Annotated in this window: 42 protein-coding genes and 1 tRNA gene (1 of these 43 running past the window's edge); 15 read left to right on the top strand and 28 right to left on the bottom strand. The window is 63.4% G+C overall.

The features are described 5' to 3' along the window. Positions 1–37: the beginning of a zinc-dependent alcohol dehydrogenase family protein gene (locus tag BKY59_RS13295; RefSeq protein WP_338056544.1), read on the bottom strand. Its footprint begins 1,091 nt before the window's first position; 37 of the gene's 1,128 nt are visible here — the first part of the coding sequence; it begins with the start codon at positions 35–37; its stop codon lies beyond the left edge, outside the window. An 81-nt stretch (positions 38–118) separates the two neighbouring features. Between BKY59_RS13295 and BKY59_RS13300 the strand changes: the two genes are divergently transcribed. Further along, positions 119–739 carry a 5'-methylthioadenosine/S-adenosylhomocysteine nucleosidase gene (locus BKY59_RS13300; protein ID WP_076072476.1) on the top strand — a complete coding sequence of 207 codons (621 nt, stop codon included), beginning with the start codon at positions 119–121 and terminating at the stop codon, positions 737–739. A 54-nt stretch (positions 740–793) separates the two neighbouring features. Here the strand turns inward: BKY59_RS13300 and BKY59_RS13305 are convergent, their stop codons facing one another. Beyond that, positions 794–2,416, bottom strand: coding sequence for an NAD(P)/FAD-dependent oxidoreductase (locus tag BKY59_RS13305; protein ID WP_076072285.1), 1,623 nt, complete (start codon positions 2,414–2,416; stop codon positions 794–796). A 108-nt stretch (positions 2,417–2,524) separates the two neighbouring features. Here BKY59_RS13305 and BKY59_RS13310 point away from each other — a divergent pair, with 108 nt between their 5' ends. Then, a complete protein-coding gene (locus BKY59_RS13310) occupies positions 2,525–2,713 on the top strand; it encodes a hypothetical protein (protein WP_076072287.1) in 189 nt (62 codons plus the stop codon). Between the two features lie 185 nt (positions 2,714–2,898). On the opposite strand, the gene BKY59_RS13315 is transcribed toward BKY59_RS13310, so the two are convergent. Further along, positions 2,899–4,317, bottom strand: coding sequence for a DUF6880 family protein (locus BKY59_RS13315; RefSeq protein ID WP_076072290.1), 1,419 nt, complete (start codon positions 4,315–4,317; stop codon positions 2,899–2,901). A gap of 450 nt (positions 4,318–4,767) precedes the next feature. Between BKY59_RS13315 and BKY59_RS13320 the strand changes: the two genes are divergently transcribed. The 6 genes from BKY59_RS13320 (at position 4,768) to BKY59_RS13345 (ending at position 14,523) form a co-directional block, all read left to right on the top strand. Then, complete coding sequence (locus BKY59_RS13320; protein ID WP_076072292.1) at positions 4,768–5,430, top strand: extensin family protein; 663 nt, start codon at positions 4,768–4,770, stop codon at positions 5,428–5,430. 50 nt (positions 5,431–5,480) lie between these two features. Continuing rightward, complete coding sequence (locus BKY59_RS13325) at positions 5,481–6,344, top strand: LOG family protein (protein ID WP_076072295.1); 864 nt, start codon at positions 5,481–5,483, stop codon at positions 6,342–6,344. Positions 6,345–6,527: 183 nt separating this feature from the next. Continuing rightward, on the top strand, positions 6,528–7,316 hold the full coding sequence (locus tag BKY59_RS13330) for an ImuA family protein (protein ID WP_076072297.1): 789 nt from the start codon (positions 6,528–6,530) through the stop codon (positions 7,314–7,316). A gap of 925 nt (positions 7,317–8,241) precedes the next feature. Next, positions 8,242–9,852 (top strand): Y-family DNA polymerase, encoded by a 1,611-nt coding sequence (locus BKY59_RS13335; RefSeq protein WP_083672135.1) that lies wholly within the window; start codon positions 8,242–8,244, stop codon positions 9,850–9,852. A 325-nt stretch (positions 9,853–10,177) separates the two neighbouring features. Continuing rightward, on the top strand, positions 10,178–13,633 hold the full coding sequence (locus BKY59_RS13340; RefSeq protein WP_076072482.1) for an error-prone DNA polymerase: 3,456 nt from the start codon (positions 10,178–10,180) through the stop codon (positions 13,631–13,633). A gap of 215 nt (positions 13,634–13,848) precedes the next feature. Continuing rightward, positions 13,849–14,523: an esterase/lipase family protein gene (locus BKY59_RS13345; protein WP_240500100.1), complete on the top strand. Its 675-nt coding sequence runs from the start codon at positions 13,849–13,851 to the stop codon at positions 14,521–14,523. Between the two features lie 214 nt (positions 14,524–14,737). Here the strand turns inward: BKY59_RS13345 and BKY59_RS13350 are convergent, their stop codons facing one another. Beyond that, entirely contained in the window at positions 14,738–15,133 is a 396-nt protein-coding gene (locus tag BKY59_RS13350) for an acyl-CoA thioesterase (RefSeq protein WP_076072303.1), read from the bottom strand. Positions 15,134–15,145: 12 nt separating this feature from the next. Beyond that, positions 15,146–15,631: a MarR family winged helix-turn-helix transcriptional regulator gene (locus BKY59_RS13355; RefSeq protein WP_076072306.1), complete on the bottom strand. Its 486-nt coding sequence runs from the start codon at positions 15,629–15,631 to the stop codon at positions 15,146–15,148. Between the two features lie 103 nt (positions 15,632–15,734). On the opposite strand from BKY59_RS13355, the gene BKY59_RS13360 reads away from it, so the two are divergent. From BKY59_RS13360 to BKY59_RS13370, 3 genes are all read left to right on the top strand, one after another. Next, positions 15,735–16,826: a branched-chain amino acid aminotransferase gene (locus tag BKY59_RS13360; protein ID WP_076072485.1), complete on the top strand. Its 1,092-nt coding sequence runs from the start codon at positions 15,735–15,737 to the stop codon at positions 16,824–16,826. 52 nt (positions 16,827–16,878) lie between these two features. Further along, positions 16,879–16,953: transfer RNA gene (locus BKY59_RS13365), tRNA-Gln, on the top strand. A 112-nt stretch (positions 16,954–17,065) separates the two neighbouring features. Next, on the top strand, positions 17,066–19,117 hold the full coding sequence (locus BKY59_RS13370) for a site-specific integrase (protein ID WP_076072309.1): 2,052 nt from the start codon (positions 17,066–17,068) through the stop codon (positions 19,115–19,117). 170 nt (positions 19,118–19,287) lie between these two features. Here BKY59_RS13370 and BKY59_RS13375 read toward each other — a convergent pair whose 3' ends face one another. Then, entirely contained in the window at positions 19,288–19,575 is a 288-nt protein-coding gene (locus BKY59_RS13375) for a hypothetical protein (protein WP_076072312.1), read from the bottom strand. Between the two features lie 478 nt (positions 19,576–20,053). On the opposite strand from BKY59_RS13375, the gene BKY59_RS17455 reads away from it, so the two are divergent. Together BKY59_RS17455 and BKY59_RS17460 are read left to right on the top strand one after the other, a co-directional pair. Next, a complete protein-coding gene (locus tag BKY59_RS17455; RefSeq protein ID WP_129586392.1) occupies positions 20,054–20,668 on the top strand; it encodes a hypothetical protein in 615 nt (204 codons plus the stop codon). Between the two features lie 337 nt (positions 20,669–21,005). Further along, the gene (locus BKY59_RS17460) at positions 21,006–21,845 is read left to right on the top strand and encodes a hypothetical protein (RefSeq protein WP_129586393.1); all 840 of its coding nucleotides are present in this window, start codon (positions 21,006–21,008) and stop codon (positions 21,843–21,845) included. A 1,222-nt stretch (positions 21,846–23,067) separates the two neighbouring features. On the opposite strand, the gene BKY59_RS13380 is transcribed toward BKY59_RS17460, so the two are convergent. Continuing rightward, entirely contained in the window at positions 23,068–25,005 is a 1,938-nt protein-coding gene (locus BKY59_RS13380; RefSeq protein WP_165374856.1) for a M61 family metallopeptidase, read from the bottom strand. A gap of 93 nt (positions 25,006–25,098) precedes the next feature. On the opposite strand from BKY59_RS13380, the gene BKY59_RS17800 reads away from it, so the two are divergent. Beyond that, entirely contained in the window at positions 25,099–25,542 is a 444-nt protein-coding gene (locus BKY59_RS17800; protein ID WP_165374857.1) for a hypothetical protein, read from the top strand. Between the two features lie 215 nt (positions 25,543–25,757). Here BKY59_RS17800 and BKY59_RS13390 read toward each other — a convergent pair whose 3' ends face one another. From BKY59_RS13390 to BKY59_RS13410, 6 genes are all read right to left on the bottom strand, one after another. Then, positions 25,758–26,240, bottom strand: a complete 483-nt coding sequence (locus BKY59_RS13390) for a DUF2243 domain-containing protein (protein ID WP_076072321.1) — start codon at positions 26,238–26,240, stop codon at positions 25,758–25,760. A gap of 11 nt (positions 26,241–26,251) precedes the next feature. Next, on the bottom strand, positions 26,252–26,455 hold the full coding sequence (locus tag BKY59_RS17465; protein ID WP_129586395.1) for a hypothetical protein: 204 nt from the start codon (positions 26,453–26,455) through the stop codon (positions 26,252–26,254). A gap of 53 nt (positions 26,456–26,508) precedes the next feature. Beyond that, positions 26,509–26,772, bottom strand: coding sequence for a hypothetical protein (locus BKY59_RS13395; RefSeq protein ID WP_076072324.1), 264 nt, complete (start codon positions 26,770–26,772; stop codon positions 26,509–26,511). A 283-nt stretch (positions 26,773–27,055) separates the two neighbouring features. Continuing rightward, positions 27,056–27,427, bottom strand: a complete 372-nt coding sequence (locus BKY59_RS13400; protein ID WP_076072327.1) for a response regulator — start codon at positions 27,425–27,427, stop codon at positions 27,056–27,058. Beyond that, entirely contained in the window at positions 27,414–29,345 is a 1,932-nt protein-coding gene (locus BKY59_RS13405; protein ID WP_083672137.1) for a PAS domain-containing protein, read from the bottom strand. Before BKY59_RS13405 ends, BKY59_RS13400 begins: the two co-directional genes overlap by 14 nt. 251 nt (positions 29,346–29,596) lie before the next feature. Then, a complete protein-coding gene (locus BKY59_RS13410) occupies positions 29,597–29,875 on the bottom strand; it encodes an NADH dehydrogenase ubiquinone Fe-S protein 4 (RefSeq protein WP_076072330.1) in 279 nt (92 codons plus the stop codon). A 705-nt stretch (positions 29,876–30,580) separates the two neighbouring features. On the opposite strand from BKY59_RS13410, the gene BKY59_RS13415 reads away from it, so the two are divergent. Further along, positions 30,581–31,291 (top strand): Crp/Fnr family transcriptional regulator, encoded by a 711-nt coding sequence (locus BKY59_RS13415; protein ID WP_240500102.1) that lies wholly within the window; start codon positions 30,581–30,583, stop codon positions 31,289–31,291. A 14-nt stretch (positions 31,292–31,305) separates the two neighbouring features. Here the strand turns inward: BKY59_RS13415 and BKY59_RS13420 are convergent, their stop codons facing one another. The 15 genes from BKY59_RS13420 to BKY59_RS13495 form a co-directional block, all read right to left on the bottom strand. Further along, a complete protein-coding gene (locus BKY59_RS13420; RefSeq protein ID WP_076072334.1) occupies positions 31,306–32,046 on the bottom strand; it encodes a sensor histidine kinase in 741 nt (246 codons plus the stop codon). 8 nt (positions 32,047–32,054) lie between these two features. Continuing rightward, entirely contained in the window at positions 32,055–32,435 is a 381-nt protein-coding gene (locus tag BKY59_RS13425) for a response regulator (protein ID WP_076072337.1), read from the bottom strand. Next, positions 32,428–35,379, bottom strand: a complete 2,952-nt coding sequence (locus tag BKY59_RS13430) for a PAS domain-containing protein (RefSeq protein ID WP_165374858.1) — start codon at positions 35,377–35,379, stop codon at positions 32,428–32,430. Before BKY59_RS13430 ends, BKY59_RS13425 begins: the two co-directional genes overlap by 8 nt. Before the next feature lie 471 nt (positions 35,380–35,850). Continuing rightward, positions 35,851–36,114 carry a hypothetical protein gene (locus BKY59_RS13435; protein ID WP_076072342.1) on the bottom strand — a complete coding sequence of 88 codons (264 nt, stop codon included), beginning with the start codon at positions 36,112–36,114 and terminating at the stop codon, positions 35,851–35,853. A gap of 112 nt (positions 36,115–36,226) precedes the next feature. Beyond that, positions 36,227–37,150, bottom strand: a complete 924-nt coding sequence (locus BKY59_RS13440) for a formate/nitrite transporter family protein (RefSeq protein ID WP_338056545.1) — start codon at positions 37,148–37,150, stop codon at positions 36,227–36,229. A gap of 91 nt (positions 37,151–37,241) precedes the next feature. Continuing rightward, positions 37,242–38,003 carry a meso-2,3-butanediol dehydrogenase gene (gene budC, locus BKY59_RS13445; protein WP_076072491.1) on the bottom strand — a complete coding sequence of 254 codons (762 nt, stop codon included), beginning with the start codon at positions 38,001–38,003 and terminating at the stop codon, positions 37,242–37,244. A 46-nt stretch (positions 38,004–38,049) separates the two neighbouring features. After that, positions 38,050–40,377, bottom strand: coding sequence for an FdhF/YdeP family oxidoreductase (locus tag BKY59_RS13450; RefSeq protein ID WP_076072346.1), 2,328 nt, complete (start codon positions 40,375–40,377; stop codon positions 38,050–38,052). A gap of 710 nt (positions 40,378–41,087) precedes the next feature. Continuing rightward, a complete protein-coding gene (locus BKY59_RS13460) occupies positions 41,088–42,596 on the bottom strand; it encodes an MFS transporter (protein ID WP_076072350.1) in 1,509 nt (502 codons plus the stop codon). Continuing rightward, positions 42,596–43,639: a lactonase family protein gene (locus BKY59_RS13465; protein WP_076072352.1), complete on the bottom strand. Its 1,044-nt coding sequence runs from the start codon at positions 43,637–43,639 to the stop codon at positions 42,596–42,598. The genes BKY59_RS13460 and BKY59_RS13465 overlap by 1 nt, the downstream gene beginning before the upstream one ends. Continuing rightward, positions 43,636–44,691: a zinc-dependent alcohol dehydrogenase gene (locus BKY59_RS13470; protein ID WP_076072354.1), complete on the bottom strand. Its 1,056-nt coding sequence runs from the start codon at positions 44,689–44,691 to the stop codon at positions 43,636–43,638. Before BKY59_RS13470 ends, BKY59_RS13465 begins: the two co-directional genes overlap by 4 nt. A 40-nt stretch (positions 44,692–44,731) precedes the next feature. Next, positions 44,732–45,472, bottom strand: a complete 741-nt coding sequence (locus tag BKY59_RS13475) for an SDR family oxidoreductase (RefSeq protein WP_076072356.1) — start codon at positions 45,470–45,472, stop codon at positions 44,732–44,734. Then, positions 45,469–47,571 (bottom strand): hypothetical protein, encoded by a 2,103-nt coding sequence (locus BKY59_RS13480; protein ID WP_240500103.1) that lies wholly within the window; start codon positions 47,569–47,571, stop codon positions 45,469–45,471. Before BKY59_RS13480 ends, BKY59_RS13475 begins: the two co-directional genes overlap by 4 nt. 138 nt (positions 47,572–47,709) lie before the next feature. Further along, positions 47,710–48,234, bottom strand: a complete 525-nt coding sequence (locus tag BKY59_RS13485) for a ferritin-like domain-containing protein (protein ID WP_076072358.1) — start codon at positions 48,232–48,234, stop codon at positions 47,710–47,712. A gap of 31 nt (positions 48,235–48,265) precedes the next feature. Beyond that, on the bottom strand, positions 48,266–49,171 hold the full coding sequence (locus BKY59_RS13490) for an MBL fold metallo-hydrolase (RefSeq protein WP_240500104.1): 906 nt from the start codon (positions 49,169–49,171) through the stop codon (positions 48,266–48,268). Positions 49,172–49,175: 4 nt separating this feature from the next. Further along, positions 49,176–49,742, bottom strand: coding sequence for a DUF4142 domain-containing protein (locus tag BKY59_RS13495; RefSeq protein WP_083672140.1), 567 nt, complete (start codon positions 49,740–49,742; stop codon positions 49,176–49,178). Positions 49,743–49,933: the final 191 nt, after the last annotated feature.

Here is a 49,933-nt window from a genome sequence, read left to right on the forward strand (position 1 = left end):
CGGTGGCCCGCAGGATGGCTGCCCTGATCCTCATCATGCGTCCTCTCAATCTGTTTTGTCGGGACGTACCGTCGCCGGGCGCGCCAGGATAGGGCGATGATGACGGTTGGAGGAATCGATGGTCGTGGATGAGGTTGACGGGCGACGGGTGCTGTTCACGATGGCGGTGGAACAGGAATATGGGCCCGAACTGCGTCGGCGGATCCGGCCGTTGCTGACCGGCGTGGGGCCGATCGACGCGGCGCTGACGACGGGAACCGCGTTGCAGCGGCTGGCGGGGGCGGGGCAGTTGCCCGACCTGGTCGTGTCGCTGGGGTCGGCGGGGTCGCGGCGCTGCCCGCTCGGCACGGTGTGGCAGGTGTCGGGCGTGTCCTGGCGCGACATGGATGCGACCCGGCTGGGTTTTGCGCGCGGGGTGACGCCGTTTGCGGACCATGCGGCACTGGAGCCGTTGCCGACGCCGCTGGCGGGCGTACCGGGCGCGACGCTGTCGACCGGGTCGGACATCGTGTGGGGGGCGGGGTTCGACGCGGTGGACGCGGACATGGTCGATATGGAGACGTTCGCGGTGTGGCGCGCATGCCGGCGGTTCGCCGTGCCGATGATCGGCCTGCGCGGGATATCGGACGGGCCGGGGGAACTGGACGGCTTGGTCGGCTGGACCGCGCTGCTGGGGCATCTGGACCGCGAACTGGCGGTGGCGGTGGATGGGCTGGCTGGGGTTGTTGACCTGGTGTGATCGTAGGTTCCCCGGCTTCCGCCGGGGAACGGTCCATGTTGCTTGTTCCTGCGGTCAGCCGGCGTTGATGCCGAGTGCCACGGCCTCGGCCACCTTGATGCCGTCTATCGCCGCGGACAGGATGCCGCCGGCATAGCCGGCCCCTTCGCCGGCGGGAAACAGGTTGCGGGTGTTGAGGCTGTGGAAGTCCGGCCCGCGCGTGATGCGGACGGGCGAGGAGGTGCGCGTCTCGACCCCCGTCAGCATCGCATCCGGGTGGTCGTAGCCCGGGATCTGGCGGCCGAAGACGGGCAGCGCCTCGCGCATCGCGGCGACGGCATAGTCGGGCAGGCAATCGGCCAGGTCGGTCGGGTGGACGCCGGGGCGGTAGGACGGTTCGACGCTGCCGAACCCGGTGGACGGGCGGGCGGCGAGGAAATCGCCCAGCGTCTGGCCGGGGGCGGCATAGTTCGACCCGCCGGCGACGAAGGCGCGCCGTTCCCAGTGGCGTTGCAGGGCGATGCCGGCGAGCGGCGATCCGGGGAAGTCGCGGGCCGGGTCGATGCCCACCACGATGCCGGAATTGGCGTTGCGTTCCGCGCGCGAATATTGGCTCATGCCGTTGGTGGCGACATGGCCGGGTTCCGACGTCGCGGCGACGACGGTGCCGCCGGGACACATGCAGAAGCTGTAGACCGTGCGCCCGTTCTGGCAGTGATGCGACAGGCTGTAGGCGGCGGCGCCAAGGTCCGGATGGCCGGCGCAGGCGCCGAAGCGGGCGCGGTCGATCCAGCCCTGCGGATGTTCGATCCGGACGCCGATCGAGAAGGGCTTCGCCTCGACATGCACGCCGCGGTCGTGGAGCATGTGGAACGTGTCGCGCGCGCTGTGCCCGACCGCGAGCACGACGTGGGAGGCGGCGAGGTAGCCGCCGTCGGCCAGGTGCAGCCCGCGGATCGTGCGGGTGCCGTCGGTGGCTTCATCGACGTCGAGATCGTCGACGCGCGTGCCGAAGCGATATTCGCCCCCGAGCGATTCGATCGTGGCGCGCATATGTTCGACCATCGTGACGAGCCGGAACGTGCCGATATGAGGGTGCGCCTCGGTCAGGATTTCGGGCGGGGCGCCGGCCGTGACGAATTCGGTCAGGACCTTTCGGCCGAGATGGCGCGGATCCTTGATCTGGCTCCAGAGCTTGCCGTCGGAAAAGGTGCCGGCCCCGCCCTCGCCGAACTGGACGTTCGATTCGGGTTCCAGCACGCCGCGTCGCCACAGGCCCCAGGTGTCCTTGGTCCGTTCGCGCACCACTTTCCCGCGATCGAGGATGATCGGGCAGTAGCCCATTTGCGCCAGGATCAGGCCCGCGAACAGCCCGCAGGGGCCGGCGCCGATCACGACGGGGCGCGGCGTGGCGCCGCCGGATGCGGCCTGCGCGACGAAGCGGTAGCCGGTGTCCGGCGTGCGGCGGACATGCGGGTCGCCCGCAAACCGGGCGAGGATCGCGTCCTCGTCCGTGCCCGTGACGTCGACCGAATAGACCAGCAGGATCGCGGTGCGGCGACGCGCATCGTTGGCGCGGCGGGCGACCGCGATATCGATCGGCACGTCGTCCGCGATGCCCAGCCGGGTGCGGACGGCGGCGGCCAGCGCCTCCGGTGGATGATCGAGCGGCAGTTTGATGTCGGACAGGCGAAGCATGGCGCTGCCTTAGCGGGCCGGAGCCCGCGGGTAAAATCGCGGTTGTCCGCGCAAGCGGGCCTTTTCCGGGTCGCGGACCGTTCGGGTGGGCAGACAAGGGAGCAGACCATGGCCGAACGCGAAGAACCGCCCACCCCCGACAACAAGACGCCGCGCGCGGTGCGACCGTGGATCATCGCATTCGCGGTGTTCGTGATCGTGGCGGCAGGATCGATCCTGTACGTGTTCAGCACGCGGTTCGGGCAGACCGCGACGCCGGGTGCGGCGCCCGTGGGGGGCAGCAAGCCCAGTTCGTGACAGCTGTGGCGCCCAGCCAATCGTCATCCCGGCGGAGCCGAGATCTTGTTCCGGCTTGCGGTCTGGTCTGACCGGAGGGAAATTCCGGCCTTCGCCGGGATGACGTCCTGGTCGGGAAGAGCAGAAAGCTTGCTCTCAATCCGCTCGCGCAGGGGCGGGGAAGGGCTCTTTGGTCGGGATCTGCCCTAAACGGCGGCGGCTTGCCAGAAGGCGGTCTTGCGTTCGTGGGTGCGGTGGAGCGTGGCGGCGTAGGTGGCGTGGTCGGGTAGCGCGCCATAGTCCGCGATGCGCGTGTCGGCGGCGGCGCATTCGCGCAGGTGGCGGCCGGCATGGGCGTAGCGCGCGGCGCGCGCGGTGCGGAGCGTGAAGTCGATCATCGTGCGGCGGAGCAGCGTGGCAGCCAGCGGATGCGCGCCGTCGAGCAGGTCGGCGGCGTCGGCCAGCACCTCGTACCGGTCGCCGTCGAAATGTTTCGGGCGGGCCAGCACCATGCGTGCGGCACGGTCGTAGGCGGGCCAGGCGGTCAGGAAGGCGAGTGCGGCATGGGCGTCTGGATAGGACTCGACCAGCGCCAGTGCGCGCTGCTCTGCCTCGAAATCGTCGAAGTCGGGCAGCCGGCGGAGATGGTCGCGCAGATGCCCGGCGTGGAGCACGGCGGTGAACCGGTCCCAGCGGAACGCCTGCGCCTCCGCATGCCGGCCGAGCGCCTCCAATATGTCGAGCCGGACGCTGTCATGTTCGGGCGGGACATAGGCCAGCCGGCTGGTGTCCGCCGCGTCGATCGCCGCCATTGCCGCCTCCGCCCGCCCGGCCGCCAGCAGGCGACGCGCGATGGCGGTGGCGACCAGCGGTTGCCGGCGGGTGCGTTCGGGTTGCTGCGCGATATAGGCGTCGACGTTGCCGGTGGCATCCGCGATCCGTTCGCCCACGATCCGCGCGACCGCGGCGCGGCGGGTGGCGACGCGCGCAATGCCGGTGGCGCCGATGCCCGGCGGCATGTCGCGATCATCGGCGACCGGGGTGGCGACGGCCCAGGCGGCGATGGCGGCGTTCAGGCGGATCAGTCCGTCCGCACCCAGGCGGGGGGCAAGGGCCGCGACCAGCCCGTCATACTGGCCACGTGTCGGTCCGGTGAGCGCATCGAACATGCGGTCGGCCAGCTTGTCCGGGGGCACGTCGGCGGCCTGTGCCAGCCGGCCGAGATCGGCGACGGCGGCGTGGAACAGATCGAGCAGCCGGCCGGCGCTGTCGTCGGTGCGATCGAACAGCCGGTCGGCCAGTTTGAGAAATTCCCATAGCAGGTCGTGCGCGGCGACCGGATCGGCGGTGGCGAGCGGCCCGGCGATCGCGGCATGTTGCGTGGCGAGATCGGCGATCAGCGCGCGAAGCTGACGCCAGTCGAGGTTGGACCGCGCGCGGCCGATGGTGGCGATCCGCTTGCGCACCTGGTTCGCGATCTCGCCAGGGCCGGTGGCGTCGGCCAGCGCGAGCCGCAGCCGGCGCTTGATCGCGCCATGCCCGTTCGCGACCTCGATCAGCAGTTCGGCGAGGGCAGGCGCGCCGAGCCGTTCGAGGTTGCGCGCGTTGAGGGTGGAGGTGGCCATGCCTGTTCAACTGACGCGGAACGGGGGCGGGTGCAAGTTGAGGGTGGTGGCGGGGCGGGTGGTGTTGTGTCGATGCTGTCGGAGCGCGATCACGGGTTGGTTGATCGCTATCTTCGGCCCTGCGTCATCCCGGACTTGGTCCGGGATCCAGAGCTAGAAAAGCTGCGCCCGATGAAGTTTCGTCGTGGCTGTGGCCTCGGCCTTGCGATCGGGAGCGCGTGATGGAGAAGAGGTTCGCATTCCTCCCGTCCTGCCGTTTGTCCCGAGTAGGGGCTGAGCGACGCCGAAGACCCGTATCGAAGGATGGGTCCCGCGTTGCATGCATCTGCTTCGATACGCGCCGTTGGCGCTACTCGGTCGCTACTCGGCACGAACGCGAAACGGGATGTCGCGATACGTGGATGTCGGACGTATCGACGCGTTGAAGTATCGGCGTGAGACAGGCACCCAATGCCGATGCGCATATGGCCGATCCTGTCTCTGCTGGTGCTGGCCGGCTGTATCCCTGCGGGGCGCGGGTCGGAGCGGCGGGCGCCGGTGCGGCGGCCGGTTGCTCAGGCCGCATCCACTCTTTCCGACGCAGCCCTGCGGCAATGCCAGGCCGACCTGCGTCGCGCTGGGGTCTCTTTCCAGGCGTTGCCGGACCGCAGTTTCGGCGGCGGGTGCGATGCGACCGCGGCGGTCAAGCTGGTCGCGATCGGGACGCCGGTGACCAATTTGGGGGCGATGCGGTGTCCGCTGGCGCTCGCGTTCAGCCGATGGGTCGCCCAGGTGGCGCAGGTGGAGGCAGAGCGGACGTTCGGCCAGCCGCTGCGCCGGATCGAGAGTTTCGGCACCTATGCCTGTCGCCCGGTGAACGGGCAGGCGGGCGGCCGATTGTCCGAACATGGCCATGCCAATGCGGTCGATATCGCCGCGTTCGTGCTGGCGGACGGGACCCGCTTTACCGTCAAGGACGGCTGGGGTGGGGTGGACGACCGCGTGCGGCGCTATCTGCGTGCGGTGCACGATGCCGGGTGCCGGCGGTTCGGCGTCGTGCTGGGTCCGGACGCGAACGCGTACCACCGCGACCATTTCCATTTCGATATGGCGAGCGGAGGCTATTGCCGCTAGAAGGACCCGCTTTCGCGCGGGGTCCGCCCTGCGGCCGAGCAGGAATCCGCATGACCGATCGCCACATTCCCAAGCGCGTCTTTTCCCCCGCCCGCGAAGAGGCGGAGGTCGCATCCAAGCAGATATCTACGCCGCAGACGTCCGATCCGGCCTATCGGCTGGCATTTCAGGACACCGATTTCCTGCTGCGTGAGGACCTGCGGTCGGTGCGGTTCCAGCTGGAACTGCTGAAGCCCGAGCTGCTGCTGAACGAGGCGGGGATCGGATCGACATTCGTGTTCTACGGATCGGCGCGCATCCCGGAACCGTCGAAGGCGGCAGCGCTGGTCGAGGCGGCCGGCGACGGGCCACGCGCGAAGGTGGCGGCACGGCTGGCCGAGAAATCGAAATATTATGACGAGGCGCGCAAGCTGGCCGCGCTGGCCAGCGGCACTGCGCCTTCGGACGACGGCAAGCGCCAGTTCGTGGTGTGTTCGGGCGGCGGCCCGTCGATCATGGAAGCCGCCAATCGCGGCGCGGACGATGTCGGCGCCGAGTCGATCGGACTGAACATCGTGCTGCCGTTCGAACAGGCGCCCAACCCCTATGTGACCCCGAAACTGTCGTTCCAGTTTCACTATTTCGCGCTGCGCAAGATGCATTTCCTGCTGCGTGCGCGGGCGGTGGCGGTGTTCCCGGGTGGGTTCGGCACCTTTGACGAGACGTTCGAGCTGCTGACGCTGATCCAGACGGGCAAGGTCACGCCGGTGCCAATCCTGTTCTACGGCCGCGATTTCTGGACGCGGGTGATCGATTTCGACGCCCTGGTCGAAGAGGGCGTGATCGGCGCGCAGGATCTGGAGCTGTTCCGCTTCGTCGAGACGGCTGAAGAAGGCTGGGCCGCGGTGCAGGATTACTGGGCCTCGCGCGGGTAGTTTAGCCCTTACGGATCGGGTGTTGTTCGTACCCCGGCGCAGGCGGGGCCTAGGTGGAATCGCTTCACCTGGGCTCGGCCTGCGCCGGGGTACGGTCGTTTTGTGCCGGAACGGAACGCCAGCGCCGGTTGACGACGGGAGATAATTGAGAGAACATAAAGGGAACAAACGAGTCGTGTTCCCATGTCCAATATTGCCCGAACCGAAAGACTGGATGCGCTGCGCGACAGCGTGCGCGCGATCGAGCGTGGGGGGGCGGGGGCCGAACGACCGCCCGTGCTGCCGTTCGGCGTGGCCGGAATCGACGAGCGGCTGGCCGATGGCGGGATTGCCGGTGCCGCGTTGCACGAGGCGGCGGGAGCGGACGCCGGGATGGGCGCGGATGCCGCCGCGACGCTGTTCCTGGCCGGGATCGCGGCGCGGCTGACGGGGCAGGTGCTGTGGGTGCTGAGCCGGCGCGACCTGTTCGCGCCCGGCCTGCAACAGGCGGGGCTGCCGCCCGACCGGGTGATCTATGCCGAGACGGGGCAGGACGCCGACACGCTGGCGGTGATGGAGGAGGGGTTGCGCCACGGATCGCTGGCCGCGGTGATCGGCGAGGTGGGCCGGGCCGGGCTGACCGCGACGCGCCGGTTGCAGCTGGCGGCGGAGGCAGGCGGCACGACCGCGCTGCTGCTGCGTCGTTGGAAACGGTCCGGCGCCGACCCGCTGGCCGAACCGTCGGCGGCGGCGACCCGCTGGAAACTGGCCCCCGCGCCGTCCGCACCGCTGCCGGTGGCGGGGATCGGCCGGGCGCGCTGGCAGCTCTCGCTCGTCCGCCAGCGTGGCGGCGATATCTTCGACTGGACGGTGGAGGCCAATGATGCAGCGGGTCGTCTCGCTCTACCTGCCGGAATTCGCGATCGAGCGGGTGCGGCGGATCGATCTGCGGACCGGGGGGCAGGCCGGGCAGGTAGGCGTGTCGCCGCCTGAAGCAGCCACCTTGCCGCCCGCCGAGCCGCGCGGGGAAGGCTGGCGCCCCGGCGCACGCTGGGCCCGCAACAGCGGCGACCGGGTGCGCGACAAGCAGGCGGTGGTCGACGCGATCGCCACGCTGCCCGCGCACCAGCGCCCGCCGATGCGGGAACTGGGCCGCCGCTCCGAAGCTGCGCCGATGCCGTTCCGTGCGATGCCGCGCGACGAGGCGGGGGGGCTGCGCTGTTCGACTATGTTCGGGGCGGACGTTCCGGTGTTGCAGGCGTCACCGCGTGGAATGGCCGTATCTGGTGGCGCACGCGCCGGCCCGGCCCCTACCGTCGTGACAATGGATCCCAGCGTCCGCCGGGATGACGGGGAAAAGGGTAGCGACCCTTCTGCTGGCATCGACGATGTTCGGGAGCGGGTAGCGCTTTCTAGGCACCGGCATCCCGAACCCGATCCGAAATCCAGGGACGCGGGGGGCAGCGTTTGTGGCTCTGGATCCCGGATCAAGTCCGGGATGACGGTGGCGGGGGGTGGCGCCTCGCCTTCGTCATCCCGGCGTCCGCCGGGATCCATTATCACTCCGGTGGAAGCTGTATCCAACGTCGTAACGATGGGTACTCATGCCTGCGGAATTGGCAGTCCGTCTGCGAAGACCGCTTGTGATTTGAAGCAGATGACGGGGAGCGGAACGGGTGTTCCGGCATTGCAGGCGCCCTCGTATGGAATGGCTGTATCTGGTGTCGCACGCGCCGGCCTGACCTCCACCGCAGTAATAATGGATCCCAGCGTCCGCCGGGATGACGGGGGAGAGGGGGGCGGTCCTTCTGCTGGCTGTGCTCGGGGGCGGGTAACGCCTCTCCCAGATCGTCATCCCGGACTTGAGCCAGAATCCAGGGACGCTGGAGACAGTTTTTATGGCTCCGGGTCCGGGATCATGGATGCCCGTATCCGCGGGAAGGACGGGCGCGGGGTAACCGCCGTTGTCGCGCGGCCCGGTTATGACCGTGAAGGGGCGTTCTGGCAGACGGGGCGCGAACTGGGCGGTATCGTGAAACGTGTCGTGGATCGATCGTCCGGCATCGCCGCAGCAGCAGCCCGAACTTCCGATGTGGCCATCCCGCTCATCCTGACCGTGCGGGATGGCACGCGCGTGGTGGTGGGGCATGCGTGTCCGGCGGCGCGGGCGCTGGGCATCCGGGTGGGGATGGCGACGACGATGGCGCGCGCGATGGTGCCCGCGCTGGACGTGCGCGATGCCGATCCGGGCGGCGTGGCGGCCGACCTGCACCGGCTGGCGCTGTTCGCGCTCCGCCGCTGGACGCCGGGCGTGGCGGTGTCGGATGCGGACGGATTGTGGATCGACCTGTCGGGTGTCGCGCATCTGCACGGGGGGGAGGCGCGGTTCTGCCGGCGGGTGCTGCGCTTCTGCGCGCGGCTGGGCTTTACCGCGCGGATCGCGGTGGCGGGCACGGCGGGGGCGGCGCATGCGCTGACGCGGTTCGGCGGGCATGCCGCGCCGATGCTGGAAAGCGGGGCGGAGGCCGAGGCGCTGGCCCCGCTGCCGATCGACGCGCTCAGGATCGATCCTGCCGCCGCCGACCGGTTGCGGCGGCTGGGCGTGGAGACGGTGGGCGACCTGATCGCGATGCCGCGCGCGCCGCTGAACCGGCGGTTCGGGGCGACCGTGCTGCGCCGGCTGGACCAGGCGCTGGGCCGCGTGGCGGAACCGATCGTGCCGGTGGTGGCGCAGGCGGTGCCGTTCGCACGGTTGCGGCTGGTGGAGCCGATCGCGACGGCGGACGCGATCGCGCAGGTGATCGGCGACCTGCTGGCGTTGCTGGTGGTGGAACTGGCGGCGCGGGGGCTGGGCGCACGACGGCTGGAACTGCGGTGTGAGCGGGTCGACGGGCAGGCGCAAATGGTGCGCGCCGGCACCGCGCGGCCGAACCGCGACGCCGCGCATCTGGCGCGACTGCTGGTGCCGAAGATCGAGACGATCGACCCCGGTTTCGGCATCGACGCGATGACGATCCGCGCGGTGGCGAGCGAACCGCTGGGCGCGACGGCGATCACGACGATCGGTGAGGATGCCGCGCCGGACCTGACGATCCTGGTCGACCTGGTGGCCGGGCGGGTGGGCACGCATCGGCTGTTCCGGATCGGGGCGGTGGAAAGCGACGTTCCGGAACGTGCGCATGCCCGCGCCGCGCCGCTGTCCCCGCCGGCGGCCTGGCCTGCCGCATGGCCGCGCCCGGTGCGGTTGCTCGATCCGCCGCAGCGGCTGGATCATGTGACTGCGCTGCTGCCCGACCATGCGCCGCGCCGGTTCAGTTGCCGCGGCCATGTTCATGACGTCGCGCATGGCGACGGCCCGGAACGGATCTATGGCGAATGGTGGCGGCGCGCGGGCGAAGCGGACGCGGTGCGTGACTATTTCCAGGTCGAGGACGCGAGCGGCGCCCGCTACTGGATTTTCCGCCGCGGCGACGGGGTGGACGGCCGCACCGGCGACATGAGCTGGCACATGCACGGGGTGTTCGCGTGAGGGCGGCGGCGGGCGGATGTTTTTGCTCACCCGCGAGGACGGGTTGGACGCACGGGCCTGTCGGGCATCGGAGCCCGACGGGTGCGTCGGGACGGCATTCGCTATCGACGCGTCCGGTGAAAGGGCTCTCATCCGCCATCCCGGAGCGGGTCCGGGAACCAGAGTTTCGCGCACCGCACCTGCGTCCCTGGATCCTGGATCAGGTCCGGGATGACGTGGGGGGTTGGGGCGCGGACCTGTTTCGGCTTCGGGCGGGGTGGATCGGATCTGTCCACATGTCGCGGTTCGGTTGGTGTCCGGCCGCGGGGTCGGGTTCCATGATGCGATGGCGCCGCGTCCTGTGACCGCCGTGGACTATGCCGAGTTGCAGGTGACGACGCATTTCAGTTTCCTGCGCGGCGTGTCGAGCGCGGAGATGTTGTTCACGGCGGCGGCGAACCTGGGGATTGCGGCGCTGGGGATCGTCGACCGCAATTCGGTGGCGGGCATCGTGCGGGCGTGGGAGGCGGCGCGGACCACCGGCGTGCGCTTGCTGCCGGGATGTCGGATCGACCTGGACAGCGGGGAGAGCGTGCTGGTGTGGCCGCAGGACCGCGCGGGCTGGTCGCGGCTGACGCGGATGCTGTCGGCGGGGCGGGTGTCGGAACCGGTGGAGGGGCGGTGGCTGGGCAAGGCGCCGTGCCGGATCGGGTGGGACGATCTAGGGACTTGGAGCGAGGGGCTGATCGGTGCGCTGGTGATGGACCGGACGGACGAGGATGCCGCGCGGGCGCTGGGGCGGATGCGCGACCTGTTCGGTGACCGCGCCTATGCGGCGACCGGATATTGGCGGCGGCCGGGCGACATCGCGCGGATCGACGCGATCGACGGCATGGCGCGTGCCGCCGGGGTGACGCCGGTAGCGACCGGCGACGTGCTGTATGCCGCGCCCGATGAGCGGATGTTGCAGGACGTGGTGACCGCGATCCGCGAGGGGACGACGATCGACGCGCTGGGGTTCCGCCGGGAGCGGCATGCTGATCGCCACATGAAGAGCGCGGCCGAGATGACGCGGCTGTTCCGCCGCTGGCCGCATATGATCGCCGCGACGACCGAGGTGGTCGGACGATGCGATTTCTCGCTGGATCAGTTACGGTATCAATATCCGACCGAGGCGACGCCGGGCATGACGGCGCAGGCGACGCTGGTGTCGCGGTTGCGCGCGGCGGAGGCCGAGCGATTTCCGGAAGGGCTGGGGGCGGAGTATCAGACGCAGATCGCGCACGAACTGGAGCTGATCGAGCAGCAGGGCTACGCCCCCTATTTCCTGACGGTGAACGCGATCGTGGCGTTCGCGCGCGGGGCCGGCATCCTGTGCCAGGGGCGCGGGAGTGCGGCCAATTCGCTGGTCTGCTACATCCTGGGCATCACGTCGATCGACCCGATCAAGCATACCCTGTTGTTCGAACGGTTCATTTCGGGGGAGCGCAACGAGCCGCCCGACATCGACGTCGATTTCGAACATGAACGGCGCGAGGAAGTGATCCAGTGGATCTACGAAACCTACGGCCACCATCATGCCGCGCTGACCGCGGTGGTGACGCGGTTTCGCGCGCGCGGGGCGGTGCGCGAGGTGGGCAAGGCGCTGGGTTTGCCGGAGGACCTGACTGCGGCGCTGGCGGGGCAGGTATGGGGGTGGTCCGCGGAAGGGGTGGGGGAAAAGCATGTCGAGGCGCTGAACCTGGATGCGGGTAATCAGCGGATCGCGCTGACGCTGGAGCTGGCGCGGCGGCTGATCGGGACGCCGCGGCATCTGTCGCAGCATCCGGGCGGGTTCGTGCTGACGCAGGATCGGCTGGACGATCTGGTGCCGATCGCACCCGCCGCGATGGCGGACCGCCGCGTGATCGAATGGGACAAGGACGATATCGAGACGCTGAAGTTCATGAAGGTCGACATATTGGGGCTGGGGATGCTCGGCTGCATGCGGCGCGCGTTTGACCTGCTGGAGAACAAGACGGGGGAGCGGCTCGATCTGGCGTCGCCCGTGATGCAGGAGGATTGCACCAAAACATTCGCAATGATCTCGCGTGCCGACACGCTGGGCACGTTCCAGATCGAAAGCCGCGCGCAGATGAGCATGCTGCCGCGGCTGAAGCCCAAGGAATTCTACGACATCGTGATCCAGGTCGCGATCGTGCGGCCCGGCCCGATCCAGGGAGACATGGTGCACCCCTATCTGCGCCGGCGGGAGGGCAAGGAGCAGCCGGAATATCCCAAACCCGAGCTTGAGGCCGTGTTGAAGAAGACGTTCGGCGTACCGCTGTTCCAGGAACAGGCGATGAAGGTGGCGATGGTCGGCGCGCAGTTCACGGCCGCGGAGGCGGACGGCCTGCGCCGCGCGATGGCGACGTTCAAGATGACCGGCGGGGTCAGCCATTACATGGACAAGATGATCGAGGGGATGGTGGCGAACGGCTATGCCCGCGAGTTCGCGGAGCGCACGTTCAAGCAGATCGAGGGGTTCGGGAGCTACGGGTTTCCGGAGAGCCACGCGGCGTCGTTCGCGAAGATCGCCTATGCGTCGTCGTGGATGAAGTGCCATCATCCGGACGTGTTCTGTTGCGCGCTGCTGAATGCGCAGCCGATGGGGTTTTATGCGCCGGCGCAAATCGTGCGGGATGCGCGCGACCACGGCGTGCGCGTGCTGCCGCCGTGCGTGAATGCGAGCCGATGGGATACGGTGATGGTGGGGGAGGAGCGTGCTCCCTCTCTCCTTCTGGAAGAGGATCGGGGTGGGGGGCTTGGCTTGAGGGAACCATCTTCCCAAGCCATCGCCCCCCACCCAACCCTCCCCCCGGTGGGGGAAGGGCTTTTGGGCTTCTCTGAGGAGCGGCCTTCTCAGGGCACTCCAAAGAGGGGGGTGTGTATGTCGCCGCTGCGCTTAGGTCTGCGCCTAGTCGCGGGTCTGTCGAACAGCCACGCGGCGGCGATCGTGGCGGCGCGGGGGGAGGTGCCGTTCACGTCGATCGAGGATGTGTGGAAGCGGTCGGGCGTGCCGGTGGCGGCGCTGGAGAAGCTGGCGGCGGCGGATGCGTTCGCCGGGCTGGGGCATGACCGGCGGCAGGCGTTGTGGCGGGTGCGTGGCCTTGGCGAGGCGCCGCTGCCGCTGTTCGCGCATGCCGACGCGCGGGAGGAAGGGCGCGAGCCGACGGTCGTGCTGCGCACGATGAGCGAGGGGCGCGAGGTGGTGGAGGATTACCGCACGCTGCAACTGTCGCTGCGCGCGCATCCGCTGAGTTTCCTGCGCGAAGAATATCGCCGGCGGGGCTTGCGTACCTGTGCCGAGCTGGACCGGGTCCGCGACGGAACGCCGGTGGAGGTGGCGGGCATCATCCTGATCCGCCAGAAACCGGGCAGCGCCAAGGGTGTGCTGTTCCTGACGATCGAGGACGAGACCGGGATCGCCAACGGCATATTGTGGCCGCACAAGTTCGAAGCGCAGCGCCGCACCGTCCTGTCCGCCGCGATGATCGGCATCCGCGGGCGCGTGCAGCGCGAAGGCACGGTGATCCACGTGATCGCCGACCGGATCATGGACTATACCGACGATCTGCGTTCGGTGGGCGAGATGGCGTTTCCGCACCGGCCGGGGCCGGGCGACGGCGCGACGCACCCGGGCGCGCCCGACCGCGGCGACGCGGGCTGGACGCCGAAAGGACGGCGCGACTATCACCGCCCGTTCCGCGACGGGGCCGATCCGGAAGAGGTGATCCGGGTGCAGACGCGGGACTTTCGTTAGAGAGTGGGGCCTGCGCACCGACCGGCGCTCAGGACAGGCTTCGACAGCGGCTCAGCCCCTCCGCAGGACTAACGGGTAGGGTGGGCTCGGCAGGAATGGCGCTTCTTCCGAACCGAACGGGTGGTGTGATGGAGGGCGCCAAAGTCCCGTCTGGCTCACACATCGAGCCGGCATCATCACTTTCGTTGCGCTCCATGACCGCGTAAACGGCGGAGATGCGTGCTCCTTCGACCCGTGCCATGATTGCCGAACTCGGCGTGCCGCTGGCATGGGCGCGGGGACAGGTGGCGTGGCGCGGGCTGGCGCGGGCGTTGCCGGGGGACGGCCGGCCGGTGCTGGTGCTGCCGGGGTTCCTGGCGGACGACGGCACGACTGCCACGCTGCGGCGGACGCTGGCGGCGGCGGGCTATGTGCCGCACGGCTGGGCGCTGGGGCGCAATCGCGGGGTCAGCCAAGCGTTGCTCGATGCGATGCTCGCGCGGCTGGCGGCGGTGACGCGCGACCGGCCCGCAGCGGTCGTCGGATGGAGCCTGGGCGGGCTGTATGCGCGCGAGATCGGCAAGCGCCGGCCCGACCTGGTGGAGCGGGTGGTGACGCTGGGTTCGCCCTTTTCCGGCGATATCCGCGCGAACAATGCGTGGCGGATGTACGAACGGATCGCGGGACATGCGGTGGACCGGTTGCCGATCGCCGCGGCGCTGGCCGAAAAGCCGCCGGTGCCGACTTTCGCGCTATGGTCCGCACGTGACGGGATCGTCGCGCCGGCCGCATCGCGCGGACGGACGGGGGAGGCGGACGTCGCCATCGAAGTCGCGTGTCGGCATGTCGGGTTCACGTCCGATCCGGCGGCGTTGCGCGCGGTGCTGGAGGTTCTGCGCCGGGCGGTTTGAGGGGCGCAGGTGCTTGGTTGCACTGCTGGCATGTGTTCGTGCGAGCCGGGGCGGGGCCTTCTTTCAGCGGCATTTTTGCGGTGCCGTTGGCTTCTCGGCTTCGCTCGAAGGGTCCCTCGGCTTCGCTCGGGATGGACGGTTTTCGGCTTGTCGTCCTGAGCGCCCGATTAAGGGGAGCAGGCGCTCGTTCTATCCGCCCACACCCGCGCTGCCATCACGCCAGAAACGGCGCGATCACTGCCGAGGGCACGCGCAGCGGGCGGCCCGTGGTGCGGTCGAGGATCGCCCAGGTGGTGCGCGCGCGGACGTGGACGCGGCCGTCCGCGCCGCTGAACTCCATCAGCCGATCGAACTTCGCGCCGCGCGGCGCATCGGCGACCCAGGTGGCGGCGATGACGGTCTCGCCCGATTTCAGCGCACGCAGATAATCGATCTCGTGGCGCACGATCAGCCACACATAGGCGTCGTGATGGCCGGGGGCCGCGACCGCGTGCCAGTGCGCGGTGGCGACATCCTGGATCCAGCGGACCCAGACCGCATTGTTGACATGGCCCAGCTCGTCGATGTCGGCCGGTGCCGCGGTGATGGCCCGGGTGAAGCGTTCGGCCATGTCAGTTCCCCGTCATTCTGCGGTACCCAGCCCGGCGATCCGCGGGCGATCGGCCGCGGGGATCAGCGCCTCCAGCACCGCCCAGAACCCGGCGACCGCACCCGGCCCGGCATCGCTGTAGGCACGGCCGAGCTTGGCGCGCAGCAGGCCGAACAGCTCCGCCTCCAGCGCGGCCCCGATGGGGGTGAGGCGCAGCAGCCGTTGCCGCCGGTCGCTGGTGCCCGGCCGGGTTTCGATGAAACCGCCAACGGTCAGGTCGTTCAGCACGCGGCCCAGCGACTGCTTGGTGATGCCCAGCAGGCGGAGCAGCGCGCCCACGCTCAACCCCGGCCGGCGCGCGGTGAAATACAGCACCCGCTGGTGCGCGCGGCCAAGGCCGTGGACGGCCAGCGCCTCGTCGATCCCGCGATACAGCTGCCCCTGCGCGAAATGGACGAGTTCGATCCCGCGCCGGATTTCGGCTTCGCGCAGGAACAGCGGGGATGCGGCGGCGGGCATGTTGATTCCATCTGGCAGGCGGCCTAACCGGACGCAACCGGCAAGCGGGCCGCCCCCGTATGACCGTACCGCCGATCCGCCCGCCGCCACCACAGGAGCCATGATGACCGAGCCGACGTTCCGCATCGAACCACATGCCGCCCCGGTCGATGCCGGCACCCGTTCGGGCATGCTGGTCGATCCCGGTTTCGGGCGGGTGTTCACCGATCATATGGTCGTCATCAACTACAAGGACGGGGTCGGCTGGCACGATGCGCGGGTGCAGGCGCGCGCGCCGATCCAGATGGATCCGGCATCGTCCGTGCTGCATTACGCGCAGGAGATCTTCGAAGGGATGAAGGCGTACCGCACGCAGGACGGCGGGGCCGCGCTGTTCCGCGCCGATGCCAATGCCGCCCGGTTCGCGCGGTCGGCCGAACGGATGGCGATGCCGGCGCTGCCTGAACCGCTGTTCCTGGAGTCGGTGCGGCAGCTGGTCGCGGCGGACCGCGACTGGATCCCGGGGCAGGAGGGCGGCGCGCTGTACCTGCGGCCGTTCATGTTCGCCAGCGAAGTGTTCCTGGGCGTGAAGCCATCGTCGGAATATTTCTACATGGTGATCGGATCGGCGGTCGGTGCCTATTTCAAGTCCGGCACGCCCACCGTGTCGCTGTGGGTGTCGGAGGATTATACACGCGCCGCACCCGGCGGCACCGGGGCGGCCAAGTGCGGCGGCAACTATGCGGCCAGCCTGCTTGCGCAATCGGACGCCATCCGCCGCGGATGCGACCAGGTCGTGTTTCTCGATGCGGTCGAGCGTCGCTGGGTCGAGGAACTGGGGGGGATGAACATCTTCTTCGTGTTCGACGACGGATCGCTGGTGACGCCGCCGCTGGGGGGCACGATCCTGCCCGGCATCACGCGCGACTCTATCCTGACGCTGGCACGCGACATGGGGCTGACGGTGCGCGAGGACCGCTATGCGATCGACCAGTGGCGCGCGGATTCGGTGAGCGGGCGGCTGCGCGAGGCGTTCGCGTGCGGCACGGCCGCAGTGGTGACGCCGATCGGCACGGTGCGCAGCGTGGACGGCGATTTCAAGATCGGCGACGGTGCCGCGCCCGGCGAACTGACCCTGCGGCTGCGCACCGCACTGGTCGACATCCAGCGCGGGCTGGCGCCCGACCATCATGGTTGGGTCGAAAAATTGTTCTGATACCGGCGGCCTCTTCCATCGCCGGTCCGCACAGCTATAAGGCGCGGCACGTTGGGGCGTCGCCAAGTGGTAAGGCAGCGGCTTTTGATGCCGCCATGCGCAGGTTCGAACCCTGCCGCCCCAGCCAAACACTGAGTTTCCTCAGCCAAGGAACGTGAAACCACGGTTTTGCGTCACCGCGGCCGGCTTCAACCGTCACAGTGGCTACACTTGCTACCAGTGGGTGGAGCCAGTGTCTGATGCCAGCAATCGAAAATGTTACCCGCCGCGCCGCCGTCTATTGGTGGCGGCGGAGGATCCGCTTCGTCGCCGCCAACCTCGATCCTATAACCATTGCAACAACGGTCAGCCTGCTCACGAAGGAACAGGCGGTCGCCCGGCGCCGCGCCGCGGCCATGACCGGACGGAGCGAGGGTCTGCGGGTGAGCTTGTATGAAAAGATCAAACAGGACGGGCTGACTGCCGAGCAGGTCACTAGCCTTCTACAAACGGAGATGGTCCAATATCGCAATATGCTGGCCTATCAGCATAGCGCTATCCAGGCCGACGGCGCTGGGGACGTCCAGCTTCGGCTGTCGCAGATGCTACGCATCTACGCGGCTCTTAACAACGATTTCGCCATGAACGGCTTCAGCGATTATATGGGCATCGACTATGTTGGCGGGTTCGACCAACGTTTTGCCGGCCTCGACGACGAAGCTCGGGAACATCTGAGCGCCATGTTGAACCGGGCGGGAGATCTTCCCGCAAGCATGCTGGCTGAAGCGCGTGACCTGCTTGGGTCAGTGAGGCTGGCAGTCACCGACGATCGCCTTGAGAATGCGCGACGCGTAATGTGCGAGGCACGCGCAATGATCGCGAAGGCCTATGACGAGCCATCGGCTCGGTCGCTTGCCGACACATTAAGCGTCGTGGCAGCACTGGTGCGTGGCAATCCGCTGCAAACGCAAGCAACGCTCGCACTTCCCACCGCCGTCACGTTGCCTATCGTGGCAACACCGAATCCGCTGTCCGGCCGTACTGTTTGTGATTTATCAGAAGAGCAACAAAGGTTTGCGGCCATGACTGCCCTTGAGGCAGTCGACGAGTATTTCCGCGTCAAACCGCAAGCTGGCGGTAAACGCGACGGCGACAGTGCAATCAAGGTCGGCAAGAACAAATCTCAACCCAAGGTTTGGGGGACGAGCCAGCGTCGCCAGTTCCGCACTGCCGCCTTTCTGTTCGGAAAGTCGGCCGTTGGTCAGCCCATGGCTGCAATGTCACAAAACGACTTAAATGTCTTCTATGATCATCTCACCCGGATGCCCACGTCGCACCATAAATCGCCGCGGCATGAGGCCATGCCCCTTGAGGCAATATGTAGCCAGGCGCTGATAGATTATAAGGAGGACGACAGCTTTGGTATCGGGCTCGATGTTGGTACCGTCAATCGCCATTTCGCCAATGTGCAAAGGCTCTCCAAATGGCTTGCTGCCAAGACGCCGATGCGAGCTCTCGATTTCTCGGACTTTATACTGGAAGAGGAGGATCGCGATCAGCGCGACGAGCGCGATCCTTACACGATCGAGCAGGGCTTAGAGCTTTTCAAGCTGGGTATTTGGACTGGAAGCGCATCATTAGAAGATCGATACCACCCCAAGTCCGGGGATAGTATCTGGCATGACGCGGCATATTGGGTTATGGCCTTAGTTTGGTACTCAGGCATGCGCCGCGAAGAATGCTGCAAGCTTCTGATCGACGATATCGGCGAAGAGAATGGTATTACTTTCTTCAACATCCGGAGCACGGTCGCCGGTAGGGTTAAGACGGCGAGAAGTGTGCGCAAGGTTCCCGTTCATCCAGAGCTTATCCGTCTTGGATTTATAGAATACGTCGCTGCTATGCGGGTGGCAGGCGAGACATGTCTTTTTCCGGACATCATGCCAGGCCGCAGTGGCCGTAAACAAGGAGACGTTTTTTTTAAGCAAGTATGGCTGAAAATTAAACCCTGCCTCCAACAGATTCGACCAGGGCAAGCGGTCCACAGCGGACGTCACATGGTTAGTACAGAACTCAAGATCCTTCAGACATTCGAGGAGTTCCGAGCGGATCTTCTTGGTCAGGTGTTCGGTGGTGAAAATGCTAGCCGGTATTCCGGCGCGACAAACCTCGAAATTTTGGTTGATGTCGTTGTTCGTATTCCGAATGTCACTTCGCATATATCGAACTGTAAAGACATTCGTCTTTTACCTGATAGCTTACGTAAGGCGCGACCAGTTCGCGAACATTTTGGTCGCCGGGAACGTATTTAATGTCACCGGTATATATTCGCGGTCTAGCAATATCGGGATAATGGTTATCCGGACTATATTCTGAAGCTGTTAGAATCCACGCGGATGTCATCTGAGCAACAAGGATGCGTTTATTATACGTTATTTGCACCATTGAGTCGACCGCATGGATAGGCTTGTAGGCAGAACCGCTACAGACGGATCTGGGCGGGATGACAACCAGCGTACCCGCCGTCCTTCAGTTGATCGACCAAGAGCGCGACGAGGGCAGAGTACAGCTTGACCGCTTCGATGCCGGAACTGCGCGATGCCAGACGCATGCGCGAATTAATGTTGACCCTCACGTAGTGCAGAACTCCGCCTGTGATTGGTGGATCACGGTCAAGTTGCGTTGAGGCACCGATGACGGTTTCTCCCGTTGGTTCGGCATCGGCATCGGCATCGGCATCGGCATCGGCATCGGCACGGCCACTGCCCATCGCACTGTTGCAACAAAGGCGATCCGGGCTGGATGGCGTTCGTTTGGGCCAGCTACCCTCCAGATTGACATAGTCGTGACGGTGTCGGCGACAGGATCGCGTATTGCGGCAGGAGACCGGAAGACAAAACGGTAAGGCGTCACCCCGGAGCGGACCTAGCGCTGGAAGTGGAGCAGACGATCCGCCTCTAAATGATTCCCTGTTTCCGAAACCGCTCGATGAAGCATGCCATCGGGCCCTGAGGGATGGCGCTCCGAACTCAACGTTGACGGCAGCCGCTTAACCAATGCCAGCGGCGTCGGTGAACAAGAAGCGAATTCTCCAAGGGGGCTGGCCTCCCTTGCGGTCGGCACAGCCGAGTGCGCGCCGCGCGCATCAGCACTGCGGTGTGCTGTTTCAGTGCGAAGCAGGGGTGAGGGGAAAACCGGAGGCCGGGCCCGGCCCCGTGCGCTTCGCGTAACAGTCATGGAGTTAAGAAATGATTAAGATGACCGAAGAAATGCAAAATGCCGCCTATGCTCTTAAAGAGCTTTCCGCTTCGGACCCAGCGGTTCTATCAAATATGATACGCCATACGGCTGCTTACGGGCGGATGCTCCGCGGACGCGGAGATAACGCTCGCCGCGCAGGGGAGCCGCAAATTTTATCAGGTTTTGCGCTTAGCGAAGGTGAAGACCGGCTGTTTGGCAAACTCGTACGCCATAGCGCCACTGATCTTCTATATCTTGAGTTTGACGTCGACGATGCCGCCGCTCCCGCCCTCGCACTGCACCTTTTCAGCAAAGAAGCCGATAACGTAAGGCATTACGCGAACTGCCGCCTGTGGTCGCCGACGAACGGCGGCCGCGCCCTTGTCGTTCCCGTTGGGGCCGAACATGTCTTTCACTTCGTTTTCCAATCCGAGGAGCCTCTCAAACCCGTCATCGGATCATTGCCAGGGAATCCGGAGGCCGGGTTTCGTCGCGCCGATACACGCGTAGCTCGGCTTCTGTCGTCCGCTGATCTGTGCGACGTGCACCGGACCGGGTTCGTGAGTCGCCTCCACAACGAGGGGCAGGACATCTTTGGAAGGACTACGCGAGCCTTCGGATGATCCCGCATCGACCGGCCTGCGGGCCGGTCGATGCGGATCACGCACTTCCGTCAAAAGATGCCCAATCGTGACCGTCATCGGCTGACGCATTGGATATCATCTATCACCTTGCACATGCACGCTCACCGCAACAATCAAGTTTGGCGGTAAATCCTCGCGTATCGGTGATTGTGTATCTGATGATTTAGGATGTGTAATTCGACCGCAGCGAGCCTCAGTTTTTCTATCACCCGATTTATTTGAACGTCACTTAAAAAAGAGGTTGGCGGCAGGGGGTGGCCGATCCTACCAGTAAAGAGTGTTGTTTTAGAGACAAACGCAGACAGGATAGAAACCGATGCTGGCGGCAGGCGAGAAGATGACGATGAATGAGCGAGCGCGGCGCCGCTCGACTTCCTGCATTAGCCGCGGCAGCGCCGCTAAGCTTCACCATGCCTGGCGCTTCATAGATGAAGTCAACGGAGGTACGCAAAGCGGACAGGCGCTGGCCAAAGCCTCCCAAATGCTTGGTATGAGCCTCAACGTGTTCATAACAATCAACTACGGGAACACGACATCAAAAGTTGATCGGTTCGATGAACTGCGCCGTGATAGAATTGCACCGTGGCTACGCAAATGTTCTATTAAATTGCGACGGCAGATCGCGCCGACTTACGTTTGGGTACGGGAAAATGTCGCGGGCTCGCATGTTCATTGCGCTATTCACATCCCCGTCGAGCTTATGGTGGAGTTTCTCCATCTTTTACCTCGCTGGATATCAAGCCTTGAAAATCGCGTTGAAGGGGAAAAGTGCCGTTCGTCGAGCTTTGCCCCCGCGTCGCTAGCCGTGGTACAAACAAAGCCGGTGACCAAGAGTGTTGGGCTGCGGCGCTATTTCCTCAAAGGCATAGATCCGAATTGGCAGAAGCAGTACGGCGTCCAGGCGATCTCTCAAGGAATCGTCGACAAGCGGCGGTCCGGTTACAGTCGCAACCTCGGTCCGACTGCTCGAAAGCGCGCTGGATACCGATCAGGCCCAGTGCCGAGCCGAGTGTCGGCATATGCCCGTAGTCAACGTGTAGCCCGCTATCTTGCCGCTTTACAGAGCCAAGATGTCTCCAAGTTCGTATCCAAGCCGCCATCGGTGAGCCCGGACGCTCCGTCTAAGCTGGGGACGAATACCTCGGCACCGGAATAGCTGTGGTCGACGCGCTGCTCCTAGCCCTCCATCAACATTATGTTCGCTTCCGCGGTACTACCAACGCGATATCGGCGGTTTCGGGCGCTATTACTACTCGTTTAAAGTCGCTTGCCGACAAAGGTAAGGGCTGCGCTACGGGGCAAAGTGAGGCAGGCGGACGCCTATGCGCTTTGGCAGGTGGCAAAAGCGTGACTGACCGACGACCACTTGCGTCGGCGCGCTCAGGCACACAGATGACCGCGCCGATGTTGTTTGACACCCCGACCACGGCCGACTGGCTCCTTGCCTCACCGTCTTTACGTAGCTTGCACTGTCGGGCGTCTGCGAACCGGCACTTTTGTATAAGCAAGCCGGACCGCGCCATCATAGATATCGACCAAGCCGTCGGCAAGAGAGCATGATCCTCAGATAAACGCCTGACGGGACGGCGTCCACGGATCTTTCAGTTGCGTAGTTTCCGAGGGTCATCGGTGGCGAAGCTTTCGCGTAGTCGAGAGGCTCCCTTGCCGCCGGCACGCGGGAGCCCGGGGCAAGATCTTCCGCCGCCTGTCCAGCCGTGCTGCTCAAAAGATCGGGACCCGATATGAACGTACAGGAGCGAATGGAATCGCGGGACGGGCGGCACGCCGTTATTCTATGTCATCCTAATCCGGGTCACTTTAACCATGCAATCGCCATGCGCTACTGTGATGAGGTCCGTGCGGCCGGGTAGGAGGTCGTTGTGCGTGATCTTTATGCCATGCATTTCGACCCGGTGCTTAAGGCGGTGGAACGCCGGACCCTGGCCGGAACAAGCCTGGCATCCGCGCCGTGTTGAGACCTTTTTGCAAGCTTCGCCGTGTCCACTGTGCCTAATATTCGGAGCCAGCCACGCCCTGCCGTAACAGAGCTCCTTGGGGTTAGTGAACCCGCCGCTTTCAATGCTATGGAAGGTCGCGTCGAGGATAACATAAATTATTTCTCCACAATTGTAGCTGCGTAGTAGGCGGTTCATTCAATTCGAACGATACTTCCCTGTATTTGGAACGCTTCGTTGTTCAACAGCAAAAGCTGTGTGGTTCATTTGATCGGCTTTATCCATATTTATGCTGCCATGAGTTGGCTATGCCGAATGTCGATATGTGATGGCAGCGATACGGAACCCGGCGCGTTGAAACTCCAAATTTGAAGACACTGTCGCTTCGGTAATGCGGCCCCGACCTGCGGGCGTCGATTGTCGCTACCGGGCAGTGAGGATCTCATTCAGCCGGGGACGGGTGCCGACGATCGGTTCGAGGTGTGGGAAGCGATGACCCGCATCATAGTTCACCGTCACCTCGCGTGGGCGGGATTGTGACCGCGCCTTGACCGTTAGCGTAAACGGACGCGCGCCACCCTGCGAGGCAGCCACCGCATTACCGATCCCCGTTTCATCGTAGGCCTGCCCATTCACGGCCTGAATCAGCGCGCCCGCCGTCAATCCGGCGTCGAAGGCCGCGCTGCCCCACATCACTTCCTGCACCGTCCCGCCCGCGGCGATGGTCAGCCCGATCGAGAAACGCAGGTCCAGCTGTCCCGTCTGCGCATCGTAGCTCCTGCAGAAGTCGGTGCGATGATCGCGGTAGACGAGGCGGTAGCCGCCGCGATCCAGCCCTTCGAGCGGTGCGCCTTCCCTGCGGCGGTGCAACTGGGTGTCGAGGAAGGCGGCCCAGTCGTGCGCGACGACATCGTTCAGCGTGCTGACGACCTCTTCCAGATCATAGGTCCGCGTCGTCATCCTGCCGTCGTTCATGCCAAAGAACGCGCGCGCGAAATCGTCGAGCGACTTCTGGTCGCCGGACGCCTCACGGATGAGCGTATCCACTGCCAGCCACATCAGTTGGCCTTCGGAATAATAGTCCTCGTTGCGCTGCCAGCTGGGCCAGGGGAGCGGTGCACGGCCGTTGATCACCGGGTCCTCGGTCGTGTCGGCCATCGTGCGCCATAACCCACCTGGACGCACATCGTAGGTAGCCGCAATCTTGGCGAGCGCCTCCAGCGACGCGGCCATTGACCACAGGCCTGCGCGAGCCGTGAGGACATGGCCCCAATACTGGGTCTGTCCCTCGTACAGCCACATCAGACTGTTGCGGATCGGGATCTCGAAACTGGGTGTCCACGAGTCCGCGCCCCGGCGGAACTTGCCGTTCCAGCTATGCGTGAATTCGTGCGCGAAAACGTCACGCTTGGTCCGGTTCTGTTCCCACTGCCTGAAATAGGACGGCGGCGCGACGATTTCGGCCGAACGATGATGTTCGATCCCGCCGCCGCCCAGTTCGTCGCTGAGCGCCACGAGGAAACGGTAGCTGTCGAAATGGCGGGCACCGAAGAGCTTGTCCGCCTGCGTCACCAATGCGGCATGGAACGCCACCTGCTCCGTGGTGATTGCGAGGTCGGCCGGCTGATGGGCGAACAGGTTCATACGTACCGTGCCCTGCGGATCGATCATCAGCTCGTGATGATGCCGTCCCGCCATGACCGGCGAATCAACCAGGATATCCAGTCGCACCGGCGCGAAGGTAACTGTGTCGCCGTCTTGCACATGGGTTTCCAGCACCGTCGCGTACTGCCAGCCCTTTGGTAGCTTCACGCGGGGCCGCACTGTAATACGGCGGGTGAAATATCCGGCGGGATAGAGCAGCGCACGACCCCATTGCAGGTTCAGAATGTCTTCCGTCACGACGACGTCGCCCTGGGTCGATGTCGTGGGCGACAGGAACTGGAAGCTGATGTCCAGCACCGACGTGCCGTCCGGTACGTCTATATGAAACGCGTAGACCTCGACCGGATCGCGCCGCCAGTCGAGCACGAGATTGCCGGCCCTGATCTCGAGTCCCGCGAACAGCTCGATCGGGTTCTGCGGCGAATGATAGCCCGGCATCCACTTGGGATAGAGCAGCGTCATCCGCCCGCTCCGAAGCACTGGCATAAGGAGCCGGGCCAGAAAGATACCGCGAACGGTGTCCGAAGTATCGATCTCCAATTCGAGGACGCCGGAATATTCCACGTCCTGCGGTGTCACAGTCCATGTCCCCTGGCCGTTTGGTCCTGGCAGCTGCGGCACAGTTACGGGCACATCTGACATGGTCCGGTCGACTTCGGGAACGGGATTGTCTTGCGTGTCGGAATGGTAGCCCATCGTGACTTCCCTCATCCGCGTCCAGCGCTCTTGCCGCCGCGCCGTCGATATTTGTGCCGTCCTACCGACTCTCCAACTGCCGGCAGGTTCCACATGCCCAACGGAATGACGGCAGAGCCGGCATGGCCGGACCTGGGATTTGAAGCCGGCGACCTGTACGCCCACCCCCGTATCGGACGCCATGATCGGGTAGCGCGCAGTTCCACGTCGGCCGCCCGGCAGAATGCCGAACCGGTCGATAAACCGGTCGGTGAATGGGGCCGGGTGCCGCCAGAAGCGCGGGGATTTACACGCACGTTAATGCCCAACCCGCTGGAACTGCGAAATCCGAGATCAACAACAGCGGAGCGTAAGCCTATGACAAAATCGTATAAGCTCGATGATCTGGTTCTCTGCATCGCACGCGAGGAGGCGGCGGTACTGCACGCGAAATGTGAGAGTTCACGGAATGCCCATATCGGCCTGGCTGACCGGTACAAGTACAAGCTGGCGCAGATGAAGGCCGTCGAAACAGCCATACGCATCAGTTTCGGTTAAGGCGATTCGGGCTTTATCCTAAGTAGGCCGGACGCCGAGGGATATGGGTCTGAACTCCGGGCGGCACTGCAGCACGGTGATGCAGCCCCGCCGGCGCATGAACCCCGGTGCCGTGCACGGTCGCCGGACTGGACGTTGCCGCCTCTGTACAACCGAGCGACATTGAGATGATGGTCCACTACACCCCAACATTCCTGCGGTCAGGAAGGGCACGGTCAGTGACCGCGCGGAAGCCGCGAAGACCCGTTCCGCTCTGCAGTCATCATCAACCGACCGGCCGCGACAAGAGCGACGCCGAAGGCAAGGAAAAGCCAGTCCCACACGGACTGCCCGGCCCGCTCGTACACATGGTGCAGGTTGAGAATGTGGTGGTCGATGATCCCTTCGACGAGGTTGAACAGACCCCACCCCATCAGAAGCGAGCCCACCAGAGCACGGCCTGATGTAATCGTATCGACGCGTTTTGCGGCACGCCAGAGCATCGCGATGCCGATCGCGGTCGTCGTCCAGACGCCTATGTGGAACAGGCCGTCCCACACCATATTTACCTTCGTACCAAGCAGCGTGTCCGTCGAGACACGCGCGGAAAGCATGTTGTGGATCTGCAGGATCTGATGGAACAGGATGCCGTCGGCGAAACCGCCCATGCCAATTCCGATGACCATACCGGCGGTAACGATTGGCCTGGTCCCAGACATTCCGCTTCTCCTCAAGGCGCGACACGACGGGCAAGCAGCACCGCCGCAAACAACAGCGGGAACGGCAGCAGCAGCGCCGCCATGTTTGACCAAAGATCATGGCCCATTACCGTCGCGCGCGTGTCTTCGGCGATGCGGCTGTGGCATAACGTGCATGCCCAGAGCGACGAAGGTGCCAGGGTTGCGACAACTGCCATTAGAACATTTTTGCGCATCTGCTTGCACCTGCTGAGAGGTTGCATTTCCTCGGCTGACGGCCTGACCGCGCTTATGCCCGGATTTCGCTTGCATTTTCGATGATGATTGTCGTGTCAGGCTCGACGCCCGCGCGCTTGCGAACGGCCGCTTCCAACAGTTCGTCGATAACAGTCGAAGCATAGTCAAGTGCCTGCTGGCGTGTCAAAAGACCCGCTTGCGCATGTTCGCGTAGAGCGTCCACGTCAATGTAGACGTCGTACTGCGTGCCGCTGAGGGTCGTACGAAGAAGAACGTAGCTGTCTATCAGCTCCGGCCCGGTGTCGAGGATCGTCATGGTGCTTCTCACTTGGTGAAAGGTCTTCGTGTTCGACCGACCCGGTATAGTGCATCCAACACATGGGCACCTGTTCAGGTCCTGAAGCTTAATGCGGAAACGGGCGCACATCCCGGAGCAGTATTCTGGCCTTACGACGTAGCGGGGGCGGCGGCCGTCCACGCTTCGGACGTCAGGCCTTGCTCGCGGTGACCATCTCGCTGCGAACCTGGCCGTGGGCGAAAACCGCCGATCGGTTGGCATGCCGAGTTGGAGACTGGCTTAACAAGATCATTTTTACAATCTAGTTATGAACTATGTATCTTACAGCTTCTGTGATCTGCATAATATTAATCGGCTTTTCGCACAGGACAATATCAGCAAAGCGGCTCGGCATCACGGACTGGTCATAACCGGTGGTGAATAAGAACGGTACCTGCCGATGAGTTAACGCATCGGCTGCAGGAAATGCCCATTGACCTCCCAAATTCACGTCAAGGATGGCGCCATCGATCCTCACCTCTGACGCGATCAGGTGTATTGCATCCTCAAGCGTTCCGGCCGGCCCGAGTACGGTGGCACCAAGAACGCTGAGTTCCATATTCAGCTCATCGGCCAGCATGTATTCGTCTTCCACAACGAGGATATGACACCCTTCAAGGCTACGCTCGAGCATGGCTCGTCTCCTCTGTGCTCGCCGATACCAGCAGTGAAATCGTGCAATGAACGCCATCGGGTCCGAATACATATGAGGTCTTGGCGCGCAGCTGATATGGCAACGCCTTCTCGATCAGTTCGCGACCCTGACCGGTGCCACATGGCGCTGACCCGAGGGACGGCATAACCACGCCACTTTCTCGCCAATCGATGTGGAGCCACGGCTTTCGGCCTTCACCGAATTCGTCCACCCACCATGTGATGTGCAGATGCCCTCCCGGCTGCCCCAGCGCACCATATTTGACCGCATTGGTCGCTAGCTCGTGCAGCGCCATGGCAAGTGTCTGCACCGTTGATGATCGCAAGCGTATGCCAGCAGGGCCACTGAGCATTACACGTTCGACGCTGCCGTTCACCGCCGCAAGCTCGGCCTTGATGAGCTCGTCGAAGGTCACCCGGTCATGGTCGTTCAGCCGGGAAAGCAGGCCTTGGACACGCGACATTGCCTCGATACGGTCCCGAAAGCGGCGGCGGAAATCCGGAATGTCGGCGCTTGCCCGCGCCGTCTTGTCGCTGATCGAGCGCACAACGGCCATCAGATTACGGGTGCGATGCTGAAGTTCGGCGACCAGCACCTGCTGCCGCTCTTGCAACTTGCGCAAAGCGTGAATGTCTGTGGAGGTGCCTAGCCATTCGACGATCTCGCCCGATCTGTCGCGCACCGGCGTCGCGCGGGTCTGGAACCAGCGATATTGACCGTCGTCGACGTGGCAGATCCGATACTCAACCTGGAAGCCGCCATCTTTCAGCGCGTGGCTCCAAGCATCGACGGCCGCCTTGCGGTCGTCGGGATGCAAGGCTTGAAGCCAGCCAAGACCGTGACTGTCGGAGCCTGTCTGACCGGTATAGGTAGCCCATTGCGGGCTGGCCCAAGTCCACTCTCCGTCGCTTACCGCCCGCCAGACCAGCTGCGGGATGCCCTCCATTAACGTCCTCAGTCGTTCCTCCGTTTTGCACAACCCTGCTTCGGCACGTTTGCGCGCGTCGATGTCGATGTTCATTCCGACCCATTTCACAATGTCCCCGTCCGCGTCGAGTACGGGGGCAGCGCGAACATTGGTCCAGCGCCAGCCACCATCTGGGGCATGAAGGCGGAACTCCGCGTCGACCAGACCATGTGCGGCGGTAGCCTCGCGCCATTGCTTCTCGGCGTAGGTCCGGTCATCGGGATGGATCGCGTCCAGCCAGCCATAACCAAGCCACTCTTTGACGGTCTGACCAGTGTACGCGCGCCAGCTCGGGCTGTCAGCGATGACGACGCCGTTAGCGTCAGTTTCCCACTCCGCCTGCGCCCAGCTTGCGATCAGAAAGCTGTGCCGGGCCTTACTTGCCCTTATCACTTCCCGGTCTTGTTCGCGCTCCGTGACTAGATGCAGGCGATCGATGACTGGCCCAAGGATCATGGCGTAAGTCCGCAGAAATTCAATTTCGTCGTCTCCGAATTCCCTCGCCTTCGTATCGTCAATCTGGAGCACGCCGTAAGGACGCTGGCCTGGAACAAAGATCGGGACATTGACGAGTGCGACAACCCCGGCTTCTTTCATGAAGGGCGGAACATCGAACCTGTCGTCCTGCGCAATGTCTTGCGAGACAATCGGTCTGGCTGCCTTGATGGCATATGTCTCGGACGAGCGCTCACCCATCTGAAGGCGAACCGTGCCAACCACGTCGGGAGCCCATCCAACCCCCGCGCGTACGAGCAACTCCCGTCGATCTTCCTGTATCTCGATAACTTTTGCGCGACCCGTTCGAGTGGCCTCTCCAACGAGCCGACATGCTTCCATAAGCACCGCGTCAAGGTCCTCGGAATGGATCGCGAATTCGCCAAACGCCGCCAGCACCCGCTGGCGCTTCATCATTCCGTCCAGCTCGAGCACTCTGTTCTCCAATCAGCTTCGCGGCTAGCTTGACTTACACCCTCAATTGCAGGTCGAAGAAGAAACTTGTGGTGGGCAGGCTTGGTCCCCCTGACAGACGTCGGCTTTAGTCCGGGGCAGCAGATCACCCGGTTTCTTAACGACCTAGATTGGGTCGACCGTTATTACATTAGCGAAGAGGCTGTATGTGACGCAGCGCTTTCCAACAAAGCGATCGATGCCGACGGGTCCGCCATTGGAAAAGCCGAAACCTACTTGAAATTTTCCGCATAGGATTGAATTTTCAAGCTGCGCTGGGGAGTTGGAACGACGTGGTAGTCGATACCCTCCCTGCGTGCATATGCGACTGCCGCTTCGAAAGATGGAAAGCCGAGTTGCACCTGCCCCTGAGTGTCGCCCCCGCCCTGCCAGCCCGTCAGCGGGTCGGCATGAATTCCTTGCAAATTATTGAACGTCAAGATCCAGCCCTGCCCGTTGAGCCGACCACGCTGCATATTATTTTCAATCTTCTGGAATATTGTGGCAGCCATGTTTGTCGCCTTGTTCTACCTCGGCCAAGGAGTAGCACGTGGGACCATAAAAGCGTTAACCCATGTCGATATGTCGTTTGCCGATTGACCGCAGTTGTTTTTGATACCCCACGGTTCGGCCGTATCGCGAATATTTTGGTTTTGCGACTGACGCCAACGGTACAAGCAACAACCAAGCGCGGCGACTGGCTTTTGAGATTTGCGCGCTACGAACCACGAAGGTGGGCAAACTGCGTTACCGTAGATGGTAGCCCCGCCGGTCGGAAAACCGACGCCAGTGGGGGCGCGACCAGCTTGGTACCGCGCCTGCGCTCGATACTGTCCATTAGATTTGTACGAGAGGACTGCAAAAAAACTGTGGATTCTGCGATCCGCTGGCCGGAAAACCGTCGTCAGCGAATCAGCGGTCAGTCCGTTACCCCTAAACGAGTATCTGTACTCGACTAAAAAACTAGTTAATGTAAATTAATAAGTGATACGAAAAACACGCCAGTTCGCTTGTTATTTGCAGTTCGCATCCATTAAGAATTCATGATTCCCACCACATACTACGACGGCAGATCATGACTCCGCCGCACGCTTTGCGTAGTTCGTCCGTTCGCCCCCCGCGACACTGGAGTGCGATAAAAAAATGCAGTATCTGTAGAGTTGCAGACGGGGTAGAGACTGGACGTGACTAATCCGTTTGTAAATAAATTGCGTGGCTTGGCCGATCTTACGGCCAATGACACAGCGGCGCTTGAACGCATCACATCGCGCCCGCGTCGCTATAATCCGCGTCAGGATCTCATCCGCGAGGGTGACGAGACGGGCCCAATGTTCGTAATCCTCGACGGCTGGGCCTGTCGCTACAAGATCCTGCCGAGCGGCACACGTCAGATCATGGCGTTCCTGATGCCGGGTGACGCCTGTGACCTGCATATCAAGCTGTTGGCCGAGATGGATCACGGAATACAGGCGCTCACGCCAGCGATGGTTGCACGCGTGTCCCAAGACGATATGCAGGAAATTATGCAGAACCACCGCAGCATCGCGTTGGCAATGTATTCCGCGCAGCTTGTCGATGAGGCGATCATGCGCGCCTGGATCGTGAGCATGGGCCGGCGCAGTTCCGTCGAGCGCTTGGCGCATCTGATGTGCGAGCTTTATTTGAGAGGACAAACTATCGGCCTAACTCAGGACGGTGAACTTGCGATGCCGTTGTCGCAAATTGTTCTGGCTGACGCCTTGGGAATGACCCCAGTCCACATAAACCGAGTGCTCAAGGAGTTGCGGCTGGATGGGACGATGTCGCTCACTCGCGGCAGCGTCACCATCATGGATCCGCAAAAGCTCGCCCAGATCGCCGGCTTCGACGAGAACTACTTACATCGCAGGACACGACATATCACGGGAATGATCCACCAGGCTTGCTGACCGCTGGAACAAGATCAGCGCCGTCTGGCACGCGTGCCGAGCGGCCACGCGATCCGGCAGACGATCCCGTCCGATCGCGTTACGAAACTTGTGTCCCCGTCGATCTGGTAGGGCAATCCATCCTCAATAAACTCGCGTCCAAAACCCTTGTGCAATGGCAGGTCCGACAGTCCCGCAACTTCGCTTTCGGACCATGTCAGTTCCAGTCTCTGTCCAGATACGACCCACCGGATTTGCAGCTTGGCCCCGCCCTTGGCAAGCGCCCCGAATTTCAAGGCGTTCGTCACAAGCTCGTGGATCGCCAGCCCGATGGGCTGAGCCTGTTCGAGAGGCAGATAAACCGCTGGCCCCACGATCGTGATCCCCGGCGCGGACCCAAACTCGAACTGCTGAAGTTCGTCGCGGATAAGCTGATCGAGGCCAACGTCGCCGTTCGAGCCCAGCGATCGTGGCAGTTGGTACCGGAGCAGGAGAGTCAGGCGGCCGCAGAAGTGGCGCTCGACTTCCTCCAAGCTGTTCGCCGTCTCGATGGTAGCTTCGAATACCGCTCGCACGAGCGCGGCCGTGTTGCGAACGCGATGCTGCAACTCGCCTAGGACCTGCGCATGATGACGAACCATTTCCGCGTCGTGCAGGTCCCGTGCTTCGAGCTCTTGCTGCAATGCCGTCAAAGCGGCCCGAATGTCATCCGTTTCAACACCTGGATCCTGCGAAAGGAGGGGCGGGGTCGGGTCACAGGAGGGGGGGTCCATCATGGCCTCTACTATACCTGACTTTCGTGCGAGAGTTGGGCCATCCTCTTGACGATCTGCGAAACGCACAGCGGCTTTTCATACCGTGCGACATGCGCAAAGCGGTCCGGGATGATCGACGCGTCATATCCCGTCGTGAACATAAACGGGACTCCTCGCTCGACCAACATGTCCGCCAACTGGAAAACCTGTTCGCCGCGCAGATTCACATCGAGTATTGCGCCATTCAACCGTGATGTGTCGCGAAGCATCGCGGTGCCCTGCTGCAAAGTCGCGGCGGGTCCGACGACCTCCCCCGACTCTGCGATCAATGCCGCAGACAGTTCTTCCGCCAGAAGATATTCGTCTTCGACAACCAGGATTGCACAACCCCGTAACGCGAGCTCAGTCATGCAATGCTCCTGATATGGGGACGATCAACTGGCACCTTATACCATCCGGTCCAAATTCGTAATGCGTTTCCGCGTCAAGTTGATACGGCAACGCCCGTTCAATCAGGTCGCGGCCTTGCCCCGTTCGTGTGGCTGCTGCGCCATCCGGCGGCATCATAACGCCATGCTCCTGCCAGATGATTTCCAGTCGACCTGGCCGACCGTCGGCTTGCAGCGTGCGCCAACAAATATCCAGTCGCCCGTTGCGGTCCTTTAACGCGCCGTATTTGACGGCATTCGTGGCAAGTTCGTGCAAGACCAGCGCCAGCATCTGCACCATGCTGGACCGCAGCGGGATCCCGTCGGCGCCACGCAGGATGACCCGCCCCTCATCCTCGTCCGCCACGCCGTGGGCGGCAAGCTCCGCGCGGAGCAACTCGTCGAACGTAACACGGTACTGGTCGACTACGCGCGACAACAGGCCCTGCACGCGCGCCAAGGCATCCAGTCGCGCGCCGAAATCACGCTGGAAATCCTCCATCGTCGCGGACTGTCGCATTGTTTTGTCAGCAATCGAGCGGGTGACGCCCAGCAAATTGCGCGTCCGGTGCTGCAGTTCGGCAACCAGGATCCGCTGCCTTTCCTGCAGGCTACGCAGGTCGTCGACGTCGGTCGAGGTGCCGAGCCACTCAATGATCGTGCCGGATCCGTCCCGGATTGGTGTCGCTCGTGTCTGGAACCAGCGATAAACACCTTGCTGGTCATGGATCCGGTAATCGGTCTCTAGAATTTTCCGCTCGACGGCATGAGCCCACGCCTCGCGTGCGCGCGCACGATCGTCCGGGTGAAGTGGCTCCAGCCAGCCCCAACCGTAGCTGTCAGTTTCTGCTTGGCCCGTAAATCGGGTCCATTGTGGACTCGCCCAAGTCCACTGGCCGACGTCGCAAGCCCGCCACACAAACTGCGGCACACCTTCGATCAAGGCTCTCTGGCGGTCCTCGCTCTCGCCAAGCGCCGCCTCCGCACGCGCTCGTTGAATAGCCGCCCACGTGCGCTCTGCAACCCCTCTCAATAGTTCCGAATCACCTTGGGTCCAATGACGGACGCGAGTGTCGGCAACAAGAAGCACGGCAGCCAGACGACCATTTCGTAAAAGCGGAACGCCTAACGCAGCACGCATACCCAGACTGGCGTAAGTCGATCTGGCCTGCACGCTGAACTGTTCCGCGCAAATCAGGTTAGGTATGTCGAGCACTGCCCCTGAACACATAAGATCGAGGAAGTTCGGCTCGTCTGAAAGGTCATGGACGCCCACCATTGAAGGCAAACCATCGCGTTGGAACTCTGCGCGCACGATCGCGCGTGTTCCGCCGTCGTCGAATTCGTTGAAATAGCACCAGCTTGCGCCAAGTTGCGTGGCGAGGCGACGTGCGGCTTCTGACTGAATGTCCGCAGGATCGACCAAGGACGCGAGCGCATCGCCGAGCTGTAGCTGGAACGCCTGCCGCTCCTCGCTGTCCCTCAACACCGCCTCGGCCCTTGCGCGTTCAACCGCCGCCCAGGTGCGCTCTGCAACCTCTTGAACAAGCGAGACTTCGCCCTGTGCCCAGACACGAGCACGGGTCGACACGGCCACGATCGCCCATAGTGGATGGTTCACGCCTTTACGCAGGGTCGCAGCGATCAGGGCACTTATGCCTAGGGCACTGAAACCCGCCTTGTCGGTAGCCGATAGGCTTTCCATTTTCTCGACGTCATCGATGACCAGCGTCCGATCGAAAGCCACCCGAAGGGCTTTTGGAAAATCGGACAGACGAACGTGATCGGGTAATGGGGATAGATGGTCGTGATGCACCTGATGGGGAAAGCTGCCGATGTCCTCGGACAAGTGATAAACCCCGATGTAACAGCGATCGAGCTGCATTTCCTCGAAGAGCATCTGCAGTGCGCGATTTGCTATGGCGTTGGCACTTGGCTCGCTCCGCAGTGTGTCGCTTAATCGCAGTAGAAACGCTTGTCGCTCTCTACTTTCGCGCAGCATGATCTTGGCTCGACGCTCCTCGGTCACATCACTAGCCGTCCCAAACCACTCCACAATTTCCCCATCGGACCCGCGGATTGGCACCGCGCGGGACAGGGCCCAGCCGATTTTGCCGTCCGCTTGATAGACCTGGTGCTCAAGCTCGAAGTCGCCCTTGGTCCGGATCGCCTCTGCTATAGCAGCGGCTGTGCGGGCATGATCTTCGGGCGGGATGTAGTCCTTCAGCCAAGCCACCTTGGGGCTTGTTGTGTCGAGGATGAAATCACCGCCCGACAGTTGGCGGAGCTCGCTCATGTCGGCGCTCATGATATAGAACACATCCGAGCTCGCCCGCGCTAACGCCTGCAGGCGGGTCTCGCTTTCCAGTTTTCCGGTTTCCGCAATTTCAAGAGTAAGCTCCACTCGGCGGGCTATGCCGGCAAACTGGGCAAGGCTTTCTAGAAGGCGTACGTCCTCTGCCTCGAAACGACCTCCTTGACCGTGCATGATGGCCCAGACGGTTCCGACCGGTCTACCATCGATCCGAAACGGTGCCAGTAACCCCTCGGCGATGCTGGGTTGCGCCTGTAGCAGCGCGGGAAAGGCGCGCTCAGGCTGCTTCATGAGCAAGACCGTGTCCTGCGTGATGACCTCGCCACAGGGGCTTTCCTCGCATGACATTGTGCCGTTTCGAAAAGGTGCCCAGGCTCCGGCTGTCGCCACCCAACGGAACACATCCTGTTTTCCGTCAGCCTCCAGCAGACTGATCCCAGCGGAGTCGCAGCGCGTCAGGTCGATCGTCAATTCGACCAGACGCTGAAGCACTGTAGCTGGAGCACTGTTCAAGTTTTCAGCAAGCGCTACTAGCGCCAAGCTTTCGGCCTTGTAATCAGGTGCCCGCGATAACCTGCGGTCAAGTTCGCCAGTTATGATCGTGTCATTCACGGCGGAAGTGGCACTTGGTCTGTCCATACGGAGGGCAACGCTCCTTCTGGCGGCATGAGGCGTAGCTGGGTGTAGCCTTTCGAGTTCCGGATGTCGCTAACAAGACGATCTGCGGGATTTGGCGTGATGTACCGCAATCAAGATTGCGTCGGTTCAAGCTGCGATCGCCTAGTCACCCCTTCTGGACCGGCAAGTTGCTCGTTGTTATTCCGATGATTTTGACGACGACCGGCCTGGTATGCTAGCCCCCTTTCCTAGCCCGCGATCACTGCATGACACGCGCTGGAACATTGTAGCCGCGGCCGTGGCGACGGATCATGGTCGCACAAGTCCTAAGTTTGCGACAAATGCTCGTAGAGTGTTCAACAAACCGTCGTTTTCTGGACAGCCGCCTACTGCCTGGCTTTCCTACAAATGATCGTTGATCGGGAAGGGTGAACGGCGATGGTTGTGGCGTCGCACGCAACGCGGCTAGCCGGATAGCTCGCTCACGTCGTCGATCACGATCGTCGTGTCCGGCTCGATGCTTAAACGCTTGCGGGGGGCGGCTTCCACCAGGTCATCGATCACGGTCGAGGCATAGTCGAGCGTCTGCTGCCGTGTGGCATGATCCGCCTGGGCATGTTCGCGGAGGGCGTCGACGTCGATATAAACGTCGTACTGCGTGCCGCCGAGGGTGGTACGGAACAAGACGTAGCTGTCGATCAACTGCGGTCCGGTATCGAGTTTCGTCATCGAGGCTTCCCACCAGGCGAAAGGGCTTTTTAATGGACTTGGCTGGTATGGCGGATCCAACGTATTGGAACTCGCTCAGGTCTGGAGCGTCGACCACCCATGTCGGTGGACGTCAGGCCTTGCCGGCGGCGACCATTTCGCTGCGGACCTGTCCGTGGGCGAGCAGCGCAAAGAGCCCGGCTCCGCCGATGAGGTTGCCGGCAACCGCGGGCAGGATGGAATCGAACAGCGCCGTCGCCAGATCGGTACGCCCCGCCCAGAGGAGCGTAAACGCCTCCGCGGATCCAACGACCGAGTGACTGAAGTTCGCCGCCCCCACGACATAGGTGACCGCGAAGATCACCAGCAAAGCTTGCTCCCGCGCGTTTGGCAGCGTCCACGCGATGCTTGCGATCATGAAGCCGGCCGGGATGGCAGTCCAGAAGGTAGCAATGGCGTCGTGCTTGAGTATGTTGGCCGCGACGGCGACAATGCCTTCCTGAAGTGGAGGATCGGCCAGTGGCAGATGCGCCAGTGCCAATGTGGTCAACGCGGTTCCAACAAGGTTCGCCCCCAGCACGAGCACCCATAGCCGGCCCGTCCGCCAGGCCGTCCGCCGCGACGGGCGCGTGACGACCGGGAGCATCGCGGTGATGGTGCTTTCCGTAAAGAACTGCATCCGCCCAAGAATGACGAGCACGAAGCCTACGGGATAGCCCAGGCTCACGATCAAGTGTCGCCAGGGCGTTTCCACCGTCATCGAATGAATGGCGCCTTCGGCGATGAGCGAGGCGTTTATGGCCAGACCGCCCGCCAAGGCGGAGTAGATCAACGACGCGGTAGGTCGATCGAGCTCGGCCTCGCCCTCTTCGCGGACGGCGCGATGAAGTTCCTTGGCGTCGGCCGCCTTCAGCTCCTCAACCGCCTCGTCCTTGTTCGCATCACTCATGCGGGGGTTCGCCGCGACAGGATCGCCAGCGCACGCGTCGCAGTAAGGGAATTGGCCATGATCAAAAACTCCGTCGAGATGGGCGCGATACTGCGCGTTGAGTGTCACCTGATCCGTCGGGGGCAGGGGCAGGGGCAGGGGCAGGGGCGCGGCAGCGCGCGGCGGGGCAACCCGGGATACAGGCCGCGCCGCACATGATTTACTGCGCCGGCTGGCCGTTCGACGCCATCAGTCCGCCGTCGACGGGCAGGTTCACGCCGGTGATGAACCGCGCATCGTCGCTGGCGAGGAACGCCATGACCGCGGCAATGTCCTCCGGCTGCGCCATCGGGCCGAGCGGCATGCGTTCCCCGAACTTGGCGACAAGGTCCGGATCCGCCTGCATGTCCGTCGTCATGCCGGTGTCGGTAAAGCTCGGATTGACCGCATTGACGCGCACGCCGTCCTTGCCGGCATCCAGCGCCAGTGCGCGAACCATATTGGTCACGGCACCCTTCGACGTGTTGTACGCGAACATGTTCCAGTCGCCGCCAAGCCCGGACACCGAAGAGGTCATCACGATCGAACCCCTGGATTTCACGAGGTGCGGCATCGCGGCCTTGGCCATGTGAAAATAGCCGGTGACGTTCACCGCCAGCACATGGGCAAAATCCTCCTCGCTGGTCTGGGTGATGTCGCCCTTGCTTGCGATGCCGGCGTTGCTGATTAGCACGTCGAGCCGGCCGAACCGTTCGATCGCCGCGGCGACTGCCGCCTCCGCGGCCTCCCTGTTCGACGTATCGCCCGGCTGGATCAGTGTGCGATCCTGCCGCAACTCGTCCGACGCCTCCTCCAGCGCCGCGCGATCAAGGTCGACAACGACGACATTGGCCCCTTCGTCGGCAAAGCGTTGCGCCGCAGCCCGGCCGATGCCCGACGCCGCGCCGGTCACCAGCACCGTCTTGTTTTCAAAACGTTTCATATGATCGTCCTTCATACTTTGCTGAGGCTTGGCGGTCGGCGAGGCGTCAGCCGGTCGCATATTCCATCTGCGGTTCGAGCACGGCGTCGCCGTCGCTGTGGATGGTCACCGGGATCGATTTAGCCGCCGGCGTCTTGCTGCCGATCGCATAGTGCCACACCGGCATCAGCACGTTGCACTCCGGGTAGTAGCCGCCGATGCAGCCGATCGGGATGTTGTAGGCGACCACGATCATGCCCGACAGGTGGCGATCGACGCCGTCATCCGCAACGGTCCTGAGCGTCACTGCCTGTCCCACCTTCAACCCCATCCGGTCGATATCGGATCGGTTCATCAGCACGACGGTGCGCGTGTTCTTGATGCCGCGGAACCGGTCGTCATAGCCGTAGACGGTGGTGTTGAACTGGTCGTTGCTACGCAGCGTCATCAGACGCAGCACGTCGTGGCCGACCGTGGGCATGTCGTCATTCTCGTCCAGCCCCACCGGCGTCACGAAATTCGCGCGGCCCGTGTCGGTCCGCCACTCGCGGCGCGGGACGGGCATGTCGCGCTTGAACCCGCCCGGCTCCCACATCCGCTGCTCGTAATCGTAAAAACTGTCGGGCAGCGTGAGACCGATCTCCTTCCGGATTTCGGCATAGTCCGTCATGTAATCATCCCATCGCACGCGCGGATTGGGCGGTAACACTTGCTTGGCCAGTTCGCAGATCAACCTGGTCTCGCTGATCAGGTGCGGCGAGGCCGGGGTGCGCAAGCCGCGATTGCCGTGGACGCAGGCGGACGTGTCCTCGATCGACAGCACCTGCTGCCCCGCGGCGGTCTCGTCGATCTCCAGCCGGCCGATCACGGGCAGGATGTAGCTGACCTCGCCCGGCAACAGCGCGCTGCGGTTGAGCTTGGTCAGCACGTTGACGGTCAGGCGCATCCGCCGCCACACGGCCTCCATCCGCCCGTGGTCGGGGATCGCGCGGACGAAATTGCCGCCCAGCATGAAGAACGCCTGCACTTCGCCCTTCAGGATCGCCTCGCACGCCTCCACCGTATTGTAGCCGGGCGTCATCGGCGGCTCGAACCCATATTGTTCGCCAAGCCGTTTAAGCGGGAACAGTTCGGGTTTCTCCGTCACCCCCATGGTCCGCTGGCCCTGCACGTTGGAATGGCCACGCACCGGGCAGATGCCCGCCCCCGGACGGCCCATATTGCCGCGCATCAGCAACAGGTTGACCAGCATCCGCACCGTCTCCACCCCGGCCCGGTGCTGCGTCAGCCCCATGCCGTAGATGGCGATCGCGGACGGTGCGGCGGCATAGACCCGCGCGGTCGATTCCATGTCGGCGCGGTGCAGCCCCGACCGGCGCTCCAGTTCATCCCAGTCCTGCACGCGCAACCAGTCGGCAAACGCGGCGAACCCGTGCGTGTGTTCGGCGATGAACGCCTCGTCCAGCACCGCGTCGGTGCCGGCCGCCTGGCCCGCCTCGTGCGCCGCCAGCACAGCCTTGCAGATGCCGGCGATCGCGGCCAAGTCTCCACCGTTCTTCACCTGATGATATTGCGAACTGATCCGCGTCTCCTTGCCGGTCAGCATCTCGCTCGGCGACTGCGGATTGACGAACCGTTCCAGCCCGCGCTCCCGCAGCGGGTTGTACGTGATGATGGGTACGCCGCGCCGGCTCGCCTCCTGCAACGGGTGCAGCATGCGCGGCGAATTGCTGCCCGGATTCTGTCCGAAGAACATGATGCATTCGGTCTTGGCAAAATCGGCGAGGTCGACTGTGCCGACGCCCTGTCCGATGCTGAGCGGCAGCGCGACGGACGTCGTTTCGTGGCACATGTTCGAACTGTCGGGTAGATTGTTGTTGCCGTAGAGCCGGGCGAACAGCTGGTAGAGGTAGCTGCCCTCGTTGGACAGCCGACCCGAGCTGTAGAACACGGTACCGCGCAGCTTGTCCTCAACCGCCCGCATCTCGCGCGCGATTTCCGCGATGGCCTGCCCCCAGGATACCGGCACATACTTGTCGGTGTCCGCATCGTAGCGCAGCGGGTGGGTCAGTCGTCCAGGTTGTTCGAGATGATAATCGTCCCACCCCAGCAGTTCGGTAACCGTATGTTCCGCGAAAAAGGCAGGGGTGCAGCGATGGGCAGTCAGTTCCCACGCGACCGCCTTCACCCCGTTTTCGCAGAACTCGAACGGCAGCGGGGTGGCGGGCTTCACCCAGGCGCAGCTGTTGCATTGATAGCCGTCGACCTTGTTATGCCGCAACAAGGCGATGCCCGCACTGCCCACCACGCCTTCACGGCGCAGGATATTTGCGACCGAGCCTGCGGAACCCCAGCCGCCCGATGGAAGGCGGTACGGCTTGAACGTGGGTTTCATCCGGCGTCTCCAATCATGAGGGGCGGTGCTTCTTACGAAACAATCGCCCTGTCACTACGTTGACACCAATAAGAACGTCGACGTCTTAACGCCGATTAATGCCGTGCAATAAAAGGAAACTTCGCCATGGTAGTTGGTCGGGATTATATGCTGAAAAAGACAACCGGACCGTCGGCCCCTGTCCATTTTATCAATACGCGGGTTGTTTCGCGGTTCGTCAATTCCGCAGGTAGTGCCGAAGCTTTTCTTGAGCGTGCGTCGCGTTATACTGGTTTCAGATCCAGCGCGCTGCTTGCCGGTGCTACCGGTGCCATGTCTCTGTTTATATTCCGAAAATTTCGCAGGCGGCGCACCTGATCTGCTGGACGTCCTATCTAGCAGGTTTCTTTGGGCGCAGACGAGGTTGCCCAGAACGCTAGTTCTATTTATCCGACCGGCGGGGATGGTGGAGGAGCGATGACCGGGCGATTGTTGAACAATTAACATGCGAGACGGACGACTCGGTCACGTTGCAATTGTAATTAGAATGATGACGAAGCTTGTCTTGTTGGAAAATCGCGGACGCAACCCGATCAACCTTACATCAGAACATTATAAATCTAATCTCGTTACTCGATCGATAAATATACGGTTAAATAATATTTTTTTTCCCAAAAAATTAGCCGTTATACTGCGACCTAGCAATATATACCATTATTTTTGTAATAGGATCACTTCGACGGCGGTATGTTTCTGGTGCCCGGTAATCGCCGCGCGCGTAGCCGTTCACGCGCATCGCGGACCAAGGTAACCGGGATTGCGGTGGCACTTCGCAGGCCCGCGACGCTGGAGATGTTGCGGATACCCTGCCATGTATCGTCCAGCATCCGGCCCATCATTTCGCGCGGTTCGATTTCGCCCTGTTCCTGAACCAGGGTCAACCGGTGTATGGCGTAGAGGCCGATCAAGCCTGCTATCAGGAAATAGAAGTCCCAGCTGGTAAGCATAAGCGGTAGGCCGAACGTGTTGTGCGGGGATGACCAGCGCACGAGCACCTCCAACTTTCGTTTCGCGAAGACGTCCGCCAGCAGCCCGCCGAGGATGGGGGCGAGGCCGGCGGCGACTGCGGTCACGCATGCACTCGCGGCGACATAGGCGGTTGCGCCACCCCTGGGCGACAGTTTCAGCGCGATGTTTGTGGCCGTCAGGGTGACGCCCGCAACCGACGCACCCATCAACAGGTGCAGGCCAATCAGCCATAATTTCACGAGACCGCGGTCGTCGATCTGGGATGCCCCGATCATCGCGACGATCGACAGGATATAGACGGGCGCGCAGACGGCCAGGACCGACTTGTTCGCGAACCGGTCGCTCAGCCGACCCCAATATCGCAGGACGACCAGGTTGGCGATCTGGCTGACGACGCTTAGCACCATCACGAAGCTGACGTTGAAGTGCAGCTGGCGGACGATGAAGACGGTGAAGAAGGGCGTCGCCAGGTTGACCGCGAATTGCCAGCTGCCGACGAATGCCAGCAGCCGGCGGAAGTTCAGGTCCTGCAGCGGCACCTGCAGCAACTGCCGCAATCCGACCCTACCCGCCGCCGGCGGCATCACCGGTTCGGGCATCAGGCTGACGATCCGCGCGCTGGCCAATCCGGTGACGGCGCCGGCCACGAACATGCCAGCAAAGACGATATCGCGGCCGGATGAGCGTTCGTCGGTGAGATCCAGCGCGATGGCGGCGGCCAGCCCCAGGACCAGATTGATAGTGGTCAGCCAGAGCGTGCGTTTGGCGAAAACCTCGCCCAGCCGTCTCTCGGGTGCCAGGTCGCGCAACCACGAGTTCCAGGCGCAGGACCCGATCGCGCCAAGCCCGCACAATAGACATTGTGCCGCGAGAAAGACAAGCAGGGGGGTGGTGCCGGTGGAGAAGGCGGTGATCGCCATCACGCCCAGCATCAGGCGCCCGACGATGCTGGTAAGAACGGCGATCCGCTTTCGCCGGCGTTGACGTTCGACCAGTAGGATCGCGGGCAACTGCAGGAGCTGGGCGAGGAACGGCACACTCGCCAGAACGCCGACCATGACGTTGGAAGCGCCCAGATGCAGCGCGAAGGCAGTCAGGATCACGCCCGTCGTGAGGGCTACTGCACCACCGGAGAAAGCGCCTTCCACGATCAGCAGGCGCAATCCGCGCTCGACATCGTGTTCGCCGACCTGCGTCTGCGGGTCCAGCATCAGGGCTTCGGCGGCGGCGGGAGGAACAGGAACACGGCACCGGCGACCGCGATGTCCTGGTGACAGGGTGCGAGCGTGCCATCCGGCCGAATACTGAAGACGGTGACGTTGGCGCCCTGTTCGTTCACGAGGAGGAACAGCCCTTCCGCCTCCAGCAGGACGAAGGCGCGGGGGGAAGCGCCGCCGCTCGGCGCGTGCTGGAGCAATCGTGGCATGCCGCCGTCGTTCCAGGCGTAGATGGCCACGCTGTCATGGCCGCGGTTGGTCACGTAGATTCTGTCACCGGCATGATTGAGACCTAGGTGCCCCGCGATGCTCGTCCCCGAAAAGTCGGCGGGCAGGGTTGATATCCGATGCAGCGCGGTCAGCTTTCCGCCATCGACCCGCAGAACCGTGAGCGTGCTGGCCAGTTCGCTGGCGAGCACGGCGAACGGCAGGGTCGGATGAAAGACCAGATGGCGCGGCCCCGACCCGGGCGGCGCGGCGAAGGCGACCTGCCGTTCGCCGATCAGATCCGGTCCGTCGTCCGCGGCGTAGGCGAGTATCTCGTCCGTCCCGAGATCGACGTGGAACAGCCATCTGCCGTCGGGGCCGAAGCACACGCAATGCGCATGGGGACCGTCCTGCCGATCGCCGATCGGGCCGGACCCACTGTTCGGGCGGATCGCGGGAGGATCGACGGGAACCCCGCTGGCGTCGTCCAGGCCGAATATGGCAATGCTGCCGCTGCCGTAATTCGCGATCGCGAGCCGGGTCTCGTCGGGGTTCAGGGCGACGTAACACGGCTCGGCACCCTGCGTCGCGGTGCGTGCGACCGCCTGCCAGCCGTCGGTGCCCAGGCGGAAAGTGCCGACCGCGCCGTCTGACTGTTCGTCCACCAGATAATAGCGGTCATGTCGCGCGGCGTAGGCAGCGAAGGACGCGTTGCGTGCGTCCGCAAAGGCATCGCCGCCGACCCATTGGGCGTCGGGCGACAGCCGGAGCGGGTGGAGGCCGGCACCGCCGTTGCGCGCGGCAGTGCCGACATGAATCGTCGGTCTCACGAAATGGTGATCGCCACGAACACGGCACCCGTTTCCGCCTTCGCATCCGCCGTTTCGAAGGCGTCGTTGATGTGATCGAGATCGTAGCGGTGGGTGATGAGGCTTTTCGCATCAAGCTTGCCGCTGGCCAGCAGTTCCAGCACCATGCCCTGTTCGGGATAGATATCGCGGAAGGCGAAGCTTGCGCTCATCACGATCTCGATCTCCGACATCTGGATACGCTGCCATTCGAGCGGGATGGCAATCTTGCCGGCATCGAACCCGCCGACGACGACGACCTTGCCGCCGCGGCGGACCAGGGTCGTGGCCAGCGGCAGGGTGTCCGGCATCGATTCACCGCCCGCACATTCGAAGCAGACATCGACGCCGCGGCCACCGGTAAATTCCATGACACGCGCGGTCATGTCGTCCCGACTGCTGTCGACGACGACGTCGGCACCGAGCTCCTTCGCAAGACCGAGCGCACCGCCGACGCGATCGGCGATCAGGACATCCGCGCCGCACATCTTAGCGAATTGCAGTTGCCCAAGGCCGATCGGCCCCGCGCCGATGATGGCGATCTTCTGATTGACCCCGACGTGTGCGCGATGATGTGCATGCAGGCAGACCGAGAAGGTGTCGATCAGCGCGGCTTCTTCGAAACTGACATGATCCGGCAACCGGTAGAATTTGCTCTGCGGGCCACAGACGAATTCGCCGTAGGCGCGCGACACATATTTCGTGCGCACATCGTAGAGATGCGGACAGATATTGTAGCGTTGGATCGCGCAATATTCGCAGGTCCCGTCACCCATTACGGTTTCGATGACGACCCGGTCCCCCGGTTTCAGATCGACGACGTCCGGGCCGATCTCTACCACTTCGCCGGCCAGTTCGTGCCCGACGATATGGCATTCCAGTTCGGGTTCGGCCTTGTTCCAGTGCCGCAGATCCGTGCCGCAGATGCCCGCCACGCGGACCCGCGCCAGCACGAAATCTCCGGACGGGATGACGGGTCGTTCGACCTCGGAAACTTCGAAGCGGCCATCGGCGGTCTTGAGGGCAGCCTTCATCGGCCTGATCCTTTCAGCGGGACGGGTACGATGCGGTCGTTCAGCTCGTTTTCTGAACGCGCGGTTCGATCCGCAGGTTGACGATATCGGCGCGTGCGGACCGGGTCAGCGTGAAGATGATCGTCTCGGCGATCTCCTCGGCGTACAGCATCCGGTGATCGGCGATGGCCTGCGCCTTCTGGTCGTCGCTGCATTCCTGCATGGGGGTCGAGACCGAACCGGGCTGAATGACGCTGACCTTGATGTTCTTGGTAGCCACTTCCTTGCGCAACGTTTCGGCAAATGCCTGGATGCCCGCCTTGGTAGCGGCATAGACGCTTTCGCCCGCCGCCTCGATCTCGGTGCTGATCGATCCGACGAACAGCAGGTGTCCGCCACTCTGCGCATCCATGCGCAGGATCGCCCGTCGCGCGCTGGCCAGCGTACCGACCAGGTTCGTCTCCACGGCGTAACGCCAGTCGCTCTCATCCATTTCGTGGATGGGCTGGGCGCCGAGTGCGGCGCATGTGACGAGAATGTCGATGCCGCCCAGGACCTTGTCGACCTGATCGAACACCCGGTCGACGTCTTCCCGGACCGCGACATCCGCAACCAGGCCATCGACGCGGCCGGGGCCGGAGGATGCCGTCGCCAGGGCGTCGTCCAGTTCCGGCTGATGACGGCCGAAGGTCAGCACATGCGCGCCCTCATTCATCAGGAGCGCGACCGTCGCCAGGCCGATGCCGGTCGTTCCGCCCGTAACGAGGACGCGTTTGCCGCGAAGACTATTGTGGCTGCTCATGATTCTTTCCAGGTCAGTATGAGGTGGCCGTTCGCCGGCACGACGTAGTCGATCCGGTCGGCAGAGCTTTGGTGCGGTCGAATGATGTCACCGTCGGCGACCGTGACGGTGGTCTTGCCCAGTTTTCGTCGCTTTGCGCGGACGATGCTCAACCCCGCCTTGCAGTTTTCACCACCGGCCAGCGCGATCGTCAGTGCGCGGTCCCCGGTCCGTTCCATCGATTGTACGAATTGATCGCAATAGATCCGAAACGGGGCACCATCGATGCGGTGGAAACTCCGCGTGGCGAAGATGAAGGCGGCACCGGCACCGTAGACTTCCTGCCCGACCTGTCCGGCCGCCTGACCATCGACGTACAGGTCCTCGACCGGGAAGGAGAGATTGCGGTCGATATGCCCGTTGGTCTCCCGCTGTTTCGACGACAGGGCTTCCGGCGGCAGCGCGTCGGGGTAGAAGTACCAGGCACGGTCAAGCGCATATCGGCAATATTCGCCGATCAGCATGCGGGCGGCGGGTTCGAGGTCAGGGCCGCTGTCGGCCAGATACCGTTCGAACGCCGTGAAGGAATCGAAGCATTCGTAGATTGCCATGTAGGGCGCATCCTGCAGGCAGGTGACGCCCATGAAGTTCTTGTAATGAACGGCGTGCCCGATCTCGCTCTCCCAGATGGCACAGTTGTGGAAGAAGCTGGCGAGGTAGACGTAGCTTTGTTCGAGATAAACGATGCGATTCGTGATGCGCCACAACCGCATACACGCAGCGGCACCCCAGGCGGTGAGATTGGCCTGATAGTTGACGCTGAAGCGCAGGCCCATCGCCGCGTCGATCGCTGCCCGCGCCTCGTCTAGGAACCGTTTGTCGTCGGTCAGTTCGAACGCCTGCAACATCACCCAAGCATAGATGCCGCCAACGTCGGTCTGGCCGCGGCCATCCGCGCCCGCCACGTCAGTGATGACGGTGAAGTCGGTGACCTTGTACTGGACCGGCCATTTATAGGCGAAATGATGAGCGGCCTTGATGCCGAAATCGATCGATTTGAGCAGCAGCGTTTTCGCGGTCTCGTCGCCATCCAGCGCGAGGAAGCCCAGATTTAGCATGGGGTGGTACAGATACCAGCTATCGACGGCGTCCGCGTCCTTGTCGGTACCGACATTCGGCAAATAGCGACGCAACGACTCTATCTTTTTGTCGTAGAACTTTTCTAGTCCGGCTTTCAGTTGCGTTTCGAGCGCGTGCGGCGTGCCGTTCCATTTGCCCCAGTCATGAATGGCAGCAATGATCGACATCTGGACCATAATGTCGGGATATTCCGCATTCGTGTACGGGTGTATGTACCGGTGGCCATAATGCTCGATTGTTGCCTCCGGCGCATGATCGATATCGTGCAACGTCCGTTCCGCACGGTCCACCCAGTTGCGGAATTCGACGCCCGGCAGTGCCAGCGTCTTGTAGGCGACACCGAGCATCTGGATAAACCGGCGTGCCGAGTCCCGTTCATGCGGTGGCGCATCATGCCGGAACACGAGGATCGCATCGGAAAGCGTGATTTCAACCCCGGCCGGCAGGGGGCCGATCGGGGGTACGACACCGGGTTCCGGAGTCGGCAGCATATAGCCCAGTTCCGGCCATGTCCCGCCGACCGCCCCGTCAGGCGTGGTTCCGGTTGTCCTGTAATAGTCGTTCATGGCGGTCAGATTCTGAACGTACAGGACGTCGCCGAACCGCGGCTGGTCAAGGTGGAAGTACAGGACGCCGACATTCAGCCCTCGCTGGGCAGCTTCCACAGCCCCGACCGCGCCGAGCGGATCATCCTTCTCATCCAAAGGATAGAGGTCGCGTGGCATGAAGGGCAGCACGATCGGCGCGGACGGCGTGAACCGCACCGTCATGCCCAGATTTTCAAGCGCGCTTGCGCCCGCGCGAAGGATGATGACATGGACGCCGAGTGCGCTGGTGACGCGCAGTCTCGCCGTTTCGTCCGACTGCGCGTCAAGTGCGACGCAACTGAACGCGCCGACAACATAGGCGGCCCGGAGCGCGATCCCGCCGCGGCCCTCGCGGCGGACGAACACAACGACGGAGTCAGTCGTCGCCCGCACTTCGACGTCGAGTTCGCCGAGTGGAAAACACGCTATGGCCTTTCCTGAGCGCCCTTCGCAAGGCTGACGCATGACCATGAGGTGAGGACTGACGGCCGTCGCGACGTTCCGATTCATCGTTGCCATCTTGACCCTCGCTCAGACTTTTGCCGTGCCGGAACCACTTTCCGCGTAAAGCGATGCGTAACGCCGCGTCACCAGCGGCAGGGACTCGCCGATCCACTGCGCCATGCTCTGTTCCTCGCCGAGCGATTGCTGCAACAGCGACGTCGTCTGGGTGAACCCCGCATCTTCCGAGAGTGTCAGGAGCGACGTGTAGGCGGCGATCTCGAAATGCTCGAAGGCATAGTTGGCGAAACTGTTCTTCAGGATCTCGTCGCCTGCCACCGTGTGGGCGATTGCGGCCAGGCCGCCGGACAGGCCCAGACCCATATCCTTCAGCGCGGATCCCTTGGTGTCGAACCCGGCCAGTATCTCGTCCAGCCGGGCGATCTGCCGGTTGGTCTCCTCAATATGCAGGCGGAGTCGATCGGCGACCTCGGGATAATGTTCGATGCGCGCGACCTGTGGGCTCATGATCGACAGTGCCTGTTTTTCGACCGCATGAAGATTGATGGCACCGGTGATGAAGAGTTCGGACAATGTGCGTTCGGATGTCGTCATGTCGTTGGGTTCCTTGGCTGGCGTTGAAGGGTCAGAGCGGCGAACCGGCGCGACAGCGTTCCAGTTCGACGGGATCGTGCGCGCAGGTGACGGACACTTCGGCACGCTGTTCGATCGAGAGGCTGCGCAGCCGCCCTTGGTTGGCCATGCGGCTGGTCGCATCGACTTCCATTAATCGCTGGTACGCGCGCAGGCCCGGCGTGCAGTGCCGCCGCGCTTGCCGCATTTCACCACGATGGAAATAGGCATCGCCAGCATGGAGCAGCCAGCGTCCGTCGGCCCCGCGGATCGCAACGCCGGCGTGGCCCCAGGTATGGCCAGGCAGCGGCACGAGCAGTATCTCGGGCGGCAGCCCGTCCAGATTGCGCACCGCGTCGAAACCGAACCAGGGTTCGCCCGAGGCGCCGTAATGACGCCAGTTGCGTACGTCGTTCAGTTGCGACGTGCGCCAGCGGTTGCGCGCGACGACGCCCACGTGCGGCCCCGTCGCATCATCATATTCACGCGCCATCACGTGAACGACGGCGTTCGGAAAATCCTCCAGCCCGCCGGCATGGTCGAAATCGAGATGCGTCGCGACGATGTGGCGGACGTCCGACGCGCGAAAACCCAGCGCCTCGATCTGTCGGATTGCGGTGTCGCATTCCCGCAGGCGAATGTTCAGGAGCAGCCGCCACGGCCGGGTGATGCGCGGTTCCGGACCGCGGTGCGGATGGGCGACATCGCGCAAACCATAGCCGGTATCGACCAGCACCAGCCCGTGCGCGTCCGTCTCGATCAGCAGGCAATGGCATATGATCCGGCCGAGCAACCCCCTGCTGCGCCCGTCAAAGAGCGCCCCGCCCAGGGGGCAGTCCGTGCCGCAGTTCAGATGGTGGATGCGCAACGCCGGTTCCCATCGTTCGAGGATCAACCCGCCCCAAAAAGGGCGGATCATTCGATCACATGCCCTGGTGAGATGCCGGTTCGCCGGTCTGCATCTTCTCGGCCGCCGTCAGATGTTGTTTGACGACAGGCACGGCCTTGTTCGCAGACATGCGGAGCGGTGCCTGATCGCCGCTCGTCCCATAGCTCTGGTGCAGGTCGAGCGCGGCTTGGTGCGCGGGAACCTGCTGGCCAAGATAGAGACGATCGAAGTCTGCTGCGGGCGCGGTCTGCAACTCCGCGATCGACGCCGCCGCACCCGTATCGAGCGTAGCGGGCGGTGGCGTCAAACCAGCCTTTTTCGCGGCGGACAGCGTTGCCGCAGTTGTTCTCTGGTGATGCTTGATGAGCATGGCGGCATAGCGGCGGACCGCCGGGTTCCGCGACTTGGCTACCGCCAAGCGGCTCGAACTGATCTCGTAAAGATCGCTCCGCCCCGCCGCCATGACATAAGGCTCGGCCTGAACCTTGGCGGCCGCTGGGGGTGGAGGAGGGGGCGTCTGCGCCAGCACCGGACTGTTGACGGTCGCGAAAGCGAACGCGAGTGGCAAGGACCGGTAAAGCTTCGACAGATATGTCTTCATAACCACGCCTTTCGATACATGCGCCGAACGTAGAGCGGGGCCGGCACCAAACGGCGCCGGCCTCACCGGTTCAACCGATCTGCTGCGTCTGAGCACCACTGTCCGGGCGGGCCGGCCCGAGATCGGGCGTATCGCCCATCGGCTCGTTGCGGAACACGGTGAACTCGCCCTTGCCGTCGATCGACGGCCCG

This window comes from Sphingomonas montana, from assembly GCF_001956315.1.
In the GTDB taxonomy this organism is placed as follows: Bacteria; Pseudomonadota; Alphaproteobacteria; order Sphingomonadales; family Sphingomonadaceae; genus Sphingomonas_R; species Sphingomonas_R montana.

What these genes read in the sequence shown, in the direction of transcription:
- BKY59_RS13375 (WP_076072312.1), bottom strand. Translation starts at nt 19,575, where the DNA reads ATGGGCAGTGGCCGTGCCGATGCCGATGCCGATGCCGATGCCGATGCC.
- BKY59_RS13490 (WP_240500104.1), bottom strand. Translation starts at nt 49,171, where the DNA reads ATGATCCGCCCTTTTTGGGGCGGGTTGATCCTCGAACGATGGGAACCG.
- BKY59_RS13475 (WP_076072356.1), bottom strand. Translation starts at nt 45,472, where the DNA reads ATGAGCAGCCACAATAGTCTTCGCGGCAAACGCGTCCTCGTTACGGGC.
- BKY59_RS13470 (WP_076072354.1), bottom strand. Translation starts at nt 44,691, where the DNA reads ATGAAGGCTGCCCTCAAGACCGCCGATGGCCGCTTCGAAGTTTCCGAG.
- BKY59_RS13340 (WP_076072482.1), top strand. Translation starts at nt 10,178, where the DNA reads ATGGCGCCGCGTCCTGTGACCGCCGTGGACTATGCCGAGTTGCAGGTG.
- budC (WP_076072491.1), bottom strand. Translation starts at nt 38,003, where the DNA reads ATGAAACGTTTTGAAAACAAGACGGTGCTGGTGACCGGCGCGGCGTCG.
- BKY59_RS17465 (WP_129586395.1), bottom strand. Translation starts at nt 26,455, where the DNA reads ATGCGCAAAAATGTTCTAATGGCAGTTGTCGCAACCCTGGCACCTTCG.
- BKY59_RS13485 (WP_076072358.1), bottom strand. Translation starts at nt 48,234, where the DNA reads ATGACGACATCCGAACGCACATTGTCCGAACTCTTCATCACCGGTGCC.
- BKY59_RS13305 (WP_076072285.1), bottom strand. Translation starts at nt 2,416, where the DNA reads ATGCTTCGCCTGTCCGACATCAAACTGCCGCTCGATCATCCACCGGAG.
- BKY59_RS13315 (WP_076072290.1), bottom strand. Translation starts at nt 4,317, where the DNA reads ATGGCCACCTCCACCCTCAACGCGCGCAACCTCGAACGGCTCGGCGCG.
- BKY59_RS13330 (WP_076072297.1), top strand. Translation starts at nt 6,528, where the DNA reads ATGTCCAATATTGCCCGAACCGAAAGACTGGATGCGCTGCGCGACAGC.
- BKY59_RS13300 (WP_076072476.1), top strand. Translation starts at nt 119, where the DNA reads ATGGTCGTGGATGAGGTTGACGGGCGACGGGTGCTGTTCACGATGGCG.
- BKY59_RS13425 (WP_076072337.1), bottom strand. Translation starts at nt 32,435, where the DNA reads ATGACTGAGCTCGCGTTACGGGGTTGTGCAATCCTGGTTGTCGAAGAC.
- BKY59_RS13320 (WP_076072292.1), top strand. Translation starts at nt 4,768, where the DNA reads ATGCCGATGCGCATATGGCCGATCCTGTCTCTGCTGGTGCTGGCCGGC.
- BKY59_RS13325 (WP_076072295.1), top strand. Translation starts at nt 5,481, where the DNA reads ATGACCGATCGCCACATTCCCAAGCGCGTCTTTTCCCCCGCCCGCGAA.
- BKY59_RS13350 (WP_076072303.1), bottom strand. Translation starts at nt 15,133, where the DNA reads ATGGCCGAACGCTTCACCCGGGCCATCACCGCGGCACCGGCCGACATC.
- BKY59_RS13450 (WP_076072346.1), bottom strand. Translation starts at nt 40,377, where the DNA reads ATGAAACCCACGTTCAAGCCGTACCGCCTTCCATCGGGCGGCTGGGGT.
- BKY59_RS13395 (WP_076072324.1), bottom strand. Translation starts at nt 26,772, where the DNA reads ATGACGATCCTCGACACCGGGCCGGAGCTGATAGACAGCTACGTTCTT.
- BKY59_RS13370 (WP_076072309.1), top strand. Translation starts at nt 17,066, where the DNA reads ATGCCAGCAATCGAAAATGTTACCCGCCGCGCCGCCGTCTATTGGTGG.
- BKY59_RS13355 (WP_076072306.1), bottom strand. Translation starts at nt 15,631, where the DNA reads ATGCCCGCCGCCGCATCCCCGCTGTTCCTGCGCGAAGCCGAAATCCGG.
- BKY59_RS17455 (WP_129586392.1), top strand. Translation starts at nt 20,054, where the DNA reads ATGATTAAGATGACCGAAGAAATGCAAAATGCCGCCTATGCTCTTAAA.
- BKY59_RS13460 (WP_076072350.1), bottom strand. Translation starts at nt 42,596, where the DNA reads ATGCTGGACCCGCAGACGCAGGTCGGCGAACACGATGTCGAGCGCGGA.
- BKY59_RS13345 (WP_240500100.1), top strand. Translation starts at nt 13,849, where the DNA reads ATGCGTGCTCCTTCGACCCGTGCCATGATTGCCGAACTCGGCGTGCCG.
- BKY59_RS13400 (WP_076072327.1), bottom strand. Translation starts at nt 27,427, where the DNA reads ATGCTCGAGCGTAGCCTTGAAGGGTGTCATATCCTCGTTGTGGAAGAC.
- BKY59_RS13335 (WP_083672135.1), top strand. Translation starts at nt 8,242, where the DNA reads ATGGATGCCCGTATCCGCGGGAAGGACGGGCGCGGGGTAACCGCCGTT.
- BKY59_RS13360 (WP_076072485.1), top strand. Translation starts at nt 15,735, where the DNA reads ATGACCGAGCCGACGTTCCGCATCGAACCACATGCCGCCCCGGTCGAT.
- BKY59_RS13380 (WP_165374856.1), bottom strand. Translation starts at nt 25,005, where the DNA reads ATGGGCTACCATTCCGACACGCAAGACAATCCCGTTCCCGAAGTCGAC.
- BKY59_RS13435 (WP_076072342.1), bottom strand. Translation starts at nt 36,114, where the DNA reads ATGACGAAACTCGATACCGGACCGCAGTTGATCGACAGCTACGTCTTG.
- BKY59_RS13310 (WP_076072287.1), top strand. Translation starts at nt 2,525, where the DNA reads ATGGCCGAACGCGAAGAACCGCCCACCCCCGACAACAAGACGCCGCGC.
- BKY59_RS13390 (WP_076072321.1), bottom strand. Translation starts at nt 26,240, where the DNA reads ATGTCTGGGACCAGGCCAATCGTTACCGCCGGTATGGTCATCGGAATT.
- BKY59_RS13495 (WP_083672140.1), bottom strand. Translation starts at nt 49,742, where the DNA reads ATGAAGACATATCTGTCGAAGCTTTACCGGTCCTTGCCACTCGCGTTC.
- BKY59_RS17460 (WP_129586393.1), top strand. Translation starts at nt 21,006, where the DNA reads ATGCTGGCGGCAGGCGAGAAGATGACGATGAATGAGCGAGCGCGGCGC.
- BKY59_RS13410 (WP_076072330.1), bottom strand. Translation starts at nt 29,875, where the DNA reads ATGGCTGCCACAATATTCCAGAAGATTGAAAATAATATGCAGCGTGGT.
- BKY59_RS17800 (WP_165374857.1), top strand. Translation starts at nt 25,099, where the DNA reads ATGCCCAACGGAATGACGGCAGAGCCGGCATGGCCGGACCTGGGATTT.
- BKY59_RS13420 (WP_076072334.1), bottom strand. Translation starts at nt 32,046, where the DNA reads ATGATGGACCCCCCCTCCTGTGACCCGACCCCGCCCCTCCTTTCGCAG.